The organism is Pseudomonas sp. NPDC088414, assembly GCF_044753325.1.
Taxonomy (GTDB): domain Bacteria; phylum Pseudomonadota; class Gammaproteobacteria; order Pseudomonadales; family Pseudomonadaceae; genus Aquipseudomonas.
The window spans coordinates 1-40,652 of record NZ_JBIVMY010000046.1; the positions used below are offsets into that span (position 1 = coordinate 1).

Annotated in this window: 34 protein-coding genes, 1 tRNA gene and 3 pseudogenes; 22 read left to right on the forward strand and 16 right to left on the reverse strand. The window is 60.8% G+C overall.

The genetic code is table 11. From position 1 onward, the window contains the following. From ACIP8I_RS25600 to ychF, 3 genes and pseudogenes are all read left to right on the forward strand, one after another. Positions 1–302 (forward strand): annotated as a pseudogene (locus ACIP8I_RS25600) (50S ribosomal protein L25); the annotation flags it as partial. Positions 303–471: 169 nt separating this feature from the next. Next, a pseudogene (gene pth / locus ACIP8I_RS25605) lies at positions 472–1,061 on the forward strand (aminoacyl-tRNA hydrolase). 22 nt (positions 1,062–1,083) lie between these two features. Next, positions 1,084–2,184, forward strand: coding sequence for a redox-regulated ATPase YchF (gene ychF / locus ACIP8I_RS25610; RefSeq protein WP_400764681.1), 1,101 nt, complete (start codon positions 1,084–1,086; stop codon positions 2,182–2,184). A gap of 181 nt (positions 2,185–2,365) precedes the next feature. Here ychF and ACIP8I_RS25615 read toward each other — a convergent pair whose 3' ends face one another. Beyond that, positions 2,366–3,583, reverse strand: a complete 1,218-nt coding sequence (locus tag ACIP8I_RS25615) for an MFS transporter (RefSeq protein WP_400764682.1) — start codon at positions 3,581–3,583, stop codon at positions 2,366–2,368. Positions 3,584–4,022: 439 nt separating this feature from the next. Between ACIP8I_RS25615 and ACIP8I_RS25620 the strand changes: the two genes are divergently transcribed. Further along, on the forward strand, positions 4,023–6,080 hold the full coding sequence (locus ACIP8I_RS25620) for a methyl-accepting chemotaxis protein (RefSeq protein WP_400764683.1): 2,058 nt from the start codon (positions 4,023–4,025) through the stop codon (positions 6,078–6,080). On the opposite strand, the gene ACIP8I_RS25625 is transcribed toward ACIP8I_RS25620, so the two are convergent. Then, positions 6,073–6,975: a LysR substrate-binding domain-containing protein gene (locus tag ACIP8I_RS25625; RefSeq protein WP_400764684.1), complete on the reverse strand. Its 903-nt coding sequence runs from the start codon at positions 6,973–6,975 to the stop codon at positions 6,073–6,075. The genes ACIP8I_RS25620 and ACIP8I_RS25625 overlap by 8 nt on opposite strands. A 227-nt stretch (positions 6,976–7,202) precedes the next feature. Here ACIP8I_RS25625 and ACIP8I_RS25630 point away from each other — a divergent pair, with 227 nt between their 5' ends. The 6 genes from ACIP8I_RS25630 to ACIP8I_RS25655 all read left to right on the forward strand — a co-directional run bounded on the left by ACIP8I_RS25630 (position 7,203) and on the right by ACIP8I_RS25655 (position 12,816). Further along, on the forward strand, positions 7,203–8,321 hold the full coding sequence (locus tag ACIP8I_RS25630) for an ABC transporter ATP-binding protein (RefSeq protein ID WP_400764686.1): 1,119 nt from the start codon (positions 7,203–7,205) through the stop codon (positions 8,319–8,321). A gap of 15 nt (positions 8,322–8,336) precedes the next feature. Continuing rightward, positions 8,337–9,257 carry an ABC transporter permease gene (locus ACIP8I_RS25635; RefSeq protein WP_400764687.1) on the forward strand — a complete coding sequence of 307 codons (921 nt, stop codon included), beginning with the start codon at positions 8,337–8,339 and terminating at the stop codon, positions 9,255–9,257. Continuing rightward, positions 9,257–10,063: an ABC transporter permease gene (locus tag ACIP8I_RS25640; RefSeq protein ID WP_400764688.1), complete on the forward strand. Its 807-nt coding sequence runs from the start codon at positions 9,257–9,259 to the stop codon at positions 10,061–10,063. The genes ACIP8I_RS25635 and ACIP8I_RS25640 overlap by 1 nt, the downstream gene beginning before the upstream one ends. Before the next feature lie 39 nt (positions 10,064–10,102). Then, positions 10,103–11,137 carry an extracellular solute-binding protein gene (locus tag ACIP8I_RS25645; RefSeq protein ID WP_400764710.1) on the forward strand — a complete coding sequence of 345 codons (1,035 nt, stop codon included), beginning with the start codon at positions 10,103–10,105 and terminating at the stop codon, positions 11,135–11,137. A 61-nt stretch (positions 11,138–11,198) separates the two neighbouring features. After that, entirely contained in the window at positions 11,199–12,653 is a 1,455-nt protein-coding gene (locus tag ACIP8I_RS25650) for an amidase (protein ID WP_400764690.1), read from the forward strand. Positions 12,654–12,739: 86 nt separating this feature from the next. Continuing rightward, positions 12,740–12,816: transfer RNA gene (locus ACIP8I_RS25655), tRNA-Met, on the forward strand. A 153-nt stretch (positions 12,817–12,969) separates the two neighbouring features. Here ACIP8I_RS25655 and ACIP8I_RS25660 read toward each other — a convergent pair. Then, on the reverse strand, positions 12,970–14,082 hold the full coding sequence (locus ACIP8I_RS25660) for a DUF2817 domain-containing protein (protein WP_400764691.1): 1,113 nt from the start codon (positions 14,080–14,082) through the stop codon (positions 12,970–12,972). A gap of 270 nt (positions 14,083–14,352) precedes the next feature. Between ACIP8I_RS25660 and ggt the strand changes: the two genes are divergently transcribed. The 3 genes from ggt to ACIP8I_RS25675 all read left to right on the forward strand — a co-directional run bounded on the left by ggt (position 14,353) and on the right by ACIP8I_RS25675 (position 17,112). Continuing rightward, positions 14,353–16,185 carry a gamma-glutamyltransferase gene (ggt, locus tag ACIP8I_RS25665; RefSeq protein WP_400764693.1) on the forward strand — a complete coding sequence of 611 codons (1,833 nt, stop codon included), beginning with the start codon at positions 14,353–14,355 and terminating at the stop codon, positions 16,183–16,185. 249 nt (positions 16,186–16,434) lie between these two features. Then, on the forward strand, positions 16,435–16,737 hold the full coding sequence (locus ACIP8I_RS25670; protein WP_095136800.1) for a type II toxin-antitoxin system HigB family toxin: 303 nt from the start codon (positions 16,435–16,437) through the stop codon (positions 16,735–16,737). A gap of 3 nt (positions 16,738–16,740) precedes the next feature. After that, entirely contained in the window at positions 16,741–17,112 is a 372-nt protein-coding gene (locus tag ACIP8I_RS25675; RefSeq protein WP_108183790.1) for a type II toxin-antitoxin system HigA family antitoxin, read from the forward strand. Between the two features lie 33 nt (positions 17,113–17,145). Here the strand turns inward: ACIP8I_RS25675 and ACIP8I_RS25680 are convergent, their stop codons facing one another. From ACIP8I_RS25680 to ACIP8I_RS25695, 4 genes and pseudogenes are all read right to left on the reverse strand, one after another. Continuing rightward, positions 17,146–17,778 (reverse strand): LysE family translocator, encoded by a 633-nt coding sequence (locus tag ACIP8I_RS25680; RefSeq protein WP_400764694.1) that lies wholly within the window; start codon positions 17,776–17,778, stop codon positions 17,146–17,148. 75 nt (positions 17,779–17,853) lie between these two features. Then, the gene (locus ACIP8I_RS25685; protein ID WP_400764695.1) at positions 17,854–18,453 is read right to left on the reverse strand and encodes a flavin reductase family protein; all 600 of its coding nucleotides are present in this window, start codon (positions 18,451–18,453) and stop codon (positions 17,854–17,856) included. A 174-nt stretch (positions 18,454–18,627) separates the two neighbouring features. Next, positions 18,628–19,188, reverse strand: a complete 561-nt coding sequence (locus tag ACIP8I_RS25690) for a methyl-accepting chemotaxis protein (protein WP_371917798.1) — start codon at positions 19,186–19,188, stop codon at positions 18,628–18,630. Further along, positions 19,168–19,992, reverse strand: a pseudogene (locus tag ACIP8I_RS25695) (PAS domain-containing protein); the annotation flags it as partial. The gene ACIP8I_RS25690 and the pseudogene ACIP8I_RS25695, both read right to left, overlap by 21 nt. A gap of 191 nt (positions 19,993–20,183) precedes the next feature. Here ACIP8I_RS25695 and ACIP8I_RS25700 point away from each other — a divergent pair. Beyond that, the gene (locus ACIP8I_RS25700; protein WP_003228187.1) at positions 20,184–21,554 is read left to right on the forward strand and encodes a gluconate:H+ symporter; all 1,371 of its coding nucleotides are present in this window, start codon (positions 20,184–20,186) and stop codon (positions 21,552–21,554) included. 6 nt (positions 21,555–21,560) lie between these two features. On the opposite strand, the gene ACIP8I_RS25705 is transcribed toward ACIP8I_RS25700, so the two are convergent. Next, positions 21,561–22,874, reverse strand: coding sequence for an MFS transporter (locus ACIP8I_RS25705; protein ID WP_400764697.1), 1,314 nt, complete (start codon positions 22,872–22,874; stop codon positions 21,561–21,563). A gap of 340 nt (positions 22,875–23,214) precedes the next feature. Here ACIP8I_RS25705 and ACIP8I_RS25710 point away from each other — a divergent pair, with 340 nt between their 5' ends. Further along, positions 23,215–24,633, forward strand: a complete 1,419-nt coding sequence (locus ACIP8I_RS25710) for a short-chain fatty acid transporter (RefSeq protein ID WP_007961537.1) — start codon at positions 23,215–23,217, stop codon at positions 24,631–24,633. Positions 24,634–24,667: 34 nt separating this feature from the next. On the opposite strand, the gene ACIP8I_RS25715 is transcribed toward ACIP8I_RS25710, so the two are convergent. Then, positions 24,668–25,012, reverse strand: a complete 345-nt coding sequence (locus ACIP8I_RS25715) for a DUF86 domain-containing protein (RefSeq protein WP_400764699.1) — start codon at positions 25,010–25,012, stop codon at positions 24,668–24,670. Continuing rightward, entirely contained in the window at positions 25,009–25,299 is a 291-nt protein-coding gene (locus tag ACIP8I_RS25720) for a nucleotidyltransferase family protein (RefSeq protein WP_400764701.1), read from the reverse strand. The genes ACIP8I_RS25715 and ACIP8I_RS25720 overlap by 4 nt, the downstream gene beginning before the upstream one ends. 146 nt (positions 25,300–25,445) lie before the next feature. Between ACIP8I_RS25720 and acpA the strand changes: the two genes are divergently transcribed. From acpA to ACIP8I_RS25735, 3 genes are all read left to right on the forward strand, one after another. Then, the gene (gene acpA, locus ACIP8I_RS25725) at positions 25,446–27,146 is read left to right on the forward strand and encodes an acid phosphatase (RefSeq protein WP_400764702.1); all 1,701 of its coding nucleotides are present in this window, start codon (positions 25,446–25,448) and stop codon (positions 27,144–27,146) included. Positions 27,147–27,266: 120 nt separating this feature from the next. Beyond that, positions 27,267–28,448: a hypothetical protein gene (locus ACIP8I_RS25730; RefSeq protein WP_400764704.1), complete on the forward strand. Its 1,182-nt coding sequence runs from the start codon at positions 27,267–27,269 to the stop codon at positions 28,446–28,448. A gap of 177 nt (positions 28,449–28,625) precedes the next feature. Continuing rightward, positions 28,626–29,141: an SET domain-containing protein-lysine N-methyltransferase gene (locus tag ACIP8I_RS25735; protein WP_367085728.1), complete on the forward strand. Its 516-nt coding sequence runs from the start codon at positions 28,626–28,628 to the stop codon at positions 29,139–29,141. Between the two features lie 6 nt (positions 29,142–29,147). Here ACIP8I_RS25735 and can read toward each other — a convergent pair whose 3' ends face one another. Further along, positions 29,148–29,792, reverse strand: coding sequence for a carbonate dehydratase (gene can, locus ACIP8I_RS25740; RefSeq protein ID WP_003228196.1), 645 nt, complete (start codon positions 29,790–29,792; stop codon positions 29,148–29,150). 139 nt (positions 29,793–29,931) lie between these two features. On the opposite strand from can, the gene ACIP8I_RS25745 reads away from it, so the two are divergent. Beyond that, positions 29,932–30,336, forward strand: coding sequence for a serine kinase/phosphatase (locus ACIP8I_RS25745; RefSeq protein WP_400764706.1), 405 nt, complete (start codon positions 29,932–29,934; stop codon positions 30,334–30,336). A 112-nt stretch (positions 30,337–30,448) separates the two neighbouring features. Here the strand turns inward: ACIP8I_RS25745 and rimI are convergent, their stop codons facing one another. Next, entirely contained in the window at positions 30,449–30,901 is a 453-nt protein-coding gene (gene rimI / locus ACIP8I_RS25750) for a ribosomal protein S18-alanine N-acetyltransferase (RefSeq protein WP_007961522.1), read from the reverse strand. Then, on the reverse strand, positions 30,894–31,640 hold the full coding sequence (locus tag ACIP8I_RS25755; protein WP_400764712.1) for an energy transducer TonB: 747 nt from the start codon (positions 31,638–31,640) through the stop codon (positions 30,894–30,896). Before ACIP8I_RS25755 ends, rimI begins: the two co-directional genes overlap by 8 nt. 234 nt (positions 31,641–31,874) lie before the next feature. On the opposite strand from ACIP8I_RS25755, the gene mksB reads away from it, so the two are divergent. From mksB to mksF, 3 genes are read left to right on the forward strand one after another with little or no spacing between them, the layout of a single operon-like run. After that, the gene (mksB, locus tag ACIP8I_RS25760; protein WP_400764707.1) at positions 31,875–33,158 is read left to right on the forward strand and encodes an Mks condensin complex protein MksB; all 1,284 of its coding nucleotides are present in this window, start codon (positions 31,875–31,877) and stop codon (positions 33,156–33,158) included. Continuing rightward, positions 33,148–33,849, forward strand: a complete 702-nt coding sequence (gene mksE / locus ACIP8I_RS25765; protein ID WP_016773189.1) for an Mks condensin complex protein MksE — start codon at positions 33,148–33,150, stop codon at positions 33,847–33,849. The genes mksB and mksE overlap by 11 nt, the downstream gene beginning before the upstream one ends. After that, on the forward strand, positions 33,846–36,686 hold the full coding sequence (gene mksF / locus ACIP8I_RS25770; RefSeq protein ID WP_400764708.1) for an Mks condensin complex protein MksF: 2,841 nt from the start codon (positions 33,846–33,848) through the stop codon (positions 36,684–36,686). The genes mksE and mksF overlap by 4 nt, the downstream gene beginning before the upstream one ends. A 216-nt stretch (positions 36,687–36,902) precedes the next feature. Here the strand turns inward: mksF and ACIP8I_RS25775 are convergent, their stop codons facing one another. The 3 genes from ACIP8I_RS25775 to ACIP8I_RS25785 are packed head-to-tail and all read right to left on the reverse strand — an operon-like array spanning position 36,903 to position 40,468. Next, on the reverse strand, positions 36,903–39,206 hold the full coding sequence (locus ACIP8I_RS25775) for an MlaD family protein (RefSeq protein WP_367085731.1): 2,304 nt from the start codon (positions 39,204–39,206) through the stop codon (positions 36,903–36,905). Further along, on the reverse strand, positions 39,199–39,822 hold the full coding sequence (locus ACIP8I_RS25780) for a paraquat-inducible protein A (protein ID WP_103368571.1): 624 nt from the start codon (positions 39,820–39,822) through the stop codon (positions 39,199–39,201). Before ACIP8I_RS25780 ends, ACIP8I_RS25775 begins: the two co-directional genes overlap by 8 nt. Beyond that, positions 39,809–40,468, reverse strand: a complete 660-nt coding sequence (locus ACIP8I_RS25785; RefSeq protein ID WP_007961512.1) for a paraquat-inducible protein A — start codon at positions 40,466–40,468, stop codon at positions 39,809–39,811. Before ACIP8I_RS25785 ends, ACIP8I_RS25780 begins: the two co-directional genes overlap by 14 nt. Between the last annotated feature and the right edge of the window lie 184 nt (positions 40,469–40,652).

The window sequence follows — 40,652 nt, forward strand, 5'->3', positions numbered from 1 at the left end:
AGAAACTGACCGCTATCGTTCCTGTGCACTTCATCAACGAAGCTGCTCCAGTGAAGAAAGGCGGCGAAATCTCGCACGTTGTTGCCGAGATCGAAGTTTCCTGCCTGCCAAAAGACCTGCCTGAGTTCATCGAAGTCGACCTGGCTAACGCTGAAATCGGCACCATCGTTCACCTGTCGGACCTCAAAGCTCCTAAAGGTGTCGAGTTCGTTGCTCTGGCACACGGCGATGACAAGGCAGTAGCCAACGTCCACGCTCCACGTGTTGCACCAGAAGCTACCGAAGAAGGCGCAGCAGAGTAATTTCACTCTGTTCGTCGGAGTGAGTGAAACATCGCGGACTGGAACGTAGCGAGAAAGCGGGCGGGAACGCGGAGTTTACATTCATGGTAAATGAGCAATTTTCGTCCACTTTCGCCGCCTTCACTGATCGCGGCGATGTTAACCACCACTCCAAGGAAGGGCCCCTATCGTGACTGCCATCAAACTGATCGTTGGCCTGGGTAATCCAGGCGCTGAATACGAACAGACCCGGCATAACGCAGGGGCCCTTTTTGTTGAGCGCATCGCTGCCACGCAAGGTGTGAACCTTGTGGCCGATCGCAAATATTTCGGCCTGACCGGGCGCTACTCGCATCAGGGTCAGGATGTTCGTCTGCTGATTCCCACCACCTACATGAACCGCAGCGGCCAGGCCGTGGCGGCACTCGCCGGTTTCTTCCGCATCAAGCCTGAAGAAATCCTGGTGGCGCACGACGAACTCGACCTGCCTCCGGGCGTCGCCAAGCTCAAGCAGGGCGGCGGCCATGGCGGTCACAACGGGTTGCGCGACATCATTGCGCAACTGGGCAATCAGAATACTTTCTACCGCCTGCGGCTTGGCATCGGCCACCCGGGCGTCGCCAGTATGGTTTCAAATTTCGTCCTGGGTCGTGCGCCACGCTGCGAACAGGAAAAACTCGATGCCAGCATCGACTTTGCCCTCGGCGTGCTGCCGGATCCGGAATCCTCGCCGGTGAATGGAACCGCGCGATGAAAAACCTGCACAGCCAGAAGGCCTGACACTAATCCGAGGGGAAACACCATGGGATTCAATTGCGGCATCGTCGGCCTGCCTAACGTCGGCAAGTCCACCCTGTTCAACGCCCTGACCAAATCCGGTATCGCGGCCGAGAACTTCCCCTTCTGCACCATCGAGCCGAACAGCGGCATCGTGCCGATGCCGGATCCACGTCTGGAAGCCCTGGCGGCCATCGTCAATCCCAAGCGCATCCTGCCGACCACCATGGAATTCGTCGACATTGCTGGCCTGGTGGCCGGCGCCTCGAAAGGTGAAGGTCTGGGCAACAAGTTCCTGGCCAACATCCGCGAAACCGACGCGATCGCTCACGTGGTGCGCTGCTTCGAAGACGACAACGTGATTCACGTTTCCAACAGCGTCGACCCCAAGCGCGACATCGAAATCATCGACCTGGAACTGATCTTCGCCGACCTCGACAGCTGCGAGAAGCAACTGCAGAAAGTCGCACGCAACGCCAAGGGCGGTGACAAGGACGCAGTCGTTCAGAAAGCTCTGCTTGAGCAACTGATCGCGCACTTCACCGAAGCCAAGCCTGCGCGCAGCCTGATGAAGAACATGAGCGCGGACGAGAAGGCCGTCATCAAGGGCTTCCACCTGCTGACCACCAAACCGGTCATGTACATCGCCAACGTCGCTGAAGACGGTTTCGAGAACAACCCGCACCTGGACGTGGTCAAGGCCATCGCCGAAGAAGAAGGCGCCATGGTGGTTCCGGTGTGCAACAAGATCGAAGCGGAAATCGCCGAGCTGGATGACGGCGAAGAGAAGGACATGTTCCTCGAGGCCCTGGGCCTGGAAGAGCCTGGCCTGAACCGCGTGATCCGCGCCGGTTACGAAATGCTCCACCTGCAGACCTACTTCACCGCCGGTGTCGAAGAAGTCCGCGCCTGGACCGTCAAAGTCGGTGCCACCGCACCACAAGCTGCTGGCGTGATCCACACCGACTTCGAAAAAGGCTTCATCCGCGCCGAAGTCATCGCCTACAACGACTTCATCCAGTACAAGGGCGAAGCCGGTACCAAGGAAGCCGGTAAATGGCGCCTGGAAGGCAAGGAATACATCGTCAAGGACGGCGACGTGATGCACTTCCGCTTCAACGTCTAAGCGTTACGCCCAAGAAAAAGCCGCGTTTGATACGCGGCTTTTTTGTGCCTGAAATTTATCGACCAACACATTCCCCTGTAGGAGTGAGCCTGCTCGCGATGGCGGTGTGTCAGTTGACGTAACTTAATCTGACACACCACCATCGCGAGCAGGCTCACTCCTACAGTTTAAACGGTGGGGGTCAGGCCTTTTTGGTGCGCGGCAGGAAGATCGCCAGCACGCCAAACAACGGCAAAAACGAACACAGGAAGTACACGTACTCAATCCCGTGTATATCCGCCAGATGCCCCAGCAACGCCGCACCAATCCCGCCGAAACCAAACATCAAGCCGAAGAACACCCCGGCAATCATCCCGACGTTACCCGGCACCAGCTCCTGCGCATACACCACAATCGCCGAGAACGCCGAGGCGAGAATGAAGCCGATCACCACACTGAGGACAGTGGTCCAGAACAGATCGACGTGCGGCATCAGCAAGGTGAACGGCGCCACGCCAAGGATCGAGAACCAGATCACCGCCTTACGCCCGATCTTGTCGCCGATCGGCCCGCCGAAGAACGTCCCCGCCGCCACCGCACCGAGAAACAGGAACAGATGCAGTTGCGAGCTGGCCACCGACAGGTCGAATTTCTCGATCAGGTAGAAGGTGAAATAGCTGGTGAGGCTGGCCATGTAGAAATACTTGGAGAACACCAGCAGGCCGAGCACCACCAGCGCACTGATCACCCTGCCCTTCGACAATCCGTGAGTCGCCGCTTGGCCAGCCTTGAGCTTGAACAGGTTGAGGTGATGGGCATACCAGCGGCTGATGCGATACAGCACGAACAACGCAAACACCGCGAACAATCCAAACCACGCCACGTTGCCCTGACCGAACGGAATGATGATCGCCGCCGCCAGCAACGGGCCGAACGCGGAACCGGCGTTACCACCGACCTGGAAGGTCGATTGCGCCAGACCAAAGCGTCCACCGGAGGCCAGCCGGGCAATCCGCGAAGCCTCGGGGTGGAACGTCGAGGAACCGATCCCGATCAGCGCCGCCGCCAGCAGAATCAATGGAAAACTGCCGACCACCGACATCATCACGATGCCAATCAGCGTGCAGATCGAACCTGCCGGCAACAGCCACGGTTTCGGATGGCGGTCAGTGTGATAACCGACCCACGGCTGCAGCAGCGATGCTGTCAGTTGAAAGGTCAGGGTAATCAAACCGACTTGGGTGAAGCTCAAACCATAGTTGGCCTTGAGCATCGGATAGATCGACGGCAGCACTGACTGAATCAGGTCGTTGATCAAATGCGCCAGCGCCACCGCGCCGATGATACGCATCACCAACGGGCTGCTTTGGGGAGGAGCGGACGCCGAGGCAGCGGCGGTCTGAGCGTTGCTGATAGCCATGAAAGTTTCCGTACAGCAGATGGGTGCACGCAGGCAGGTGCGCCAATGTGCCATTTTTCGGTGCGCCAGCGCCATCCCCTTAGCCAGCTAACTAACCAACCGAACGCCCTAGTCCTGTAGGAGCTGCCGAAGGCTCGGGCCGCGATCGGACGATCTTTTGATTTTGTTTTTAAAGGGCAAGATCAAAAGATCGCAGCCTGCGGCAGCTCCTACAGGGAGAAGGGTGATAGCGCAACGCCATGGTCTGAATCTTGCCTTGCTTCTCTCCTCGAACGCGGCCGCCTTACAAAGGCAGCCGAGAATGGGAAGTTTCGCTACAGAGCCGGCCTACAGAGCGGGCGAGAGTGAACTTTCGAGGCCTTTTAGCAGGGCACGACATCGAGGTCGCACGACCGCGATGCACGCCATCGGTGCGTGGTGTCCAGAGGAGTCATGAGGCATGCAGGCTTTCTTGTCACCGGGGATCAAATTGCTGGGGCGGTTTGGCTTCGCACGTAAATTCCAGCTGTTGTTTCTGCTGTTCATTCTGCCGTTGGCCGGCAGCCTGTTGATGATCGGCCAGGACTATCGCGACAGGCTCAATCTGATTTCCGGCGAACGCGCCGGGGTGCGGCAGTTGCTCAGCCTCGATGCGCTGGACAACCTGCTCGCCGCCCAGCGTGACCGCGCCGCCCGTTGGCGCGCCACCGAAACCAATCGCCAGCCGACCCCGGCGACCCTCGCCGCCATGGCTGCATTTGACGCCGTGCAACCGGCCGTCCAGCAAGCCACCAGCGATTTGGGCAACGCCCTGAACAAGGAAGGCGCCGAAGGCGAAACCCTCGCCCGCTATCAAGCCCTGCAAACCAGGCTCGGCGGTCTGGATTCGAAAAGCCTGAGCAGCGTCGGCTGGTGGCCGGACGGTTACGATCGCTTCACCAACGCCCTCAGCGCCCTGCAAGCCTTGCGCGAGCAGATCGTCATGGACAACCGCCTGACCCTCGCGCCGTGGCTGGAAACCTATCTGCTGACACAGATCTCCACGCAGCACGCGCCGGACCTGATCGAGCGCGTAGGTCGTCTGGCGGCGGTCGGCCAGGCTTCGGTGGTCTCGGGACAATTCACCCTGCAAAGCCGCTTGCAGCTGCGCGACCTGCGCGGCCGCATCGGCGACGCCCGCGAGCAGCTTGTCAAAACCGCCGGCCTGCTCGAAGCGCGCCTGCCGAGCGATCTGCAAACCTGGGCCGGTCAGTACCACGACAGTCTCAAGCGTCTCGACGCTGGGCTGAAAGTGCTGGATGACGGCGTGTTCGGCGGCAGCATTAGCCTCAAACCGGAAGACTTCGAACGCAGCCTCGACGCCCTGCTGGGCGACCTCGCCTCGTTGCGCCAGCAATCGCTGCTGTCGCTGGATCAGCGTCTGGATGCCTACCACGCTTCGGCGATTCGCCAGTTCATCGTGGTCGCCGCCGTGTTCGGTTGTCTGCTGCTGGCGGCGCTGTATCTGTTCGTCTGCCTGCAAGCCTCGATCCGCCGCAGCGCCAGCGGCATCACCCTGCTCGCCGAAGCCCTGCGCGACGGCAATCTCAGTCTGCAAGTGCCGGTGGTGGGCCGCGATGAGCTGGCGGCGATCAGCACCGCGCTCAACGTCGCCGTGGTGCAACTGCGCGCGAGCATGCTCGGGGTCGATCACGAAACCTCGCAACTAAGTCACGCTGTGCGCAGCCTCAACGATCATTCCAGCGGCGCGCTCAGCGAAGTCGAAGCGCAGCAATTGCAGATCAGCCAGATCGCCGCCGCTGCCACGCAACTGGCCGCCACTTCGCAAGGTGTGGCGCAGAGTTGCGAACAGGCTTCCGGCAGCGCGCAGCACACGCGGCGCATCGCCGCCGACAGCAGTCGCGACAGCCAGCGCACCACGGCGAGCATTCAACAGCTTAATCAACGCCTGAACGACACCGCCGCCGCGCTCGGTCGAGTCAGCGAGCAAGGCCAGCAGATTCAACTGGTGGTCGACACCATTCGTGGCGTCGCCGAGCAGACCAACCTGCTCGCGCTCAACGCTGCGATCGAGGCGGCACGCGCCGGCGAACAGGGACGCGGGTTTGCCGTGGTCGCCGACGAGGTGCGCAGCCTGTCGCAACGCACTCAGTCATCGACCGCGCAGATCGCCGGCACGGTCGATAGCCTGCGCGCCACGGTCAACGAGGCGGTGAGCCTGATGGAAGCCGCCTGCGGCCAGGCGCAATCGGATGCCGCAGCCGTGACCGGTCTTGGTGAACGCCTCGGCGAAATCGCCAGCGCCGTACAAAGTGTCACCGACACCCTCGCGCAAATCGCAACCGCCGTGGAAGAACAGGCGAGCACCGCCGATGAGGTCAGCGGCAATATTCAGCAGGTCGATCAGGCCGCTGTGCGCTTGCTGGAAGGCGCCCGCGCAGTGAATCTGGCGGCGGACACCTTGAGCCAGGGCAGCAAAGCCCTGAGCGATAACACCGCTCGCTTCCGCCTCAGTTGATCCGCGCTTCGGGGAAGTCCGCTTCCAGCTCGGTCTTCAGCCACTGAATAAACCACGCCGCATCCGCCGACAGTTCGGCGGACGGCGTGAGCACCCGATAGCTTTCCAGCTTCACCTGCGCGTCCACCGCGCGCACCAGTTTGCCGGACTTGAGTTCCTCGCGAACCAGCACTTCGTTGGCCAAGGCAATGCCCTGCCCGCTCTCGGCCACCGACAGTGCGTGATCGTTGTTGACGTAAAGCATGTCGGAATTGAGGTGAATATCCAGCTCGTGGGCGGCGAACCACAGGTTCCACCATTCGCCGTCATCGACGTGGATCAGCTCATGCCGAACCAGATCCGCCGGGCCGGTCACAGGCCCGATACTGGCGAGATATTGCGGGGTACAGATTGGAAACACGCGCGGGCAGATCAGCGCTTCACGGGAATCGGCGTATTGCCCGTCGAGGCCGTAGACGATGCCCAGATCAGCGCTCTTGCCGTCGACTTCGGTGAAGGTCGAGTTCGGTTCGATGGCGAACTTCAAACCCGGGCGCAAATGGCGCATTGCTTCGATGCGCGGCATCAGCCAGCGCTTGGCAAACCCCGGCACCACCATGATCCGCAACCAGCGCTCGGCATCCTTGGGCTGCGCCTCTTTGCCGGCCTCGATGATCAACTGCAACGCGGCGCTGATCTTGCGGTGGTACTTCTCCCCCGCCGGCGTCAGGTTGACTCCGCGCGAAGTGCGCTCGAACAACTGAATGCCCAGCCACTCCTCCAGAAGCTTCACATGCCGACCAATCGCCGGCTGGGTCACGTGCAGGGCTTTCGAGGCCTCGACATAGCTTCCCAGACGCGCGGCGGCATCGAACGCACGCACCGCGTTGAGCGGCGGCAAACGGTGGTCGGGCATGATTCCTGGCACCTTTGGCTGTTAAATTAACTAACACCTGCCATGTTTAAATTGAAGTGTCGCCCCGCGCAACCCCTGGCTGATAATCGAGCCACAGCAGAACAAAAAAACAGCTGGTTTCACCCCGTACGCAATCTCGATCCTGCCCAGAAAAATAATATCCATGGCCCGACGACGTCGCTGATTCGCAGCGCAATCGCAGGCGATGGGGGAATCGGAGGTAACGCATGAATGCCCTGCATTCGCTGCAAACACTGGCGGTGTCGATCCGCTCGGTGCGCAAGGTTTACGGTGACCCGAACACCGGTCCGGTGGCGTTGAAAAACATCGACCTGGACATTCGCGACAACGAATTCTTCACCCTGCTCGGCCCTTCCGGCTGCGGCAAGACCACCCTGCTGCGGATGATCGCCGGCTTCGAGTTTCCCACCGAAGGCGAGATTCTGCTGTACGGCGAAAACATCGCTGATCGCCCGCCGTTCCAGCGCCCGGTCAACACAGTGTTTCAGCATTACGCATTGTTCCCGCACATGACCATCGCCGAGAACCTGGCCTTCGGCCTCGAATCGCATCCAATGGGCAAGGTGCTGAACAAAGCGCAAATCGCCGAGCGCGTGCGCGAGATGCTCGCGCTGGTGCAGATGGAACGCTTCGCCAATCGCAAACCGGCGCAGCTGTCCGGCGGCCAGCAACAACGTGTGGCGCTGGCCCGTGCGTTGGCACCGCACCCGAAAGTCCTGCTGCTGGATGAGCCACTGTCGGCCCTCGATCTGAAGCTGCGCCAGGCCATGCGCGAAGAGCTGAAAACCATTCAGGCCAAGACCGGCATCACCTTCATCTTCGTCACCCACGATCAGGAAGAAGCGCTGACCATGTCCGACCGCATCGCCGTGTTGTCCGAAGGCGAAGTGCAGCAGGTCGGCCGCCCGGAAGACATCTACGAACGCCCGCGCAATCGCTTCGTGGCCGACTTCATTGGCGAAAGCAATTTCATCCAGAGCACGGTGACGAAGATCGAGGATGGCCAAGCCTGGTTCGCCGGGCCGGCCGGGCATCCGTTGCCGGCGCAATCGTGCAGCGACGTGGCGATCGGCGCCAGCGTGACCTTGTCGGTGCGCCCCGAGCGCCTGCATCTGGTGCCCGCCGCGACCGAAGCCGCGCTGCCGTGCCGGATCGAAGCGCAGATCTATCTGGGCACCGATCTGCAATATCAGGTCAGCCTCAGCGACGGTTCGCGTCTCACCGTGCGCACGCCCAACTGCGTCGACCAAAGCCTGCGCTTTGCCGTCGGCAGTCAGGCCGGTCTGTTGTTCGACCGCGGAAGCGCCAGCGTCCTGCACGATTGAGCCCGAGGAGTTGCCATGCACGCCTTACCGATTGCCAACACGCTGGAACGCCGCAAGGCTTTCCAGAGCTTCCTCGGAGTCAGCCCGGCACTGCTCGCCATTGGCCTGTTTCTGCTGGTGCCGATCCTGATCGTCATCGGCTATTCGCTGATGGAAGCCAACCCCTACGGCGGGGTCAACAAAGTCTTCAGCACCGATGCGTACACCTCGTTGCTGTTCGAACGGCAAATGGACGACAGCCTCGCGTTCGCCGACTCCTACCTGATCATCGCCCTGCGCTCGATCGGTATCGCCGGCCTGACCACAATCATCACCCTGCTGATCGGGTTCCCGGTGGCGGTGTGGCTGGCCATGCAGCCGGCGCACCGGCGTGGCTTGCTGATCTTTCTGATCACCGTGCCGTTCTGGGCCAACCTGCTGATCCGCACCTACGCGTGGATTCTGCTGCTGCGCAACACCGGGGTGATCAACAACAGCCTGATGGGCATGGGTGTGATCCATGAGCCGTTGCAGTTGTTGTACACCGACGGCGCGGTGCTGCTGGGGCTGGTTTATACCTATGCGCCGTTCGTGGTGTTGCCGATCTACGCGACGCTGGAAAAGATGGATATCCGTCTGCTCGAAGCCGCTCAGGATCTGTATGCCGGCCGCGGGCGCACTTTGCGCAAAGTGGTGTTGCCGATCGCCAGACCGGGAATTCTCGCCGGCGCCATCCTCACGTTCGTACCGTGCCTGGGCGCGATGATCGCCCCGGAACTGCTCGGCGGCGGCACGCGGATGATGCTTGGCAACCTGATCTTCCGGCAGTTCAGCGATGCGCGTAACTGGCCGTTCGGCGCCGCGCTGTCGCTGGTGCTGATGGCCGCGGTGATGCTGGTACTGACCGCATATGCCCTGCGCGCCGAGCGCCAGCGCATCGCCAAGGGAGGTGCGTGATGCTCGGATTATTCAAACGCAAAGGGCTGGGCGTGCAGGACTTCCCCGGCTTCGGCGGCTTCAGTTTCCTGTTCTATTTGTACCTGTATGCGCCAATCGTGGTGCTGGTGGTGTTCTCGTTCAACGCCAACCAGTCGGCGACGGTGTGGACCGGCTTCAGCCTCGATTGGTACCGCGCCGCGTTCGCCAATCAGGCCCTGCGCCAGGCCGCCGGCAACAGCCTGTTGATCGCGGTCTGCGCGAGCATGATCGCCACGGCGATTGCCACCCTCGCCGCCCTCGGCACCTCACGCGGCGCCAAGTTCAAGGGCCTGCAATTGTCGATGGGCGCGATCATGTTGCCGCTGGTGCTGCCGGAAATCGTCGTCGGAGTGGCGACGCTGGCGCTGTTCTCCACCATCGGCCTGTCGCTGGGTTACGGCAACCTGATCATCGCCCATACGGTGTTCTGCATTCCGTTCGCCTACCTGCCGATCCGCGCTCGCTTGAACGACATGGACCTGTCACTGGAACAAGCCTCGGCCGACCTCTACGCCGGCCCGTGGCGGACCTTTCGCAAAGTGACCTTGCCGCTGCTGATGCCGGGGATTTTTTCCGGGCTGATGCTGGCCTTCATCGTCTCGCTGGATAACTTCGTGATCTCGATGATGGTCTCCCAGGCCGGTACCACGACGTTGCCGATCTTTATCTTCGGCCTGCTGCGCATGGGCGTGACACCCGACGTCAACGCCGTGTCGACCCTGATCCTGGGCGTCTCGGTGCTGTTTGTGAGCCTCTCTTACCTGCTGGGCAAAAAGAACGCCTGAACCTTCCAAGAACCGTGGGGAAATAGCATGAGCAAGTGGATGAAAAGCGTCGGCACTGCGTTGTTCCTGACTGTGCCGCTGGCGATGACCGGCAGCGTTCAGGCTGCGGAAAAACTCAACGTGGTGAGCTGGAGCGGCTACTTCTCGCCGGAGATTCTCGCCAAGTTCCAGAAGCAGACCGGCATCGAAGTTACCGTCGACTCCTACGACTCCAACGAGACCCTGCTGGCGAAACTGAAACAGGGTGGCGCCGGGTATGACGTGGCGATTCCGTCGCACCAGTTCATTCCGATCCTGATCAAGGAAAACCTGCTGGAGCGTTTCGATCCGGTCAAGGAGCCGTACTACGCCAGCGTTGTGGACAACCTGAAAAAACCGAGCTGGGACCCGGAAGGCGCCTATTCGGTGCCGTTCATCTGGGGCACCACCAGCGTGGTCCTCGACAGTGCGCGCTACAACGGCCCGGCCGACAGCTACAAGGTTTTGTACGAGCCGCCAGCCGAGCTGCAGGGGCGGATCAACATGTTCGATTCGGTCAGCGACATGGTCGACATGGCGAGCCTGTACCTGAACATTCCGCTGTGCAGCGAAGACCCGAAACAGATGCAGCAGATCCTCACGCTGCTCAAGGCGCAGAAGCCATTCGTGAAGACCTACAGCTCCAAGGCCGGCTCGATCCGCGAGAACCTCGCCTCGGGTGAAATCGACATGTCGATGTTCTGGGGCGGCTCGTCGATGCGCGCCCGCGAAATGAAACCTAGCCTGAAATACCTGTACCCGAAAGAAGGCGTGCTGGCCTGGGTCGACAACATGGTCATCCCCACCGGCAGCAAGAATCCGGCGAATGCCAAGGCGTTCATTGCGTTCCTCAGCCAGCCGGAAAACTCGGCGATGACCCAGAACTTCCTCAAGCACCAGAGCCCGATCAAAGGCGTCGAACCGTTCCTCGATGCGGCGCTCAAGGATGCGCCGGAATTGCACATTCCCGAGGGCACTCACGTGGTGTTCAGCAAGACCTGCGGCGAAGGCGCGATCCGCCTGGCCGACCGTCTCTGGACCAACCTGATGCGTTGATCCCTGCCGCCCCGGCATGATGCCGGGGCGTTTCTTCAGCCGTCTGAAAGGCGCCGTTGTCATGAATTCCAATAACATCAGCGAACTGGTCCTGCTGCAGGCCCACGAGCTCGCCGAACGCATCCGCCTGCGCCAGGTGTCCTGCCGCGAAGTGATGCAGACTTATCTTGCCCATATCGAACGTTTCAACCCGCAGGTCAATGCGCTGATCAGCCTGCAGTCACCGGAAACCCTGCTGGCCCAGGCCGATGCGCGCGATGCCGAGCTGGCGCGCGGTGAATACCGGGGCTGGATGCACGGCCTGCCCCACGCGATCAAGGATCTGTCGCTGACCCAGGGCATCCGCACCACGCTCGGCTCCCCGCTGTTCAAGAACTTTATCCCCGAGCGCGACGGCATCATGGTCGAGCGGATCAAGGCTGCCGGCGCGATCATCATCGGCAAGACCAACACCCCGGAATTCGGACTCGGTTCGCAGAGTTACAACCCGCTGTTTGGCGCCACTGGTTGCGCCTTTGACCCGAGCAAAACCGCGGGCGGCAGCAGCGGTGGCGCGGCGGCAGCGCTGGCGATGCATCTGGTGCCGGTGGCCGATGGCAGCGACATGATGGGGTCGCTGCGCAACCCGGCGGCGTTCAACAACATCTTCGGGTTTCGACCTTCTCAGGGCCGCGTGCCGTTTGATGACAGTGCCGATCTGTTTTTCGATCAGCTCGGGTATGAAGGGCCGATGGCGCGCAGCGTGAGGGATGCGGCGTTGCTGCTGTCGGTGCAGGCCGGGAGCGATGCGCGGGCGCCGTTGTCCATCGCTGAATCCGGCGAAGCCTTTGCGGCGCCGCTGGAGCGTGATTTCAGAGGCACGCGGTTAGGTTGGCTGGGGGATTTCAACGGTTATCTGCCGATGGAGAGCGGCATCCTCGGACTGTGCGAAAAAACCTTTGCCGACTTCGAAAGCCTCGGCTGCCGGGTTGAGTCGGTTGAACCGGGTTTCGCCCCCGAGCGGTTGTGGAGCAGTTGGCGGACGTTGCGGCACTGGATGGTCGCGGGGTCGTTGGGCGCGGCCTACGCCGATCCGCAGAAGCGCGCGCAGCTGAAACCGGAAGCCTGCTGGGAAGTGGAAAACGGCCTCAAGCTCTCGGCCAGCGAAGTGTTCGCTGCCTCGGTGGTGCGCAGCGACTGGTATCGGGCGATCTCGCGCTTGTTCGAACACTACGACTATCTGCTGCTGCCGAGCGCCCAAGTCTTCCCGTTCGATAAAACCCAGCCGTGGCCCAAGGCAATCGAAGGCGTGGCCATGGACACGTATCACCGCTGGATGGAGGTGGTGATCCCCGGCACGTTGTCCGGTTGTCCGGTGGCCAGCGTCCAGGCCGGCTTCAATGCACAGGGGTTGCCGATGGGGCTGCAGATCATCGGCCGGCATCAGGCGGACTTCGCGGTTCTGCAACTGGCGCACGCCTATGAACAGGCAAGCCGCTGGTTCGAACGCTGCCCTTCACCGCTGCTCGGCCCATGATTTTGATAAACGGTTGAAAGCGTAGAAAAAATTTTTAAATTTACGCTTGACGCTTTTCCATTTCAGGGGAATAATGCGCGCCACTTGGCTACATAGCTCAGTTGGTTAGAGCATAGCATTCATAATGCTGGGGTCCGGGGTTCAAGTCCCTGTGTAGCCACCAAGTACTAAAAACGGCTTACCGAAAGGTAAGCCGTTTTTTTATGCCTCGAAAAAACCATCATCTCTGGTGAGGGGATTCATGCCCTTCTTGCCCAGTAAAAAGCGAACAGGACGGCTGCGCAGTCCATCGGGGATAAATCCCCTCGCTACAGGGCTATTCAGAATTCTCTGCCGACAGGGCCATCAGCCCCTTCGCCCAGATCTGCCGGGTTCGCAACCCGACCATCGCCCGCCAGTCCGGATCTGCCGGATAGAACTGCTCCAGCAGATTCAACTTGATAGCCTGCCCCGTGGCATCCAGCGGATCACCATGCAGATGCAGCCAATGGTCATCGCGCAAATGCCGATGCACGTCTGGCCCCGGATACGTCCCGCACTCGATCACGAATGGCATCAGTTGCACATTGGGCAACGCATTGAGCAGCGCCTGTGAGGTGTACCCGGTAGCCGTCGCTGCCACACCGGTTTCGCTCAAGGTCTCGGCGCCGGTGTGCAGCGTGTAAAGCCATGGGCCATAAATCGCCTGTGCCTGCGCGAGTGCCGGATAAGGCGCCTGGGTGATGGTGAGCAACATCGGATGCCCGTACTCCCCTGCCCCGGTGTGCAGGTCGAAGCACATGACGGTTTCAGCGCCAGCCACATGTGCGTCGATGATCTGATGCAACGTGCGATTCGACCAGCTCGGCGCGCGGCCGCCATAGAACAGTCCATCGGGATGGCTATGCTGGCCGCCCTCGACAATCGACATCACCGCCGGCCAGCCGTGTTCGGCAATCTGCGCATCGAGCAAGGCATCGGCGCGCTTACGCTCGGGGCCGTGCAAATCGGTGCAGGCGTAGATCTCGTGCAGTGTGGCGTAGGCGCGGTTGTCCGGCAGCGGCCCGGTGAAATCCAGGTGATTGCGGTTGAGGTCGATGTTGTCTTCGTTGACCCGGCGCAGCCACGCGGTACCCCATGGATTGATCAGGTGAATCATCACTACCGCGACATCCTTGGGCAGCGAGCCGGGCACGAAGGTCTTCAGCCAGTCGATCTGGCAATCCGAACCGTAATAGCCCTCGACTCCGTGAGTACCGCTGAGCGCCACCAGCCGGCGCTTTGCCTGTGGATCACCGAGCACCGCGACGTCAGTGCTCAAGGGTTCGCCGAAGGGGCCGCAACGCGGATGTGCGTAGGAGGTGAGCGTGGCTCCGGCAGTTTGGGAGGCGGTCAGAAACTGTTCGCGTTGATCGCGGTAACTGGACTCGGTTGGAAACTCGCTGTGCATATCGTTCTCTTGTGATTTTTATGGCTTGACCTGTGTAGGAGTGAGCCTGCTCGCGATAGCAGTGGGTCAGTCAACTTAGATGTTGAATGTTATGACGCCATCGCGAGCAGGCTCACTCCTACAGGGGGGTGTTTGCGGTCGTTCGATTGAGGTTGACCCTAGCGAACATCCGCCCCGAAAAGAAAGACAAAAATGCCCGCCGGTTTGCTTCGCGACCGACCGGTCGATAAAGTCCGTCAGACCCTTCACCCCACGGACGGAGAGCACCACGTGTTTCCAGCCCTGCCCCTGAGCCGCTTTCGCCTGCCTGCCCTGACGCTGATCATCAGCGCCCTGACCCTCACCGCGTGCAACGCCCCGCCCTCCTCGACCTTGCCATTGGCCCCGGAAGCGGCCTCGGGCTATCGCACCGATCTGCAGACCCGTCACGCCAGCAAACACATGGCCGCTGCCGCCAACCCGCTGGCCGCCGAGGCCGGGCGCGAGATGCTGCGCAAAGGTGGTTCGGCGATTGATGCAGCGATTGCGATGCAGGCGGTGCTGACCCTGGTCGAGCCGCAATCCTCCGGGATCGGCGGCGGTGCGATGATCGTGTTGTGGGACGGCAAACAGGTGCGTACCTACGACGGTCGCGAAACTGCCCCGGCGGGTGCCACCGAGAAGCTGTTCCTGCAGGCCGACGGCAAACCGATGCCGTTCCCGCAAGCGCAGATCGGCGGTCGCTCGGTGGGCACGCCGGGCGTGTTGCGTGCGCTGGAAATGGCACACAAACAACACGGTCGACTGCCGTGGGCCACGCTGTTCGAACCGGCGATCAAGCTCGCCGAGCAGGGTTTTGCGATTTCGCCGCGCCTGCATTCGCTGCTGGAATCCGACCCGGTGATCCGTAAATCGCCGGACATGGCCGCGTACTTTCTCAACAGCGACGGCAGCGTCAAAGCCGTCGGCACGCGTCTGCAGAATCCGGCATTGGCCGCCGTGCTCAAGCGCATCGCCAACGAAGGCCCGGACGCGCTGTACAAAGGCCCGATCGCCGAAGAGATCGTCGCCAAGGTGCAGGGCCACGCCAACCCCGGCAGCCTGTCGCTGAATGATCTGCAGCGTTATCAGGCCAAGGAACGCGCCCCGCTGTGCACCGACTACAAACGCTGGCAGGTCTGCGGCATGCCGCCGCCGTCGTCGGGCGGGATCGCCGTGGCGCAGATTCTCGGCACCTTGCAAGCGCTGGAAAGCCGCGACCCGCGCCTGTCGCTGACACCGCTCAAACCAGTGAAAACCGATAAACCCGCCGGCATCGAACCGGCACCACAAGCGGTGCACCTGATCGCCGAAGCCGAACGCCTGGCCTACGCCGACCGCGCGCAATACGTGGCCGACACCGACTTCGTCCCGGTGCCGGTCAAAGGCCTGGTCGATCCGGGTTATCTGGCCAGCCGCGCCAGCCTGATCGGCGAGCGCAGCATGGGCAGCGCCCAACCGGGCACCCCGCCGGGCGTGCAGGTGGCCTACGCGCCGGATCGCTCGCCACTGCGCATCTCCACCTCGCAAGTGGTGGCGGTGGATGACCTCGGTGGCGCGGTGTCGATGACCACCACCATCGAAGCGGCGTTCGGCTCGCACCTGATGGTTCAGGGCTTCCTGCTGAACAACCAGATGACCGACTTCTCATTCATCCCCGAAGAGAACGGGCAGAAAGTCGCCAACCGCGTCGAACCCGGCAAACGCCCACGCTCGTCGATGGCGCCAACCCTGATCTTTGATAGAAACAGTGGCGAATTCCTCGCCAGCGTCGGCTCACCGGGCGGCTCGCAAATCATCGAATACGTGGCGAAAACCACCGTCGGCCTGCTCGACTGGAACCTCGACCCGCAAAGCGCCATCAGCCTGCCCAACTTCGGCAGCCGCAACGGCCCGACCGAACTGGAACAAGGCCAGTTCAGCCCGGCGCTGATTCAGGCGTTGAAAGATAAAGGGCATGTGGTAAATGAAATCGACATGACCAGCGGCACGCAGGCGATCGTGCGGACCAAGGATGCGCAGGGTAAAGCATCGTTGGCCGGTGGTGCCGATCCGCGGCGTGAAGGGGAAGCGTTGGGGGATTGAGGCGACGCAGGAAAAAGAAAAGGCTTACCGCGAGGTAAGCCTTTTTTGTTGCCGATAAGTTCTATTCATCTACTCACCGTCGCCTTTTCCTACCCCGAAAATTAGCTGCCACGGCTAGAGTAAGTGACCGTTCAGCAAACAATACTTTCGGGATCTGCTGGCATTTATGACCACACAAATGTTCGAACCGTATGCCCATCAAACGCCAACAGTCTTGCATCAGTCCCATAGCGGGACTAGGATCGCGTCATGAGAATTATCGCTGTCAGTCAGCTGAAAAACTTTTGGGAACGGTATCCCGAGTCAGAGCAATCGCTGTTGGCGTGGATTGATGAAGCAAGAAAAGCAAGCTGGTCAACTCCGTCGGACATCAAAGCTCATTTCGCTTCTGCGAGCATTCTGAAAAGCCGCAGAGTGGTGTTCAACATCAAGGGCAATGACTTTCGCCTGATCGTAGCCGTGGCCTATCGCTTCGGTGCCCTATACATAAAATTTGTCGGCACCCACAAGCAGTACGATGCAATCGACGCTGATACCGTCGAAATGGAGTAACCCATGAACATACGTCCGATTCATAGCGAAGAAGACTACCGTGCGGCGCTCAAAAACGTGTCTGCACTCTTTGACAACGAGCCAGAACCCGGAACTCCAGAGGGTGATTATTTCGACATCATGATCACTCTCATCGAAGCCTATGAAGCAAAACAATTCCCGCTTGATTTGCCGAACCCGATCGATGCCATCAAATTCCGAATGGAACAGTCAGGTCTCTCAGCGGCAGACCTCGCACCGGCAATCGGTCGCAAAAACCGCGTTTATGAAGTGTTGAACGGCAAACGAGCACTGACATTGCCGATGATCTGGAAACTTCACGAATTGTTTGGAATTCCTGCAGAAAGCCTGATCAAGCCAATGAAGCAAATCTGATACAGGTTGTAATACCCAGCCCTTGATTGCGGCTCAGCGACTAGCCACCAGATGCGCCCCAAACAGCAGATAACAACCACCGGCCAAACGATCCAGCCATTGCCGTGAACGCTCGTAAACACTGGCGATCCGGCGGCTGGCGAAGAACAGCGCGACGCTGCAATACCAGCTGAACGACAACGTGGCCATGGTCAGCACCGCCAGCGCCAACAACAGTGGCGGGACGTGGGCCGGCATTGCGGTGGCGAAAATGGTGGCGACGAACAGTGCCGATTTGGGGTTGGTCATGTTGCCCAGCAAGCCTCGCCCGTAAGCGCCGAGCAAGGTTTGCTGCGACTCATCCAGCGTGCCGGCGGCAATCGGCGCCTTGCGTTTGAACTGCTTGAGTCCGAGCCAGATCAGGTAGCAGCCACCGGCGATTTTGAAGCTCAGGTACAGCGTCGGTGCCGCGCTGAACAGGGTCTGAATCCCCAAACCGCCGGCCAGGCCCCACAACACGGTTCCGCTGGCGACGCCGAGCGCCGCAACCACCCCGTGACGACGCGAGCGGCTGACCGCCAGTTGGGCGATGTTGAAGAAGTTCGGGCCGGGGGTGACCACCGCGACCGTCCACAACAGCGCCAGCGACAGCAACGGGGCGAGATAGCTGGAAAGCGAAAGATACATGGGGCATGCGCCTGATTGGTTCGACGATGCCCCACACCTTGCTACATCCGACGCAGGTTTTCCATCAGGCAAATATCACAACGGCAGGGTTTTACCGTCCACCGCATCGCCAATCGTCAGGAAATGCCCGCCGGCCACGTGGTGCAGCGTGCGCAAGCCGTCGTACCCGTCGAAGTGCCAGCGGCCGTCGCTGAACACCCGTTCGTCAGCCTGAGCGGCGATGACTTCGGCGAGGAACAGGTCGTATTGCTCGTGGTTGCGCGGTTCGGGCAGCAAGCGGCATTCGAGCCAGGCCACGCAGCCTTCGAGCAACGGCGCCTCAACGGTTTGACCGGTGAAGGTTTGCAGGCCGTAAGCCTGAAATTTGTCCTGCCCCTGATTCTGCCGGACCTCCAGCCCCGAGGTATTGCCGACGGTTTGCACGATGTCAGCCTGATTGACGCACGGCACGTTGAGCACAAAAGTGCCGGACGCTTCGAGTAACTGGCGGGTCCAGGTGGACTTGTCGAGGACGACCGCTACTTTCGGCGGTTCGAAATCCAGCGGCATAGCCCAGGCGGCGGCCATGATGTTGCGCTGGCCGTCATGGGCAGCGCTGACCAGCACGGTCGGCCCGTGATTGAGCAGACGGTAGGCTTTGTTCAGGGGAACCGGGCGGCGATGGGAAGCGCTCATGGGGATCTGCTCCGGGGAAAAAGGAACAGATTGTAGCGCCAGACCACAGAAAGAAGGCGGATGAAAAACCTGTGGGAGCGAGCTTGCTCGCGAAGGCGATAGGTCAGTTACATCAATGTTGAATGACACACCGCATTCGCGAGCAAGCTCGCTCCCACATGGGATCAATGGAGGTTAGTTGGAGAGTTGATTGGCAAACTGCCCGACCGCATCCACCACTTTCTGCGCGCCGTCCTGGATCTCGACGATCACCGTGCCCGCCTCCGCCGCCAGCGCCAGGCCCTGCTCGGCCTGCAGCTTGCCATCGGTCATCAGGGCCACGGCGTTGCGCGCCATCTCCTGGTTCTGCCGCACCACGGTGACGATCTCTTCGGTCGCCTGGCTGGTGCGCGAGGCCAGTTGCCGCACTTCGTCGGCCACCACCGCAAAGCCCCGGCCCTGCTCGCCAGCGCGGGCAGCTTCGATGGCGGCGTTGAGCGCCAGCAGGTTGGTTTGTTCGGCAATGCCGCTGATGGTTTTGACGATGGTGCCGATCACCTGCGACTGCTCGTTCAGGGCCTCGATGCCCTCACCGGCCGCCTGCATGTGGCGCGACAGATCTCGCATCACATTCACTGCCTCGGTGACCACCGTGGTGCCGCGTTGCGCGGTGCTGTCGGTTTGCTGCGAAGTGCTGTAGGCAATGCTGGCCGCGTCGGCTACCGCTTGTTCGCGATTGACCTGATCGGTAATCACCGTGGCGAATTTCACCACTTTGTACAGTTTGTTGTTGGCATCGACCACCGGGTTGTAGGACGCCTCCAGCCACACCGTACGACCATGGCTGTCGACCCGTTTGAAGCGGTTGGCGACAAATTCGCCGTTGTTCAGGCGACGCCAGAAATTCTGGTACTCGGCGCTGTTGTACTCCTCGGGCGTACAGAACATCCGGTGATGTTTGCCTTTGATCTGCGCCAGGCTGTAGCCCATGCCCTGCAGAAAGCGCTCGTTGGCATTGAGCACGTTGCCATTGAGGTCGAACTCGATCACCGCCGTCGAACGCACCAACGCGCCGATCAGGTTTTCGTGTTCGCGGGAGGCTTCGATGGTGCGGGTCAGGTCGCTGGAGAAAATCGAGAAATGCTTGATCCGCCCGTCCGAAGAGCGCACCGGCTGCACGATGGAGCGCAGCCACGCCTCTTCGCCATTACCACGCAACAGGCGCACGGCTCCGGCGAAATGCTCGCCACGGGTCAGTGCGGCCTTGAAACGGTGATGAAAGTCGTCGGCCTTCACGTGCGCCGGAACGATGTCTTCAATGGCGCGCCCCACCAGATCCTGGCTCTTGTAGAGCATCTCGCCGAGGAAGTTCTGATTGACCGACTGAATCCGCCCATCGGGTTCCAGGGTCAGCACCAGCATCTCGCTTTCCAGGCTTTCCTTTACCTGCAGCAGGCTGGAGAGTTCTTCACGAAGAGTGGCCAGCTCTTGCTTGAGGCGTTTGTTGAACATGGGGAAGTACCGATAGGCAAGGTAGAAAGCGGGATGCAGCTTAACCATCGGCCTTGGAAAACTTTTCTGAAGAGTGATTGAGACCGGTCAGTCAAAAATAATCTCAATAGGCCATTGGTCTAAACCGTCATCCCGCTACACGGTTACAAAAGCCGCCGCTCTGGCCCGGCCACTTCAGGTATTCTCAGGGAAAATTGCAACAATATGTTGCAGGTATCCGCCCGATAAGGAGTGCCGTTTTGGATTTATCGACCGCTGCCTGGATGGTGCATGACACCCGCCTGATTCTTTGCTGCCTGCTGGCGATTGCGACGATTATCGTGTTGATCAGCGCCACCAAACTTCCACCTTTTCTCTCGATCCTGATCGGCACTTTCATTGCCGGTGTCGGCGCAGGTTTGCCGCCAGAGGATGTAGCGAAGGCGTTCAGCAAAGGCGCCGGGGCGATTCTCGGAGAAGCGGGGATCATCATTGCCCTGGGTTCGATGCTCGGCGCACTGATGGCCGAGTCCGGCGCTGCCGACCGTATCGCCTCGACCCTGCTCGGGCTGGGCAAAGGCAAGTCCCTGCCGTGGGTCATGGCGCTGGTGGCGATGGTGATCGGCCTGCCGCTGTTCTTCGAAGTGGGGCTGGTGATGATGGTGCCGATCATCTTCGTCATGGCCCGCCGCTCGGGTCAGCCATTGTTGAAAATCGCCATTCCGGCGCTGGCCGGGATGACCACCCTGCATGCCTTGATGCCGCCGCATCCCGGGCCGCTGATCGCGGTCAGCGCGTTGCATGCCGACCTGGGGCTGACCATGTTGTTGGGTTTCAGCATTGCGATCCCTGCGGTGATTCTGGCGGGGCCGATCTACGGCAACTGGCTGTCGAAACGCATGCACGTCGATGAGCCGGCAGAGCTCGGTGCACTGTTCAGCGCCCCGCCGAAAGCGCCGCGTCAGCCGAGCTTCGGCATGTCGTTGCTGATCATTCTGTTGCCGGTGCTGCTGATGCTCGGCAGCACCCTGGCGAAAGTCGCGATGAGCCCGGAAAGCAGCGTCGCCCTGACCCTGAAGTTCCTCGGCGAACCGTTGGTGGCGCTGGGCATTGCGGTGATGGCGGCGGTGATCTGCCTCGGCTGGGCCAACGGCATGCCGCGTGAGCAAGTCGGCGGTACGCTGCGCAAAAGCCTCGCGCCGATTGCCGTGTTGTTGCTGACCATCGGTGCCGGCGGCGGCTTGAAGCAGACCTTGCTGGACGCCGGTGTCAGCCAGACCATCAGCAAAGTCGCCGAAGGTGCGCACATGCCGTATCTGCTGCTAGCCTGGCTGATTGCCGTGGCCCTGCGTCAGGCTACGGGTTCGGCGACCGTCGCGACCACGACGACGGCGGGGATTCTGGCGCCGATGATGGCGGGCCTCGCCGCGACGCAAAGCTCGTTGGTGGCGCTGGCGATTGGCGCCGGCTCAGTGTTCTTCTGCCACGTGAACGACGCCGGCTTCTGGATGGTTCGCGAGTACTTTGGCTTGCAGCTCAAACAGACCATCTGGGTCTGGTCGATCCTGCAAACCATCGTCTCGGTGGTGGGACTGGTGGGGACGTTGCTCTGGTGGCACTGGCTGACCTGAAAATTCTCAGGAACAGGGCGCCACGGATTGGCGTCCGACTCCCGGCATACGTCCGCCGAAGTAGGCCGCGCTGACGATGCCAACCGCCCCCATCACCGCACAGAACATCACGCAGATCCACGGGCTCCACGGCATCAGACCGATCAGCAACAGCGGTGTGATACTCGCCCATGCGGCGTAGGCAATGTTGTAGGTGAAGGAGATGCCGGACACCCGGATACGCGCCGGAAACAGGCCGACCATCACCGACGGCACCGCGCCGACCACTCCGCAAGCCAGACCGGCGATGGCATACGCCAACCCCACCCAGTCGCCGCCCATGATCAGACAGCTATAAAGCACACCAATGCCCAAGGGCAGCAGCAGGCTATACAGCATGACCGTGCGCCAGGCACCGATGCGATCGACCAGCAATCCGGCAATCACGCAGCCAATGTTGAGGAAGACGATGCCCAGCGCACTGAGGGCGAAGGTGTGGCTGGCGGTCATGCCGAAGGTTTTCTGCATCATGGTCGGGGTGATGACGACGAACACCACCACCGCCGAGGTCAGCACGCAGGTCAGCAGCATCGCCGGCAACATCGCCAGGCGATGTTCGCGCAACACCGTACGCAGCGGCAGTTCGACCCGTGCCTCACGCTGGGCTTCCATGGCCATGAACACCGGCGTTTCGCTCAACCAGCGGCGCAGGTAGACACCGATCACGCCGAACACTCCGCCAAGCAGGAACGGATAACGCCAGGCGTAGTCGAGAATTTCTGCCGGGGTGAACACTTGTGCAAGGAACGTGGCGGTCAGCGCGCCGATCAGGTAACCGAAGGTCAGCCCGGCCTGCAGGAAGCCCAATGCATAACCGCGATGTCCGGTGGGCGCGTGCTCGGCGACGAACACCCAGGCGCTCGGTACCTCGCCACCGACCGCCGCGCCTTGCAGGATGCGCAGCGCCAGCAACAGCAGTGGCGCGAAATAACCGATCTGGGCATAAGTCGGCATGATCCCGATCAGCAGGCACGGCAGCGCCATCATCAGGATGCTCAGGCTGAAGACTTTCTTGCGCCCAAGTCTGTCGGCGAAATGCGCCATCAGGATTCCGCCCAGCGGGCGCGCCAGATAACCGGTGACGAAGATCCCGAAGCTTTGCAGCAGACGCAGCCATTCGGGCATTTCCGGCGGGAAGAACAATTGGCTGAGGGTCAGGGCGAAGAACACGAAAATGATGAAATCGTAGATCTCCAGCGCCCCGCCGAGGGCCGCAAGGCCGAGGGTCTTGTAGTCGGAACGGCTGAACGGCGCCGGTCGGGCTGTGGATTGGGCAGTCATGGCAAAGAACTCTGGCAGGCAAAAAACCAAGGCGCCCATGGTCTACGCAAATCCACCTGGGGACAACCCGTTAGACCATAGTCATGGTTTGGCAAAACCTGCTCACAAAATGGCTTGGCTTGATTTACTGTTGAGGCTTGTCTGGCGGGACACACCTGAATCAGGTTCTGCCTCTGTGGCGAGGGAGCTTGCTCCCGCTGAGTCGCAAAGCGGCCCCCTCTGAACCGTAAAAGAAGGGGACTGCTGCGCAGTCCAGCGGGAGCAAGCTCCCTCGCCACAGGGTTGTCGGGTTTGAATGTCCCAAGGACCACAATAACCATAAAAATCCGAGGTACTCCCTGTGGCCGTTGATATCGAAGATAGCCGCTCCGCGCGCTTTGCCTTGCGCTGTTCAAGCTTTGCCGAACGCTGGTTCCCTGACTCCTGGGTGTTCGCCGCACTGGCGGTGATCATTGTCGCGTTGGCCACCCTGGCCATGGGCGCCAAACCCACCGATGCCGCGATGGCGTTCGGCGACGGCTTCTGGAGCCTGATCCCGTTCACCATGCAAATGGCCTTCGTGGTGATTGGCGGGTATGTGGTGGCCAGCTCGCCACCCGCCGTCAAACTGATCGACAAACTGGCGCGCATCCCGAAAAACGGCCGCTCCGCCGTGGCCTGGGTCGCGCTGATCTCGATGGTCGCCTCGCTGTTGAACTGGGGCCTGTCGCTGGTGTTCGGCGGTTTGCTGGTGCGCGCCCTCGCCCGCCGCACCGATCTGAAAATGGACTACCGCGCGGCCGGTGCGGCGGCGTATCTGGGCCTCGGCGCGGTGTGGGCGCTGGGGCTGTCATCGTCGGCGGCGCAATTGCAGGCCAATCCGGCCAGCCTGCCGCCGGCGATCCTGTCGATCACCGGGGTGATTCCGTTCACCCAGACCATCTTCCTCTGGCAGTCCGGCGCGATGCTGCTGGCATTGATCGTGATTTCGATCATCGTTGCCTACGCCACTGCGCCCGGCCCGAACTCTGCGCGCGATGCCAAGGATTGTGGCATCGACCCGGCGTTCAATCTGCCACCGCTGCAACCGCGCACCCGCCCGGGCGAATGGCTGGAGCACAGTCCGCTGCTGATCATCTTGCTGGTGTTGCTGGCGGCCGGCTGGCTGTTCCACGAGTTCTCGACCAAACCGGCGATCACCGCGATTTCCGGGCTCAACACCTATAACTTCCTGTTCATCATGCTCGGCGCCCTGCTGCACTGGCGCCCGCGCAGCTTCCTCGATGCGGTGGCCCGCGCGGTGCCGACCACCACGGGCGTGCTGATCCAGTTTCCGCTGTACGGCTCGATCGCCGCGCTGCTGACCACGGTCAAAGGCGCCGATGCGCAGACGCTGGCCCATCACATCTCGACCTTCTTCGTCAGCATCGCCTCCCACGACACTTATGCGCTGTTGATGGGCGTGTACTCGGCGATTCTCGGTTTCTTCATCCCGTCCGGCGGCGGCAAGTGGATCATCGAAGCGCCGTACGTGATGCAAGTGGCCAACGATCTGCAATACCACCTCGGCTGGGCGGTGCAGATCTACAACGCCGCCGAAGCGCTGCCGAACCTGATCAACCCGTTCTACATGCTGCCGTTGCTGGGTGTACTCGGCTTGAAGGCGCGGGACCTGATCGGCTTCTCGTTCGTGCAGTTGCTGGTGCACACGCCGCTGGTGCTGTTTCTGCTGTGGGTGCTGGGGACGACATTGGCGTATACGCCGCCGGTGATGCCGTAAATGAAGAGGTGCACCTGCCTCAGGGCAGGTGCAATCAATGCTGCTCGCAGGGCAGGACTCTCAACAGCTCAGGCAGAGCAACCTTAACCGTATCCCAGACGACATCCAGATTGATATCGAAGTAGCCATGAGCGATCCGGTTACGCATCCCCCGCATGCTGCGCCAAGGAGTTTGAGGGTTCTGAGCCGCGAATTCCGGAAACCGGTCCATTACTTTGGTTGCCGCCTCACCAATGATAACCAGGCTCATGATGACCGCTTGTTGCGTCCGTTTGTCGTCGACGAACTCTTCCTTGCTCAGACCTTCGACGAAGACCAGCGCGTCGCTTGCAGCTTGACGCATATGCTCAAGGTAATCGCCGAGTCGGTTCTCGATCATACGGGCCGGGCCTGTTCAAGTACCTGCTGACGAAACTTCAGCGGAAGGTCTCCCGGCGTCAGCAGGTCGACGGTAACGCCCAGCAAATCTTCAAGCTCAACCTGAAGCCCGCCGAGATCAAACAAGGTGGCACCGGGCAATGGATCGACCAACAGATCAAGGTCACTGCCTTCCATATCGGTCCCCAACACCGTCGAGCCAAACACGCGCGGATTGGCCACACGGAATCTGTCGACAACCTCACGAACGGCAGCTCGTTGCAGATCAAGAGCAATGGAAGGCTTCATGGTTCACTCAGGCCAGTTTCGGTATTGCAGCAGTCTAGCAGTGCGGAGGGGTCGTAGACACCGCACGATTTTGTAACCCAACCGTCACATTCCCTTGTTAGCGTCCGCCGAAACATACTGAAACAATTAAGCAAAACGGGCGCGACATGAACGACGAGACGAACGACAAAGAACCCACCTCGCCAGAATCCGACACCCCCACCGACACCAGCCGCCGCCGCTTCCTCGGCGGTGTTGCCGTCCTCGGCGTGGGCGCGACGCTGGCCGGCTGTGGCAGCGCCAGCGATCAGCCGGGCAAACCAGTCGAGCGACCGCTGACGCCAGCCGAGCTGGACAAGGCCCTGCGCGAGCAGGTGAAAACCGTGGTGGTGATCTACGCCGAGAACCGCAGCTTCAACAACCTGTTCGGTGATTTCCCCGGTGTCGAGAAGCCGCTGTCGTCGCTCAAGCCTGCCGATTACCAGCAACGTGACCGCGACGGCAGTCTGTTGCAGTCCCTGCCCCCCGCCTGGGGCGGCGTGTTGCAGATCGGCCCGCAAACCCTCGATGGCGTGACCTACCCCGCCGCTACGCAGTTTCAGGAAAATCTGCCCAACGCACCGTTCGCCCTCAAAGGCCCGAATGGTGAAGATTTGCCGTTCGGCCTGGTCACCCGTGATTTGTGGCACGTGTTTTATCAGAACCAGATGCAGATCAATGGTGGCAAGAACGACGGCTTCGTCGCCTGGGCCGATTCCGGTGGGCTGACCATGGGTCATTACGCACAGAGTCGTTACTCGCTGCGCCTGTGGGACGTGGCCCAGGAATTCGTGCTGTGCGACAACTTCTTCCAGGGCGCTTTCGGCGGCTCGTTCCTCAATCACCAGTACCTGATCAGCGCCACCGCGCCGTTCTATCCGGACGCGGCCAATTCGGTAGCCAAATCGCAAATCGCAACGCTGCAAAGCGCTGACCCCGCCGATCCGCGCCTCAAACCATTGGAGCAATCGCCGGCCAGCGCCATGACCGGTCCGCCGCAGTTCGGCCCGAGTGCGCTGACCCCGGACGGCTACGGTGTGAACACCCTTGCCCCGCCATACTGGCCGACGTGGATTCGCGACCCGGGCCGTCCGGCCTACTCCAAGCCGGATCTGCCCAACGTGATGGTGCCGCAGACCCACGAGCACATCGGCGACAAGCTGTCGAAGAAGAACGTCGACTGGGCCTGGTATGCCGGCGCGTGGCAGGCGACGCTGGAGCAGTACAAGGATTCCGGCGGGATTCCGAAGATCCCCAACTTCCAGTATCACCACCAACCGTTCAACTACTTCAAGCAGCAAGGTCCGGAGAACCCGGACGAGCGTAACAAACGCCTGCGCGATGCCGGCCTGGGCGATGAATCAAGCACCAACAAATTCTTCGCCGATGCCGAGGCCGGCAAGTTGCCGGCGGTGAGTTTCTACAAACCCCAGGGCAACCTGAACATGCACGCCGGTTATGCCGACGTCGCCTCGGGTGACCGGCACATCGTCCGCGCCTTGAAAGTGCTGCGTGAAAGTCCGCAGTGGAAAAACATGGTGGTGGTTGTCACTGTCGATGAAAACGGCGGCTGGTGGGATCACGTGGCGCCGCCCAAAGGCGATCGCTGGGGCCCGGGTTCACGGGTGCCGGCGCTGGTGGTGTCGCCGTTCGCCCGCAAAGGCACGGTGGATCACACGGTCTACGACACGGCGTCGATCCTGCGCCTGATCACCCGAGTGTTCCAACTGGAAACCCTCGACGGCCTCAAGCAGCGCGATGAAGCGATGATCACTCGCGGCCAGAAACCCATGGGCGACCTGACCAACGCCCTGCATTTTCAGGTTTGAAAAACCAGTCCTGCGGGCTGACGCAAAAATCCGTGAATGACGGCTTCTCTGTGCAACACGGCTGATCCAATATGAAGCGCCCCGAAATCCCGGGGGACCCACGCTGAAAAGGATCTGAGCATGTTCAAACTCGCAGGACTGACCTCCGCAGCCTTAACCCTCGCCGCGCTCACCCTGAGCGCGGCGGCCCACGCCGATGTCGATCTGAAGCTGGGCAGCACCGAACGCGTCACCCGCCTCTTCGCCTACCCCAACAACTGCAGCGTGATCTGCTATCGCAACTGGTCGCTGGAACAGACCGTCGCCCATTACCTGAGCCAGAGCGTGCAGCGCGATGGTTACACCAATGCCAAGGTGCTGGTGAAGAACGATAACGGGCAAATTTACGCCGAGATCAGCGGCGTGCCCAAAGGTTACGACAAGCCGCTGTCGGCGCTGCTCGACGCCGGGGATCTGGCCTATACCGGCGCCAGCAAACTCAACGCCGATGGCAAGTGGGCGTACAGCTGGTATCTGTTCCTGCCGTTGGGCATGGCCCTGGAAAATCGCAAAAGCGTCGAGCTGCTGCATTTCCCGCCGGACTACTCGCTGACTCAGGCCCAGGATTACCTGCGCTCGAACACCACCGACCGCTGGGCCACGCTGCTGACCGCCAACGGCATCCCGGCTGACCAGACGCCGGCCTATCAGACCATCATCGACATCGCGCCAATCGCCGCGCCGTCCAATGCCGGCAGTGATCTGGAGGGCGTCTACGACTACTTCAAGGATTACCAGACCACGCTGGTCAAGCAGTTCAGCCAGACCAGCGCCGGTAGCACCCTGCCGATGGTCGCGTTCGGTGCGCCGGTGCGTAACTGGATCAAGCAGCAATACGGCCCGACCGTGGCGGTATTGGGTCTGGCAACCATCAGTCCGAGTGCAGGAGTCAACGTGCCGGTGTTGGGCTCGAACCACCCGAGCTACATCTGGTACGCCGCCGATCCGGCGAGCTACGACGGCGATGAAGCGAAAGCCGATGCCGCCGGTTTGAAGGTCATGGGTCAGGACTTGAGCGCCGCTTGCTGGCAGGCCGGAATGGGCAGCAAACCCGGTACCGACGCGAAAACCCTGCTCGACAGCTGCAAGCAGACCTGGCAAGTGACGCAGAAGGTCAAAACCTGTGAGCTGTTCTACACCTCGATCCGCAGCCTGAGCCCGGCGGATGCTGCCGCCAAGTGCTCGACCACGCCGATCAAGACGCAGCTGCAACAGCTTCAGGGCGAATTGCCGGACACCGCCGTTCCCGCACCACACCTCTGATCCGCTGAAAAAGCTTCCCGTGTCAGTCAATGCTGACGCGGGAAGCAGCGGATTACGCCTGTCAGATCTGACAGTAGACGGTATGAGAGATACACCGGAACATTGGATCCAAACATGTTGCAGCGCTGACAGGACGTCAGACCGGGGAAGTCGCAGCATTTGCCGACAGGGATCGTTATGAACAACCAGGCACATCAACACCCCATCCCCCGCGACACACCGGGTATCTACCCGTTTGCCGGGTTGCCGGTACGGTTGGGTTTCCCCTCGACTGAGGATTTCCAAATCGTTCAGAACAGCCATGGTCGCGCGGCAGTGGTGGCGCGCCGGGCATTCTTGCGCATCACCCGGATGTGTCGGGTGTCCGGGCAACTGCTGCCCTATCGCTGTCGCCAGACCCGCCAGCTACTGGCCGGCATCCATATCTACGACCCGCGCTTTTGCGGGTTGCTCGAACATGCCTGCGATCCGAATGTATTTCTGGACATGAGTGAACTGTGGCTGTGGGCGCTCCGCGACATTCAGCCGGGTGAACGCCTGACCATCGACTTCGCCGCCACCGAGGACCGTTTGTTGCAGCAATTCGCCTGCACCTGTGGCTCGCCGCGCTGTCGGGGGTGGATCACCGGTTACGACGAGCCACCCAGTATCGAGGGCCAGCACTTTTTGCAGCACTGGCGGCACGCGCACTGATCGGGATTACAACGCTCCGACCGGACGCAGGCGGTATTGCGGCGGCAGTTGCTCGAAACCGCTGATGGTGGTGTTCAGGCTTTTCCAGCGACCGTCCTTGATGCCGTAGATGCAGCCATGAATCGACAGGCTCTGCCCGCGATGCCAGGCGTTCTGGATGATGCTGGTGTGGGCAACGTTGGCCACTTGCTGGACGACGTTGAGCTCGCACAGCCGGTCGACCTGCTCTTCTTCGGTCGGCAGCTTGGCCAGTTCTTCTCGTTTTTCGTAATACAGGTCGCGGATCGAACGCAGCCAGCCATCGATCAGACCGAACTGGCGATCCTGCATCGAGGCGCGGACCCCGCCGCAACCGTAGTGGCCGGTGACAAGGATGTGTTTGACCTTGAGCACATCGACTGCGTACTGGATCACCGACAGGCAATTGAGGTCAGTGTGCAGCACCACGTTGGCGACGTTGCGGTGTACGAACAGATCGCCCGGCAGCATGCCGACGATCTCGTTGGCCGGCACCCGTGCGTCGGAGCAGCCGATCCACAGATATTCCGGGGTCTGCTGGCGCGCCAGCTTGGCGAAGAAATCCGGGTCTTCCTTGGTGATCGCGTCAGCCCAACGCTCGTTGTTATCAATCAGGTCTTGTAAGTCGTGCATGGTTAAGGCCTCAAGAAAGATGCGCTGGTATGACAGACGACCGCCGGTCGGGGTCACGCGAGAATCGCCGGTGTTTTCTTTGGAATTCTCGGGTGCCCGGTGAGTCCACTCAGTAAGGCCCACAGTATGAGGATTTGCCATGACTGATTCACGACGTCCGTACGATGCGGTGCAACCGGAACCCATCGATGATAACGAAGACCGCATGGGCTCGGTGCACGAACTGGATTTCGATGAAGACGAACCCAGCGCCAAGATTGGCGACGAGATTCCGGAACGTGAACGCGAGCAACTGATGCCCAACGAAAGAGTGCGCGAGGCCGGGTTTACCGGTGCATCGACGGCGGATCATGAGCCGACCGACGACGATATGAGCCCGGAAACACTGATTCATGAAGATGGCGCGCGCGATGCCGAAGAGGCTGGCGAAGGCAATCAGGCGGATTGGGATCTGAGCATTGTCGACGAGGACGACATTGGCGGAGGTAACGGGCTGGATGAGGCGGAGCTGGCGCGGCGCGATCCGCTGGATGGCAACCGCTGATAGCCTGATGTGACGCGACTCACTGTAGGAGCTGCCGCAGGCTGCGATCTTTTGATCTTGCTTTTAAAAACAACATCAACAGATCGCAGCCTGCGGCAGCTCCTACAGGTATTCAGTCAACCAACGTGCAGGCCATGACCACAGCATCTTCACGCCCGCCCACCGCCGGATAATAATCGCGGCGCCGGCCAATCTCATTGAATCCATAGCGCTCATACAGCTTGAACGCCGCCGTATTGCTGTCACGCACTTCCAGAAAACACTCCCGCGCTTCAGCCGCATACGCTCGCGACATCAGATGCTCGAGCAGCGTCAGCCCCAGCCCACGCCCCTGATTTTCCGGCTTGACCGTGATATTCAGCAGGTGCGCCTCATCCAGAATGATCTGCACCACGCCATGGCCGACCTGCTGCTGGCCTTCGAACATCAGCCAGATTTGATACTTGCCCAGCCCGTCGAGAAAAATCCCGCGGGTCCAGGGATGGCTGTACGCGGCGTATTCGATCTTCAATACCGCGTCCAGGTCCGCCTCGGTCATCGGGCGGAACGATACAGCTTCACTCATTCGATGGTTTCCAGCGCGCCATCAGCCGACGCATGGCTTGCCACACAGCGGCCTTGCGCTGTGGCTCTTCCATTAACAATTCCAGACCGGGAATGGCCCAGGCCAGGCCCAGGCCTTCGATCTGCAATTCACTATTGAATGCTGCAGCATCCGCTTCACCGGCAAAGCGCACCGCCGGCAGGCCGACCAGCCACAGGCAGGCGCAAGGTGCCGCCTCCATTTGCACTGAAAGGAAGCCTTGAACGAAGTCGCGCGCCGCTTCCGGGCCTTGATCCATGGTGCCGCGGTTCAGCCACGGCCAGCGCACCGGCTCGCCGACGATTTGTGGCGCATCCGGCAGACCGGCGGCACGCAGCATGTCTTTAAGCAGCAAATAGGCCGGATCGCGGCTCTGGAACGCTTCGCCTGTGGGTAACTCGACCAGCAGCAGGCAAGCCCCAGCGCGCAGCAATTGAAGGGCAAAACGCGGTGGCGGCACGGGCGCGGGTCTGGCGACAACTGGCGCCTCCTCGACCTCTTCCACCGGTTTGGCGCCATTGCGGGTACTGGCGAGCGACGGGCGCGGCACTTCGATCTTCGGCCGTTCGACCGGACGGGCGGCAGGCTGCGCCGGAGCTTCGGCCTGCACAACCGGCATCACCGCGACCTCTGGCTCAGGCTCGGGCATGTCCAGCAGCTCGGGCCGCGACGGGGCGGCGAAAGGCAATTCGGTGCGCGGCAGCCAGTTGACCACCTGCATGGCGTTCAAATAGGCGCGGCGGCGGGACTCGATAAGCAAAGGGTCGGCCACTTGTGGATAACTGAAAGTGGGCTGATTCTACCGCCCTTCGTTCAAGATCGCTTGCTGTTGATCGATAGCCTTTACCTGGGCTCGCTCCCTGAGAAAATGCGACAGCCCGTCCCGAGAGTGAATCGCATCCCTTCCGATGCAGTACAATCGCGGCTTTTAATCGCCAACCAGCCGGCCATTCCGATGATCGAACCCAAGCGCGTCTTGCGCGCCCTCGCTGAACACTGGGCACTTCTGGAGCCATTGTGCGAGCACTTCGACCAGGGCACCCTGAGCCTCAACGAACTGCGCACGCAACTGGCTGCCCAACAACTGGACAGCACGCCGCAGGACATCACCAGCCTGCTCGACGTGTGGATTCGCCTGGACATTCTGGTGCCCGTGGCGAAAAGCCCGAACCGTTTCGAGCTCAACGCGCAGATCCACGACTTCCTTGCCTACCTGCGCCGTGAGCACCGTCTGGGCCTGTGCCTGGAAATCGAAGCCTACTTGCGTCACCTCGAACGTCTGGCCGGCTACATTCAGGACGCGTTCGATGTGCGCGACGGCAACGACCTCGCCCGTCAGCTGCGTTTGCTCGACATGCGCGTGCGCGACGTGCTGAAGAAACTCGACAACGACGAGCAGGCACTGGTCGCCGTGGCCGAACGAGCGAAGACCAGCGACCGGCAGATTCCGTTGCGTCAGCGATACGCCGAAGTGCTGGCGACCTGGGACGAATACGTCGAGCCGATGATCGACCTGGTGAACGCCGACGGCGCCTTCGAACAAGGCGTGCGCAAGGTCGAAACCGTGCTGCTGAAGATGCTCAGCGAACAGCAACGCCTCGGCCATCTGGTCGATGACGACATGCTGCTGCGCACTCACGCGCGCATCCTTGAAATGCAGACCAGTGCCCAGCTGACCCTGCGTCATGCCCGCGAACTGCTGCTGCCGCTGCGTGAAGAAGCGCGCCGCCACAACGCGGTGACCCGTGGTGCTGCGCTGGCGCTGGCGGCGATCCGCCGTAAAGGCATCGATGCCGTGCCGCAAGCGGCGATGCCGCTGTTCACCCGGCCGCAAAGCACCTTCCTCGGCAGCGCCAGTCAGGTCGAGGCCTACGTCTACGCCCTGGCGCGTTTCGAGCCGAAACCGGCGCGATTCCCCAAGGCGCACAAGACCCAGAAATCCGGCGATGCGCCGCGTGCACCGCGCACCGTGCGCGAGATGGTCGAGCGTTGCGAAGAGTCCCTGCCGATGCCGGATCTGATGACCTGGTTGCTGGAGCAGGAACCGGACGGCGCCACCGACGAATTGCTCTACTGGTTCTCGCGTCTGTCGCGGGAAAAACGCTTCACCCGCGAGCGTCTGGAACGCCGCGAATACCACACTCACGAGCACCAGGTCAGCCTGCGCTCCTTCGCCCTGCTCTCGGCCCGCGCCCCTGCCGCCGCCGAGGATTCTGCGAGCATCCCCAATGCATCTTGATCTATCCGAACTGTCCCAACTGGCGCCGATCTTCCGTGAGCTGTTCAAGGGCTACCACGTCAGCCGCCGCGACCCGGAACTGTACGCGCAACTGTCGAACTTCCAGGATCAATACCGCACGCTGTTCAAGGCGCTGGGGTTCGAGCTGGTCTGCGACACCCGGGGTTTCTACTACTTCGTGCCGGACATGGCCGCTGCGGCGGTGAACAAGACCGCCCAGCGTCTGGCACTGTTCACCTTCATCCTCGTCGAGCACCTGGCCGATCAGGGCCGCGACCCGATTGCCGTGCTCGACGGCGGCAGCCTCGGCCGCGAAGAATTGCCGTCGCTGCTGGACAAATACCGCGACCTGTTCATCCAGGCCGAAGTGCAGACCGTTGAAGAGCTCGAAGAAAAAATCATGCGTCGCATGACTCAGCTTGGTTTCGCCGGCGAAGAAAACGGCGTGTACCGCTTCCTGCCGCCGATGCACCGTTTCCTCGACGTGTGCCTGTCGGTACAACAGGACCGCGATCTGGCGGCCAGCGTGCACAGCGTGCTGCCGCTGCCGGCACCGGTGCTGATCGACGAAGAAGCCGAAGCGAAATTCCTCGAGACCGACGATCCGCTTGATCTGTCCGAATTCGAAGAAGAAAGCGAAGAAGACGCACTGGCCCGCGCCATTGCCGAAGAACAGGAGTCCGACGCATGAGCCAGGAACGCTACGGCATCCGCCGCTTTGCTCTTTTGAACACCGCCGGTTACAGCCTCGGCCTGTTCCCGCTGGAAGAACCGCTGTCGGTTTACGGCGCGAACAACCTCGGTAAGTCGGCGTCGATCAACGCCTTGCAGTTCCCGATTCTGGCGCGCATGTCGGACATGAGTTTCGGCAAGTACAGCCTGGAACAATCGCGGCGTTTCTACTTCGCCTCCGACACCAGTTACATCCTCGTCGAAGTCAATCTGCCCCACGGTCCGCACGTGATCGGTGTGGTCGGTCGCGGCCCGGGTGGTGGTTTCGGTCACCAGTTCTTCGCTTATGCCGGCAAGCTGGATCTGGCGCATTACCAGAAGAACGACACCTGCCTGCGGCAGAAAGAGCTGTTCAGCAACCTTGAGAAAGAAGGCCTGAAAGCCTACGAACTCAAACCTGATGAATTGCGTCGTTTGCTGGTGGGCGGGCACACCTCTATCCCGCTGGACCTGACCCTGATCCCGTTGCGCTCCACCAGCGAGCAGAGCCTGAAAACCTTCCGCGCGCTGTTCATCAACCTGCTGCACATGCGTGAAATCACTGCGGCCAAGTTGAAGCAACTGTTCCTCGATGCCTTCGAGCACAGCCTGCGTTCCGGCAGCGTCGACTACATCGCCGCGTGCGAAGAAGCCTTCCGCGACGTGCGCCGCATGGAACAGGACTACAACTCGCTGGTCGCCGCCGGCCCATTGGTCGAAGCTCTGGCCAACGGCGTGAAACAGCGCGACGTGCTGCGCGGCAAACTGCATCGCCTGTCGCCGCTGCTTGACTCGTTACTCGGCACCTGGTCGGACTACGCCACGGCGCGCAAGGAAGAGCTGACCATTCAGGCCGAACACTACCGTCGCGAGCAGGACGATCTGCAAAACGATCAGCGCGGTGGTACGCAGGAGCTGATGCGTCTGGAGCGGGAAATCTCCGGCATCCAGCGCTGGCTCGGCGAGTTGTCGGTGCTGAAGAACTGCTTCGCACTGGTCGATGACGTGAAAGTGCTGGAGCAACAATTACTCGCGGCCAAGGACGCCCACGACGAACTGGCCGGTGCGCTGGCCCAATCGCGGCAGTTCAGCGCCGAAGATCTGGAAGAGCGTCTGCGCGATCTGGAAAAACGCCTGAAGTCAGTGAAACAGCAACTCGATCACGCCGACAACAACAGCTATGCGCGCCTGCGTGAGGAGTTCTCGCAGCAGGACGTCGAGCGCCTGATGCGCCTGTTCAACAGCGCGCTGTTCAGCCTGCCGCTGGGCGAACATGGCATCACCCTCGACGAGGATGGTGAGTGGGTCAAATCGGTCGAGCTGATCCTCGATGGCTTCAAGGGCGAGCGCTTCGAAGTGCCGGGGCTGTCGATCGACATCTCGCACATCGAGCCGCCGGCTCTGCAGGCGCTGGCCGACCGCGCCGCGCTGCGTGACCAGAAAGAGCGTCTGGAAAAAGAACTCAAGCAACTGAAAACCCAGCAAGCCGTTGCTGCCGACCGCGCTGCGAGCAAGACCCAGACCGAAGCGCTGTATCAGCAGGTGCTGGACGCACAGAAAGCCCTGGAAGACTTCCGTCGCACCCAGACCCTGAGCGCCGAAGAAGGCGACAAGCTCGAGCAACTGGCGCAGATGGAAGCCGCGCAGGACGAACTCAAGCGCTCCAGCGATGCGTTCACCGAGCGCGTCCAGCAACTGTCGGCCAAGCTGCAACTGGTCGGTCGGCAGATCGCCGACATGGAAGCCAAGCAGCGCACCCTCGACGACGCTCTGCGCCGCCGTCAGCTGCTGCCGGCGGATCTGCCGTTCGGCACGCCGTTCATGGATCCGGTCGACGATTCGATGGACAACCTGCTGCCACTGCTCAACGACTATCAGGACAGCTGGCAAGGCTTGCTGCGCGCTGACGGGCAGATCGAAGCGCTGTACGCGCAAGTGCGCCTCAAAGGCGTGGCCAAGTTCGACAGCGAAGACGACATGGAGCGCCGTCTGTCGCTGCTGATCAACGCTTACGCGCACCGTACCGATGAAGCCCTGACGCTGGGCAAGGCGCGACGTGCGGCGGTCACCGACATCGCCCGGACCCTGCGCAACATCCGCAGCGACTACGACAGCCTCGAACACCAACTGGCGCTGTTCAACCGCGAGATCAACAAGCGTCAGGTCTCCAACCTGCAGAGCTTCCGCATCGTCCTGGCGCCGAACAAGGAAGCGCTCAAGCACATCGACCAGATCATCCACAGCGCCGGTCAGTACGAAGAAGGCGAAACCCTGTCGGTGTTCGATCTGAGCCAGAGCGCCGAACAGGACAACAAGAACGAAGAGGCCAAGGAGTACCTGGCGCGGCTGGTGGCGGCGAACCACAACCAGCTCGGTCTCAAGGACTTGTTCGAACTGGCGTTCGAGATCACCAAGGTCAACGGTCAGCCGGTGATTCACACCGACATCGACGGCGCGGCCTCCAACGGCACCACTATGACCATCAAGGCGCTGACCAACATGTACTTGTTGCTGCACTTGTTGGATCGCGACCTCGCCGGTCGCGTGCGCTTGCCGTACTACCTCGATGAGGCGGCGGACATCGACGAGAAAAACCAGGCAGCGCTGCTGGAAACCAGCCTGCAACTGGGCTTCGTGCCGATTCTGGCGAGTGTGAAGCCGCAGGTCTGCGCCAGTGTCGCCATCGACCTGGAAGGCGGCAGCGGCCCGGCGGGGATCTACATCGATGAAGCGGACTGGAAGTACATCCGCCGGCATGATGTGGTGAAGGCCACCGTCAATGTGCAAGCCGATGAGCCGGAGCTGGATGAGGTTTGACCGGCGCTAGCTGAAGGCAAAAAAAGGGCCGCGATCTGTTGGGATCGCGGCCCTTTTTTATGGCTTTGGGTTTGTGTTGACTTAGAGGACCTCATCGCTGGCAAGCCAGCTCCCACAGGTTTTTGTGCTAAACACAAATTCTGTATACGACATAAAACCCTGTGGGAGCTGGCTTGCCAGCGAAGGCGTCCTCCCAGACGCCACATCAATTCCGGATTACTTACCGAGCGAAATCTTCGGCGCCCAGGTCAGCCACTCATCCTCGAACTTGTCGAACAGCGGGAACGTCTGCTCAGGTCGTGCCGGGTTGCCCATGCGCTCACCGTCCGGCGTGGCGAAGGCGATGCCACCCTGAATCGCCGTCTCCAGCGACTCCGTGCGCACCGTCAGACCATTGAACAAGCCGATGTCGAAACCGACGCCGCTGGTGTTCCAGAATCGGCTGCCGCTGCGCACCAGCGGCGCGTACTTCGGCTCGATCAGAATGTGCACCAAGACGCGATCTGCGGTCTGACCCAGCTCATAGCCCGTGACTTTGCCCACAGTGATTTCTCGGTAGGTCACGGGTACGCCCGGTTTCAGTGAGCCACGGCGCGCAGCGCTCAACACCAGACTCAAACCGGCTTCCTGTTTGGCGACTTCCGGCGGACTGGCCAGCGCAACGAAGTTCTTCTGCGGGCCGAGGTTTTTTGCCGCCGGCTGCACTTCCACATACTGCCCGGTAACCAGGGTTTCCAGGTTCTGCGTCTTGATCAGTCCCAACTCTGGCTTGACCACCCAGAACTGACTGCCGACCCGCGCAATGCGCTCCGGCACTTCGGTGATCCGCGCGGTAATCATCACGGCTTGCAGATCGTCGGTCAGATCGACGTCTTCAATCTTGCCGACATCCAGCCCTTTGAAACGAATCGGTGTGCCCGGGCGCAAACCATCGGCGCGGTCGACCTTGATCGTGACCAAAGTGCCTTTCTGGTTGGCCTCGTCATGGTTGGCGAACAGACGGAAGCGCGGAATACGCTTTTGCAGCGGCGCTTTGGCTTGCGGTGTTTCGAAGGCAATGCCGCCGGCCATCAACGTCTGCAACGACTCGCTCTTGACCTGAATCCCGCCCGTCAGACCACCGGTGAGGGTGATGCCGCTGACGTTCCAGAAGCGTGTCGACGCGTTGACCAGGTTTTCGTATTCCTTCTCGATATGCACGCCAATGACGATTTGTTTTTTGGTCTTGGAGAACTGATAGCTCTGAACCGAACCGACCTTGACCTGCTTGTACAGAATCGGACTGCCGACTTCGATCGAACCGAGAACATCGGTGAACAGCACCAGGTGCAGACCCGGCGAACGCAGATCCAGCGGCGGCGCTTTTGGCCGCGCCTCGAATTCGCGTTTCGGCGCGGCACCTTTGTCGCCCGGACGCACGGCGATGTAGTTACCTTTCACCAACGCTTCGAGCCCGGTGATACCGGCCAGGGAAATCGACGGCTTGACCACCCAGAACTGCGTGCCCTCGACCAGATAGTCTTCCGCCAGAGGATCCAGCGTCAGCTCGGCCGTGGCGCTGTTCAGATCCGGATCGATTTTCAACGCTTTCATGTTGCCGACCTGAATACCCTTGTACATCACCGGCGTACGGCCGGCCTGCAGGCCTTCGAAGTCGCTGAGTTTGACCTTGACCCGGATGCCGGCAGCGGCGGCGTCGAAGTCCTCATACAGACGGAACGGCAGGCTTGGATCAGTAGGCGGACTGTCCTTGCGATTCTCCGGAGTGGCGAAGGCAATACCACCGGCGACGATGCTCGCCAGAGACTCGCTGCGAACCTTCACCCCCGACAGGTTGGCGTCGATGCTGATGCCACTGGCGTTCCAGAAGCGCGTGTGTTTGCGCACCAGTTTGGCGTAGGTCGGCTCGATGAACACTTTGAGTTCAACGGTGCTCTGGTCTTCAGACAGCACGTAGCTTTTGATCTGACCGACCTTGATCTGCTTGTAGAACACCGGACTGCCGCGGTTCAGCGAACCGAGACGATCGGCCTTGATGGTCAGGTGCAGGCCGGGCTTGGAGTCCGACAGCGGCGGCTCTTCGGCGAGTGCCTTGAACTTGCGGGTCGGCTCGCCTTCACCGGGACTGATGGCCACGTAATTACCTGAAACCAGGGTTTCCAGACCGGTAATGCCGGCCAGGGTCACGCTCGGTTTCACCAGCCAGAAACGCGTGCTGGTCTTGAGGTATTGCTCGACGTCCTTGTTCATTTCGACGGTGGCAATTACCCCTTTGGAGTTGCCCTCGTCATCCAGTTTGAGCGTCTTCACCTTACCCACCGGCATGCCCTTGTAGACCACTTCGGTCTTGTTGGCCTGGATGCCTTCACCGCTTTCGAAACGCACCTGAATCTCGATGCCGGTTTCGTTATAGGCACGCCAGCCGAGCCAGCCGCCGATGATCAGGGCAATCAGAGGCAGTACCCAAATGGCAGACCAGTTGGAGGCCGGTCGGGTTTTCGCTACAGGCAAATCAGTCATGGTCGTCGTCCGACTCCGTGTTATCCCAAATCAGTCGGGGATCGAAAGTTACTGCGGCAAGCATCGTCAGAATCACCACACTGGCGAAGGCGATGGCGCCAAGGTTGGCTTCGACACTGGCAAGCCGGCCGAAGTTGACGACCGCCACCAGAATGGCGATCACAAAGATATCGAGCATCGACCAGCGACCGATGAACTCGATGAAGCGGTACATCCAGATCCGCTGCCGTGCAGACAATGGCTGGCGTCGCTGCACCGAAAACAGCAACAACGCGATGCCTACAAGCTTGAAGGTCGGCACCAGAATACTGGCGATGAACACCACGGCGGCAATCGGGATCATGCCGTGCTGCACCAACTGGATCACGCCGGACATGATGGTGCTAGGGTCGCCCTGACCCAGCGAGCTGACCGTCATGATCGGCAACACATTGGCCGGAATATAGATGATCGCAGCAGTGATCAGCAGGGCCCAGGTTCGGACCAGGCTGTTGGGCCGGCGAGCGTGAACCAGCGCGCCGCAGCGCGTGCAGGTCTGCTCGTCGGTGTCCGCATCCTGTCTGTTCAATTCATGGCATTCGGTACAGATCAGAATGCCCGCATCAATCGCCCGCATGGGCATCCTCTCCTGATAATGCCTGCCAGATCTGGTGCGGTGACATCACCACTTCCAGCCAGACCTGGACCAACAACAAACCGATGAAACACGCCAGACCGAGGCCGACGGTGATGGCCGCCATGTCCGCCAGTTTGACGATCGCCACGAGGACGCCCATGAGGTAGACCTCGAGCATGCCCCAGTCTTTGAGGTGGTGATAAATGCGGTAGAGCAGCAAGCCGTAACTGCGGCCGATGTTGAAACGGATCGTCAGCAAAACGAATAACTGGCACAGCAACTTCAGCAACGGAATGGCCATACTGCACAGGAATACGACGATCGAAACGCCCTGCATGTCCGTATTGAACAAGCCGAGCACGCCGCTCCAGACCGTATCCTGCGAAGATTGTCCGAGGATATTGAGTTGCATGATGGGTAAAAAGTTTGCCGGGATATACAGCAATAATGCTGCGATCACCAAGGCAAGGCTGCGCTGCACCACATTATGGCGATGGGCGTACAACTCGTAACCGCAGCGCGGGCAGAGCGCTTTCTCGCCATAGGCAAGCTTGGGCTTGCGCATCAGCAAGTCGCACTCGTGACAGGCCACCAAGTCTTCCAGCGGTAAATCTGACAGCCCTTGGGCGTCAACCGGATCTGACATAAAGGCTCTGGCTCCGAAAAAGATGGGGCTATTCTAGTGTTCTGATTCGAAAATAACTGTGCAAAATTGTTCGCTGGCTAAGCAAAAATACTTTCCTGCGGGCAAAACAAAACCCCAACTGCTTTCGCAATTGGGGTTTCGGAATTTAATCTTGACGATGACCTACTCTCACATGGGGAAACCC

Excerpts from the sequence above, each read along its gene's own strand:
- ychF (WP_400764681.1), top strand. The coding sequence starts at position 1,084 with ATGGGATTCAATTGCGGCATCGTCGGCCTGCCTAACGTCGGCAAGTCC.
- ACIP8I_RS25615 (WP_400764682.1), bottom strand. The coding sequence starts at position 3,583 with ATGGCTATCAGCAACGCTCAGACCGCCGCTGCCTCGGCGTCCGCTCCT.
- ACIP8I_RS25620 (WP_400764683.1), top strand. The coding sequence starts at position 4,023 with ATGCAGGCTTTCTTGTCACCGGGGATCAAATTGCTGGGGCGGTTTGGC.
- ACIP8I_RS25625 (WP_400764684.1), bottom strand. The coding sequence starts at position 6,975 with ATGCCCGACCACCGTTTGCCGCCGCTCAACGCGGTGCGTGCGTTCGAT.
- ACIP8I_RS25630 (WP_400764686.1), top strand. The coding sequence starts at position 7,203 with ATGAATGCCCTGCATTCGCTGCAAACACTGGCGGTGTCGATCCGCTCG.
- ACIP8I_RS25635 (WP_400764687.1), top strand. The coding sequence starts at position 8,337 with ATGCACGCCTTACCGATTGCCAACACGCTGGAACGCCGCAAGGCTTTC.
- ACIP8I_RS25640 (WP_400764688.1), top strand. The coding sequence starts at position 9,257 with ATGCTCGGATTATTCAAACGCAAAGGGCTGGGCGTGCAGGACTTCCCC.
- ACIP8I_RS25645 (WP_400764710.1), top strand. The coding sequence starts at position 10,103 with ATGAAAAGCGTCGGCACTGCGTTGTTCCTGACTGTGCCGCTGGCGATG.
- ACIP8I_RS25650 (WP_400764690.1), top strand. The coding sequence starts at position 11,199 with ATGAATTCCAATAACATCAGCGAACTGGTCCTGCTGCAGGCCCACGAG.
- ACIP8I_RS25660 (WP_400764691.1), bottom strand. The coding sequence starts at position 14,082 with ATGCACAGCGAGTTTCCAACCGAGTCCAGTTACCGCGATCAACGCGAA.
- ACIP8I_RS25670 (WP_095136800.1), top strand. The coding sequence starts at position 16,435 with ATGAGAATTATCGCTGTCAGTCAGCTGAAAAACTTTTGGGAACGGTAT.
- ACIP8I_RS25675 (WP_108183790.1), top strand. The coding sequence starts at position 16,741 with ATGAACATACGTCCGATTCATAGCGAAGAAGACTACCGTGCGGCGCTC.
- ACIP8I_RS25680 (WP_400764694.1), bottom strand. The coding sequence starts at position 17,778 with ATGTATCTTTCGCTTTCCAGCTATCTCGCCCCGTTGCTGTCGCTGGCG.
- ACIP8I_RS25685 (WP_400764695.1), bottom strand. The coding sequence starts at position 18,453 with ATGAGCGCTTCCCATCGCCGCCCGGTTCCCCTGAACAAAGCCTACCGT.
- ACIP8I_RS25705 (WP_400764697.1), bottom strand. The coding sequence starts at position 22,874 with ATGACTGCCCAATCCACAGCCCGACCGGCGCCGTTCAGCCGTTCCGAC.
- ACIP8I_RS25715 (WP_400764699.1), bottom strand. The coding sequence starts at position 25,012 with ATGATCGAGAACCGACTCGGCGATTACCTTGAGCATATGCGTCAAGCT.
- ACIP8I_RS25720 (WP_400764701.1), bottom strand. The coding sequence starts at position 25,299 with ATGAAGCCTTCCATTGCTCTTGATCTGCAACGAGCTGCCGTTCGTGAG.
- acpA (WP_400764702.1), top strand. The coding sequence starts at position 25,446 with ATGAACGACGAGACGAACGACAAAGAACCCACCTCGCCAGAATCCGAC.
- ACIP8I_RS25730 (WP_400764704.1), top strand. The coding sequence starts at position 27,267 with ATGTTCAAACTCGCAGGACTGACCTCCGCAGCCTTAACCCTCGCCGCG.
- ACIP8I_RS25735 (WP_367085728.1), top strand. The coding sequence starts at position 28,626 with ATGAACAACCAGGCACATCAACACCCCATCCCCCGCGACACACCGGGT.
- can (WP_003228196.1), bottom strand. The coding sequence starts at position 29,792 with ATGCACGACTTACAAGACCTGATTGATAACAACGAGCGTTGGGCTGAC.
- ACIP8I_RS25745 (WP_400764706.1), top strand. The coding sequence starts at position 29,932 with ATGACTGATTCACGACGTCCGTACGATGCGGTGCAACCGGAACCCATC.
- rimI (WP_007961522.1), bottom strand. The coding sequence starts at position 30,901 with ATGAGTGAAGCTGTATCGTTCCGCCCGATGACCGAGGCGGACCTGGAC.
- ACIP8I_RS25755 (WP_400764712.1), bottom strand. The coding sequence starts at position 31,640 with ATGCAGGTGGTCAACTGGCTGCCGCGCACCGAATTGCCTTTCGCCGCC.
- mksB (WP_400764707.1), top strand. The coding sequence starts at position 31,875 with ATGATCGAACCCAAGCGCGTCTTGCGCGCCCTCGCTGAACACTGGGCA.
- mksE (WP_016773189.1), top strand. The coding sequence starts at position 33,148 with ATGCATCTTGATCTATCCGAACTGTCCCAACTGGCGCCGATCTTCCGT.
- mksF (WP_400764708.1), top strand. The coding sequence starts at position 33,846 with ATGAGCCAGGAACGCTACGGCATCCGCCGCTTTGCTCTTTTGAACACC.
- ACIP8I_RS25775 (WP_367085731.1), bottom strand. The coding sequence starts at position 39,206 with ATGACTGATTTGCCTGTAGCGAAAACCCGACCGGCCTCCAACTGGTCT.
- ACIP8I_RS25780 (WP_103368571.1), bottom strand. The coding sequence starts at position 39,822 with ATGCGGGCGATTGATGCGGGCATTCTGATCTGTACCGAATGCCATGAA.
- ACIP8I_RS25785 (WP_007961512.1), bottom strand. The coding sequence starts at position 40,468 with ATGTCAGATCCGGTTGACGCCCAAGGGCTGTCAGATTTACCGCTGGAA.